The 57,671-nt window shown below is 60.0% G+C and carries 49 protein-coding genes, 1 rRNA gene and 1 riboswitch; of the genes, 27 read left to right on the plus strand and 23 right to left on the minus strand.

All coding sequences use genetic code 11. The annotated features are described in order from the left end of the window. Positions 1-85 (plus strand): 5S ribosomal RNA (gene rrf / locus ABD112_RS07105); the annotation flags it as partial. Between the two features lie 102 nt (positions 86-187). On the opposite strand, the gene ABD112_RS07110 is transcribed toward rrf, so the two are convergent. After that, positions 188-853, minus strand: a complete 666-nt coding sequence (locus tag ABD112_RS07110; RefSeq protein WP_343924498.1) for an IMPACT family protein — start codon at positions 851-853, stop codon at positions 188-190. 192 nt (positions 854-1,045) lie between these two features. Here ABD112_RS07110 and ABD112_RS07115 point away from each other — a divergent pair, with 192 nt between their 5' ends. Next, positions 1,046-1,261, plus strand: a complete 216-nt coding sequence (locus tag ABD112_RS07115) for an SCO4848 family membrane protein (RefSeq protein WP_343924499.1) — start codon at positions 1,046-1,048, stop codon at positions 1,259-1,261. Between the two features lie 132 nt (positions 1,262-1,393). Here ABD112_RS07115 and ABD112_RS07120 read toward each other — a convergent pair whose 3' ends face one another. Then, positions 1,394-1,759 carry a DUF488 domain-containing protein gene (locus ABD112_RS07120; protein WP_343924500.1) on the minus strand — a complete coding sequence of 122 codons (366 nt, stop codon included), beginning with the start codon at positions 1,757-1,759 and terminating at the stop codon, positions 1,394-1,396. A 70-nt stretch (positions 1,760-1,829) separates the two neighbouring features. Between ABD112_RS07120 and folP the strand changes: the two genes are divergently transcribed. Both folP and ABD112_RS07130 read left to right on the plus strand, forming a co-directional pair. Next, the gene (folP, locus tag ABD112_RS07125) at positions 1,830-2,735 is read left to right on the plus strand and encodes a dihydropteroate synthase (RefSeq protein WP_343924501.1); all 906 of its coding nucleotides are present in this window, start codon (positions 1,830-1,832) and stop codon (positions 2,733-2,735) included. A gap of 6 nt (positions 2,736-2,741) precedes the next feature. Next, complete coding sequence (locus ABD112_RS07130; protein ID WP_343924503.1) at positions 2,742-3,491, plus strand: pyrimidine reductase family protein; 750 nt, start codon at positions 2,742-2,744, stop codon at positions 3,489-3,491. Here ABD112_RS07130 and ABD112_RS07135 read toward each other — a convergent pair. From ABD112_RS07135 to aroA, 7 genes are all read right to left on the minus strand, one after another. After that, a complete protein-coding gene (locus ABD112_RS07135; protein WP_343924505.1) occupies positions 3,488-4,942 on the minus strand; it encodes an L-serine ammonia-lyase in 1,455 nt (484 codons plus the stop codon). The genes ABD112_RS07130 and ABD112_RS07135 overlap by 4 nt on opposite strands. 147 nt (positions 4,943-5,089) lie before the next feature. Next, positions 5,090-5,185, minus strand: a riboswitch (glycine riboswitch). Between the two features lie 129 nt (positions 5,186-5,314). After that, positions 5,315-6,142: a siderophore-interacting protein gene (locus tag ABD112_RS07140; RefSeq protein WP_343924507.1), complete on the minus strand. Its 828-nt coding sequence runs from the start codon at positions 6,140-6,142 to the stop codon at positions 5,315-5,317. 95 nt (positions 6,143-6,237) lie between these two features. Continuing rightward, a complete protein-coding gene (locus ABD112_RS07145) occupies positions 6,238-7,578 on the minus strand; it encodes a bifunctional alpha/beta hydrolase/OsmC family protein (protein WP_343924509.1) in 1,341 nt (446 codons plus the stop codon). Between the two features lie 145 nt (positions 7,579-7,723). After that, positions 7,724-8,224, minus strand: a complete 501-nt coding sequence (locus ABD112_RS07150; RefSeq protein ID WP_343924510.1) for a septum formation family protein — start codon at positions 8,222-8,224, stop codon at positions 7,724-7,726. Positions 8,225-8,320: 96 nt separating this feature from the next. Beyond that, positions 8,321-9,112, minus strand: a complete 792-nt coding sequence (locus ABD112_RS07155) for an inositol monophosphatase family protein (RefSeq protein ID WP_425563811.1) — start codon at positions 9,110-9,112, stop codon at positions 8,321-8,323. A gap of 2 nt (positions 9,113-9,114) precedes the next feature. Continuing rightward, entirely contained in the window at positions 9,115-10,176 is a 1,062-nt protein-coding gene (gene rsgA / locus ABD112_RS07160; protein ID WP_343924512.1) for a ribosome small subunit-dependent GTPase A, read from the minus strand. A gap of 2 nt (positions 10,177-10,178) precedes the next feature. Then, a complete protein-coding gene (gene aroA / locus ABD112_RS07165) occupies positions 10,179-11,597 on the minus strand; it encodes a 3-phosphoshikimate 1-carboxyvinyltransferase (RefSeq protein ID WP_343924514.1) in 1,419 nt (472 codons plus the stop codon). A 49-nt stretch (positions 11,598-11,646) separates the two neighbouring features. Here aroA and ABD112_RS07170 point away from each other — a divergent pair, with 49 nt between their 5' ends. Next, on the plus strand, positions 11,647-12,333 hold the full coding sequence (locus ABD112_RS07170; protein ID WP_343924516.1) for a sigma-70 family RNA polymerase sigma factor: 687 nt from the start codon (positions 11,647-11,649) through the stop codon (positions 12,331-12,333). Continuing rightward, positions 12,330-12,560: an anti-sigma factor family protein gene (locus ABD112_RS07175; RefSeq protein WP_343924517.1), complete on the plus strand. Its 231-nt coding sequence runs from the start codon at positions 12,330-12,332 to the stop codon at positions 12,558-12,560. Before ABD112_RS07170 ends, ABD112_RS07175 begins: the two co-directional genes overlap by 4 nt. A gap of 109 nt (positions 12,561-12,669) precedes the next feature. Here the strand turns inward: ABD112_RS07175 and ABD112_RS07180 are convergent, their stop codons facing one another. Then, complete coding sequence (locus ABD112_RS07180; protein WP_343924519.1) at positions 12,670-16,569, minus strand: multifunctional oxoglutarate decarboxylase/oxoglutarate dehydrogenase thiamine pyrophosphate-binding subunit/dihydrolipoyllysine-residue succinyltransferase subunit; 3,900 nt, start codon at positions 16,567-16,569, stop codon at positions 12,670-12,672. A gap of 179 nt (positions 16,570-16,748) precedes the next feature. Between ABD112_RS07180 and guaB1 the strand changes: the two genes are divergently transcribed. The 6 genes from guaB1 to ABD112_RS07210 all read left to right on the plus strand — a co-directional run bounded on the left by guaB1 (position 16,749) and on the right by ABD112_RS07210 (position 23,117). Then, the gene (gene guaB1 / locus ABD112_RS07185; RefSeq protein WP_343924521.1) at positions 16,749-18,185 is read left to right on the plus strand and encodes a GMP reductase; all 1,437 of its coding nucleotides are present in this window, start codon (positions 16,749-16,751) and stop codon (positions 18,183-18,185) included. Positions 18,186-18,333: 148 nt separating this feature from the next. Further along, positions 18,334-19,656: a hemolysin family protein gene (locus ABD112_RS07190; protein WP_343924523.1), complete on the plus strand. Its 1,323-nt coding sequence runs from the start codon at positions 18,334-18,336 to the stop codon at positions 19,654-19,656. After that, positions 19,656-20,690: a hemolysin family protein gene (locus tag ABD112_RS07195; RefSeq protein WP_343924524.1), complete on the plus strand. Its 1,035-nt coding sequence runs from the start codon at positions 19,656-19,658 to the stop codon at positions 20,688-20,690. The genes ABD112_RS07190 and ABD112_RS07195 overlap by 1 nt, the downstream gene beginning before the upstream one ends. Before the next feature lie 26 nt (positions 20,691-20,716). Continuing rightward, positions 20,717-21,559, plus strand: coding sequence for an ADP-dependent NAD(P)H-hydrate dehydratase (locus tag ABD112_RS07200; RefSeq protein ID WP_343924525.1), 843 nt, complete (start codon positions 20,717-20,719; stop codon positions 21,557-21,559). Then, complete coding sequence (locus tag ABD112_RS07205; protein WP_343924526.1) at positions 21,556-22,809, plus strand: glycosyltransferase 87 family protein; 1,254 nt, start codon at positions 21,556-21,558, stop codon at positions 22,807-22,809. Before ABD112_RS07200 ends, ABD112_RS07205 begins: the two co-directional genes overlap by 4 nt. Further along, complete coding sequence (locus tag ABD112_RS07210; protein ID WP_343924527.1) at positions 22,806-23,117, plus strand: thiamine-binding protein; 312 nt, start codon at positions 22,806-22,808, stop codon at positions 23,115-23,117. The genes ABD112_RS07205 and ABD112_RS07210 overlap by 4 nt, the downstream gene beginning before the upstream one ends. Positions 23,118-23,126: 9 nt before the next feature. Here ABD112_RS07210 and ABD112_RS07215 read toward each other — a convergent pair whose 3' ends face one another. The 6 genes from ABD112_RS07215 to ABD112_RS07240 form a co-directional block, all read right to left on the minus strand. Then, on the minus strand, positions 23,127-23,798 hold the full coding sequence (locus tag ABD112_RS07215; protein ID WP_343924528.1) for a response regulator: 672 nt from the start codon (positions 23,796-23,798) through the stop codon (positions 23,127-23,129). Between the two features lie 37 nt (positions 23,799-23,835). Then, a complete protein-coding gene (locus tag ABD112_RS07220) occupies positions 23,836-25,089 on the minus strand; it encodes a hypothetical protein (protein ID WP_343924530.1) in 1,254 nt (417 codons plus the stop codon). Continuing rightward, positions 25,086-26,249 carry a sensor histidine kinase gene (locus ABD112_RS07225; RefSeq protein ID WP_343924532.1) on the minus strand — a complete coding sequence of 388 codons (1,164 nt, stop codon included), beginning with the start codon at positions 26,247-26,249 and terminating at the stop codon, positions 25,086-25,088. Before ABD112_RS07225 ends, ABD112_RS07220 begins: the two co-directional genes overlap by 4 nt. Before the next feature lie 115 nt (positions 26,250-26,364). Further along, a complete protein-coding gene (gene metX, locus ABD112_RS07230) occupies positions 26,365-27,570 on the minus strand; it encodes a homoserine O-acetyltransferase MetX (protein ID WP_343924534.1) in 1,206 nt (401 codons plus the stop codon). A gap of 120 nt (positions 27,571-27,690) precedes the next feature. Then, on the minus strand, positions 27,691-29,010 hold the full coding sequence (locus tag ABD112_RS07235) for a bifunctional o-acetylhomoserine/o-acetylserine sulfhydrylase (RefSeq protein ID WP_343924535.1): 1,320 nt from the start codon (positions 29,008-29,010) through the stop codon (positions 27,691-27,693). 100 nt (positions 29,011-29,110) lie between these two features. Then, entirely contained in the window at positions 29,111-30,205 is a 1,095-nt protein-coding gene (locus tag ABD112_RS07240; protein ID WP_343924537.1) for an acyltransferase family protein, read from the minus strand. 32 nt (positions 30,206-30,237) lie between these two features. Here ABD112_RS07240 and ABD112_RS07245 point away from each other — a divergent pair, with 32 nt between their 5' ends. After that, positions 30,238-31,011, plus strand: coding sequence for an SDR family oxidoreductase (locus ABD112_RS07245; RefSeq protein ID WP_343924538.1), 774 nt, complete (start codon positions 30,238-30,240; stop codon positions 31,009-31,011). Here the strand turns inward: ABD112_RS07245 and ABD112_RS07250 are convergent. Beyond that, entirely contained in the window at positions 31,008-32,531 is a 1,524-nt protein-coding gene (locus ABD112_RS07250) for an MFS transporter (RefSeq protein WP_425563812.1), read from the minus strand. The genes ABD112_RS07245 and ABD112_RS07250 overlap by 4 nt on opposite strands. Before the next feature lie 44 nt (positions 32,532-32,575). Between ABD112_RS07250 and ABD112_RS07255 the strand changes: the two genes are divergently transcribed. Together ABD112_RS07255 and ABD112_RS07260 are read left to right on the plus strand one after the other, a co-directional pair. Next, positions 32,576-33,244, plus strand: coding sequence for a uracil-DNA glycosylase (locus ABD112_RS07255; RefSeq protein ID WP_343924539.1), 669 nt, complete (start codon positions 32,576-32,578; stop codon positions 33,242-33,244). Positions 33,245-33,282: 38 nt separating this feature from the next. Continuing rightward, on the plus strand, positions 33,283-33,789 hold the full coding sequence (locus ABD112_RS07260) for a GNAT family N-acetyltransferase (protein ID WP_343924541.1): 507 nt from the start codon (positions 33,283-33,285) through the stop codon (positions 33,787-33,789). A gap of 161 nt (positions 33,790-33,950) precedes the next feature. On the opposite strand, the gene ABD112_RS07265 is transcribed toward ABD112_RS07260, so the two are convergent. Genes ABD112_RS07265 through ABD112_RS07275 form a run of 3 tightly spaced genes read right to left on the minus strand, consistent with a single transcriptional unit; the run spans position 33,951 to position 35,964 of the window. Then, positions 33,951-34,721 carry an ABC transporter permease gene (locus tag ABD112_RS07265; protein WP_343924543.1) on the minus strand — a complete coding sequence of 257 codons (771 nt, stop codon included), beginning with the start codon at positions 34,719-34,721 and terminating at the stop codon, positions 33,951-33,953. Further along, complete coding sequence (locus ABD112_RS07270) at positions 34,718-35,608, minus strand: ABC transporter ATP-binding protein (protein ID WP_343924544.1); 891 nt, start codon at positions 35,606-35,608, stop codon at positions 34,718-34,720. The genes ABD112_RS07265 and ABD112_RS07270 overlap by 4 nt, the downstream gene beginning before the upstream one ends. Further along, positions 35,605-35,964, minus strand: coding sequence for a GntR family transcriptional regulator (locus ABD112_RS07275; RefSeq protein WP_343924546.1), 360 nt, complete (start codon positions 35,962-35,964; stop codon positions 35,605-35,607). Before ABD112_RS07275 ends, ABD112_RS07270 begins: the two co-directional genes overlap by 4 nt. A gap of 92 nt (positions 35,965-36,056) precedes the next feature. Between ABD112_RS07275 and ABD112_RS07280 the strand changes: the two genes are divergently transcribed. The 8 genes from ABD112_RS07280 to ABD112_RS07315 all read left to right on the plus strand — a co-directional run bounded on the left by ABD112_RS07280 (position 36,057) and on the right by ABD112_RS07315 (position 52,059). After that, on the plus strand, positions 36,057-37,484 hold the full coding sequence (locus ABD112_RS07280; protein ID WP_343924547.1) for an amidase: 1,428 nt from the start codon (positions 36,057-36,059) through the stop codon (positions 37,482-37,484). 173 nt (positions 37,485-37,657) lie between these two features. After that, positions 37,658-44,542 carry a PA14 domain-containing protein gene (locus ABD112_RS07285; RefSeq protein ID WP_343924549.1) on the plus strand — a complete coding sequence of 2,295 codons (6,885 nt, stop codon included), beginning with the start codon at positions 37,658-37,660 and terminating at the stop codon, positions 44,540-44,542. A 2-nt stretch (positions 44,543-44,544) separates the two neighbouring features. Next, positions 44,545-45,084, plus strand: coding sequence for a hypothetical protein (locus tag ABD112_RS07290; protein WP_343924550.1), 540 nt, complete (start codon positions 44,545-44,547; stop codon positions 45,082-45,084). A 248-nt stretch (positions 45,085-45,332) separates the two neighbouring features. Continuing rightward, positions 45,333-46,621 (plus strand): IS3 family transposase gene (locus ABD112_RS07295; protein WP_343924551.1). Its coding sequence is split into 2 segments (ribosomal slippage): positions 45,333-45,606 and positions 45,606-46,621, totalling 1,290 coding nucleotides; the frame shifts between segments, so codons are not numbered across the junction. Positions 46,622-46,908: 287 nt separating this feature from the next. After that, the gene (locus tag ABD112_RS07300; protein ID WP_343924552.1) at positions 46,909-47,343 is read left to right on the plus strand and encodes a hypothetical protein; all 435 of its coding nucleotides are present in this window, start codon (positions 46,909-46,911) and stop codon (positions 47,341-47,343) included. A gap of 111 nt (positions 47,344-47,454) precedes the next feature. Further along, entirely contained in the window at positions 47,455-49,485 is a 2,031-nt protein-coding gene (locus tag ABD112_RS07305; protein WP_343924554.1) for a hypothetical protein, read from the plus strand. Between the two features lie 747 nt (positions 49,486-50,232). Further along, a complete protein-coding gene (locus ABD112_RS07310; protein ID WP_343924556.1) occupies positions 50,233-51,630 on the plus strand; it encodes an RHS repeat-associated core domain-containing protein in 1,398 nt (465 codons plus the stop codon). A 15-nt stretch (positions 51,631-51,645) separates the two neighbouring features. Continuing rightward, on the plus strand, positions 51,646-52,059 hold the full coding sequence (locus ABD112_RS07315) for a hypothetical protein (protein WP_343924557.1): 414 nt from the start codon (positions 51,646-51,648) through the stop codon (positions 52,057-52,059). A 293-nt stretch (positions 52,060-52,352) separates the two neighbouring features. Here the strand turns inward: ABD112_RS07315 and ABD112_RS07320 are convergent, their stop codons facing one another. Beyond that, positions 52,353-52,550 carry a hypothetical protein gene (locus ABD112_RS07320; protein ID WP_343924559.1) on the minus strand — a complete coding sequence of 66 codons (198 nt, stop codon included), beginning with the start codon at positions 52,548-52,550 and terminating at the stop codon, positions 52,353-52,355. A 124-nt stretch (positions 52,551-52,674) separates the two neighbouring features. Here ABD112_RS07320 and ABD112_RS07325 point away from each other — a divergent pair, with 124 nt between their 5' ends. Then, positions 52,675-54,183 carry an RHS repeat-associated core domain-containing protein gene (locus ABD112_RS07325; RefSeq protein WP_343924561.1) on the plus strand — a complete coding sequence of 503 codons (1,509 nt, stop codon included), beginning with the start codon at positions 52,675-52,677 and terminating at the stop codon, positions 54,181-54,183. A gap of 326 nt (positions 54,184-54,509) precedes the next feature. Here ABD112_RS07325 and ABD112_RS07330 read toward each other — a convergent pair whose 3' ends face one another. Then, a complete protein-coding gene (locus ABD112_RS07330) occupies positions 54,510-54,794 on the minus strand; it encodes a hypothetical protein (RefSeq protein ID WP_343924563.1) in 285 nt (94 codons plus the stop codon). A 32-nt stretch (positions 54,795-54,826) separates the two neighbouring features. On the opposite strand from ABD112_RS07330, the gene ABD112_RS07335 reads away from it, so the two are divergent. After that, a complete protein-coding gene (locus ABD112_RS07335; protein WP_343924564.1) occupies positions 54,827-56,284 on the plus strand; it encodes an RHS repeat-associated core domain-containing protein in 1,458 nt (485 codons plus the stop codon). A gap of 323 nt (positions 56,285-56,607) precedes the next feature. Here ABD112_RS07335 and ABD112_RS07340 read toward each other — a convergent pair whose 3' ends face one another. After that, the gene (locus ABD112_RS07340) at positions 56,608-56,790 is read right to left on the minus strand and encodes a hypothetical protein (protein WP_343924565.1); all 183 of its coding nucleotides are present in this window, start codon (positions 56,788-56,790) and stop codon (positions 56,608-56,610) included. Positions 56,791-57,041: 251 nt separating this feature from the next. Here ABD112_RS07340 and ABD112_RS07345 point away from each other — a divergent pair, with 251 nt between their 5' ends. Together ABD112_RS07345 and ABD112_RS07350 are read left to right on the plus strand one after the other, a co-directional pair. After that, positions 57,042-57,272, plus strand: coding sequence for a hypothetical protein (locus ABD112_RS07345; RefSeq protein WP_343924566.1), 231 nt, complete (start codon positions 57,042-57,044; stop codon positions 57,270-57,272). A 28-nt stretch (positions 57,273-57,300) separates the two neighbouring features. Continuing rightward, a complete protein-coding gene (locus ABD112_RS07350; RefSeq protein ID WP_343924567.1) occupies positions 57,301-57,480 on the plus strand; it encodes an RHS repeat-associated core domain-containing protein in 180 nt (59 codons plus the stop codon). Positions 57,481-57,671: the final 191 nt, after the last annotated feature.

Genomic DNA, 57,671 nt, shown 5'->3' on the forward strand with positions numbered 1-57,671 from the left:
TTACATTCCGAACCCGGAAGCTAAGACTCTCTGCGCCGATGGTACTGCAAGGGGGACCTTGTGGGAGAGTAGGACACCGCCGGACTTCAATTGTAAAATGGCCACACCTTCGGGTGTGGCTATTTTGCTTTAACCAGTCGCTGCAGACTCCCAACGCGACCGAGCTTGCAGCTCGTGCTAGCGCTGGTTAGGCGTCTAGTTGAGCGTCAACCCACTCGATTCCGGCAGGCTCGAGCATACGTTCGCCTGCTGTAGCTCCTGCAACCAGCGCTGCCAACTCCGGCTCACCGTCGGGTGTAGAAGCGATCATCATCACCGCTGAGGCTTCGTACTCGGTGCCGAGCACCACGACGCCATGCTGCCGGAGCTCCGCCTCTACGCGGCCGGCAGCCGAGTGCGGAAGCGACAGGCGAAACAGCTGGCGACGCTCCCTTAGCACGAGTCCTTTGCTGGCTACGGCATTCTCGATGGCTGCTGCAGTAGCATCCGAATAGGCGCGGATCAGTCCGCCAGTTCCCAGCAGCGTTCCGCCGAAATAGCGACTCACTACGGCGACACAGTCAATCAGATTGCGACCGTTCAGCACATCGAGGATGGGGCGACCAGCGGTGCCCGACGGTTCGCCATCGTCGTTCGAGCGTCGCACCTGGTCGGGCTGGCTGTTCGAACCCAAGACAAATGCGGAGCAGTGGTGTCGAGCGTTCCACTGCGTCTTGCGAGCCGCATCTATGACGTCGCGGGCATCGGACTCGGTCTCCACGCGCACGATCCGGCACACGAAACGGGAGCGTTTGACGTCAAGCGCGGCCTCGGCCCAAGAGCCGACACCGCCGCGCAAAGTGTGCTCGGCCATTTGCCTATTCTCTCGCAAATAGCTTGTGCGCGGATGCGGATGCGGATGCGGATGCGGATGCGACGCGCGTCAGAGTACCGGCGTCAGCATCACCGTCAGCATGCGCGTGCCGGTGAGCTGCGAGTGCGACTGTCGGCTTGGCAGTGACTGCGCGCCGGCACAGCCCACAGGCGGGCGTAGGCTGAGTGCATCATGGAGCTCTTTGCCGCAATCGTTCTCTTTCTCAGTGCGCTCTTCAACATCGTGGCGTGGCCGCGGTTCTTTAAGCGGGTTAGTTCTGACCCTCGAGCTCGGGATGCGGCGGGCAAGCCAACAGCGTTCTATCGAGTGCATGCGGTGCTGCTTGCCATCGCGCTGCTGCTCGCCGCGGCGTCCGTTGTCGCAGGGATTCTTCTTCTCGGTAGTTAGCTCACGTGATTCTTCAGTTCGCGCATTAGGGCAAGTCGCTGAGTAGTTTGTTGATGCGCATGCCTGGCGATGGCGTAGAGAGCGTGCAAGTTTGGGGCGCTGAGTCCCCGGTAGCGCTGGGGGTCGCCAGCGCTAACCTGCCGCGACGGCGTGTGCGGTGAGGTATTCACTGAGCACCACTGCGTGGTTGACCTCGGGATCCTTCGCACCATACAAAAGTGTGACATGCGGATGGGAGCTCAGCCGGGCCACGATCTCCGGCAGCTGCGTGTTGTCGTCGAGTTCTGCACGGTAGCGGGAGGTGAACTCGTCGAAGGAATCTGGGTCGTGATTCCACCAGGTGCGCAACTCGGGGCTGGGAGCCACGTCCTTGCACCACTCGTCGAGCGCCGCATCCGCCTTGCGGACTCCGCGGGGCCAGAGTCGGTCGACGAGTACGCGATAGCCTTCGGCATCGCGACGCGACTCGTAGATCCGCGAGATCGCAAACTCGGTCACTAGTTAGCACTCCTTAGCTCGCACCCGATTGCCGATGCGCTTGTCAGCATTGTCGCCCAGTATAGGGAGTATGAGTTTTGTGCTGCCGCCGCTTCGGCACCCCCGTCGCACGATTGGCGACCGCACCTTCGACTTCTCCCGCCGGGTGGCGGTGATGGCGATCGTCAACCGCACGCCAGACTCCTTCTACGATTCGGGGGCCAACTTCGCGCTCGAGGATGCCGTGGCAGCAGCTCTGCGTGCGGTGGAGCACGGTGCGGACTGGGTCGACATTGGTGGAGTCCCGTTTGCTCCGGGCGACGCTGTGAGCGTTGAGCAGGAGGCAGCGCGCGTCGTTCCTGCCGTACAGACTCTGCGCGAGAAGTCTGATGTGGTGATTTCAGTCGACACTTTCCACGCAGAGGTCGCGCGGCGTGGCATCGAGGCCGGCGCTAACGTGATCAACGATACGACTGGTCTGAGCGATCCCGATCTCGCCGCGGTGGTTTCCGAGAGCGAAGCCTCGCTCGTTTTGGTGCACTCGCGGGCAAGTCCACGCACTCAGTTCGCGCGACCACAGTACGACGATGTTGCCGCAGAAGTGCGCGATTTTTTGGCGGCGCGGGTAGAGATGGCTCGTGCTGCAGGGGTGCCTGAAGAGCGGCTCTTTGTCGACCCCGGCCATGACCTCAACAAGAACACCCTGCATAGTCTCGAACTCACTCGGCGGCTAGACGTGATCACCGCCCTTGGGCTGCCGACGCTGGTCGCACTCTCCAATAAGGACTTCATCGGCGAAGTGCTCGATAAGCCGAAGTCGCAGCGACTCGAAGGCTCACTCGCCGCCGCTGTGGCGAGTGTGCTGAATGGTGCACGAGTAGTTCGGGTGCACGAAGTCTCCGAAAGTGTGGCGGCAGTGCGAATGGCCGAGGCCATCTTGGGGCTGCGTGAGCCCGCGCTGCTGAAGCACAACATGTCAGATGCAAACGAAAGGTAGATTCTGGTGGCAACCTCATCCGAAATCCGAACACTCACTGCCGGCGCTGAACTTAGCGACGAACAACTGCTGGCCAGCTATGCGATCGCAGATCGTTCCGTGCCGTGGTTGCGCGCCAACTTTGTCTCGAGCATTGACGGCGCGGCAACCCACGAGGGCACTTCGGGTCCGCTCGGTACCGCTTCGGACGGCCGGGTCTTCGCGCTGCTGCGGCGACTAGCGGATGTGATTGTGGTCGGTGCGGGAACAGTGCGCCAAGAGGGCTACAAGAATTTGGCTCTCGACGAGGATGCTGAGAAATGGCGGAAAGCCAATGGCCTCACTCCGCAACCTAGGTTTGCTGTGGTCAGTGCGTCGCTGCGTCTCGAACCGAGCGACCTCGCGGACTATGCCGCACGACCGTTCGTGATCACGACCGAAAGTGCATCGTCGCAGGCTCGTTCGCAGCTAGAGGAGGTGGCCGAAGTGATTGTCGCCGGGGATACGGAGGTCGATACCGTCGAGCTGAAACATGTACTTGCCCAGCGTGGCCACCCCCAACTGCACAGTGAGGGTGGACCGACACTATTTGCCACGATGATCGCTCAAGGAGTGGTCGACGAACTCTGCCTGACCATTAGCCCCCGCTTGGAAGGTGGCTCAGCTCGCCGAATCGTCGATGCTGCCGAGGCAACCCCGCAAGACATGGCTCTGGCGCATGCGCTTGGCGGCGATGACGGCACGCTCCTACTGCGCTACGTACGGGCGGCTCGCTAGCACTCGACAACGTTGACGGCGAGACCACCCATCGAGGTCTCTTTGTAACGCGAGCTCATGTCCTTGCCGGTCTCGGCCATCGTGATGATGACCTCATCGAGCGAGACGCGGTGTTCACCGTCACCCCACAGCGCCATCTTTGCGGCGTTGATCGCTTTGGCGGCGGCGATCGCATTACGTTCAATGCACGGAATCTGAACGAGACCTCCGATGGGATCGCACGTGAGACCGAGGTTGTGTTCCATCGCGATTTCGGCCGCGTTCTCGACCTGCTCGGGTGTTCCGCCCAAGATCTCGGCAAGACCGGCAGCAGCCATCGACGACGCTGAACCGACCTCGCCCTGGCATCCGACCTCGGCACCAGAGATCGATGCCATGCGCTTGTAAAGCACACCAACGGCAGCGCTGGCAAGCAGGAAACGCTCGGTGGCATCATCCTTCGTCACCTGGTCGGCATCTTTCATACCCGGCGCGTAGTGCGTCGCGTAGAAAAGCACAGCAGGAATGATTCCGGCGGCGCCATTGGTGGGTGCGGTGACTACCCGGCCACCCGATGCGTTCTCTTCGTTCACGGCCAGAGCGACTAGGTTTACCCACTCTTGCCAGAAGGCCGGATCACGGTTGGGGTCTTCGCGGCGCAGACGCGCGTGCCAGTCTGGTGCGCGTCGACGAACCTTCAGATTGCCGGGGAGGTTGCCGGTGCGCTCGAGGCTGTTGTTTTTGCACTCGTCCATGACGTCGCGAATGTGGAGGAGCCCCGCGGTGATTTCAGCCTGAGTGCGACGGGCGAGTTCGTTGCGCAGCATCACCCCGCTGAAGCTGAGGCCCTCTGCGCGACAGTGGGCGAGGAGTTGTGCTGCGGTGCGGAACGGGAGCGGATCCGCGACTGCTGCCGGGCCGGTTGAGGAGCTGCCGTCACGGTTGTCACCCTCCCGGTAGATGAATCCGCCACCGATCGAGAAGTAGGTCGCCTCAAGCACAGCGTTGTCATTCGCATCGTATGCCGCGAACCGCATGCCATTGGGATGCCCGTCCAGAACGGTGAGCGGATGAAGCGCAATCGCGCCCTCAGTGAACGGGGTTTCGCGGCTGCCCGCAAGCTGCAGCATCCCCGAACTCTCAATGCGTTCGAGAATCGTCTCCATCTCTGCAGGCAATACCTGGTCGGGGAGCTTGCCCTCCAAGCCAATGAGCACGGCGCTCATGGTGCCGTGACCTGCGCCCGTAGCGGCGAGGGAGCCATAGAGTCGCACGCTGAGCGAGGCGACAGAGTCGAGCATCCGATGTTCGGCAAGGTCTGCAGCGAACGATGCGGCAGCGCGCATGGGGCCGACCGTGTGCGAACTGGATGGGCCAATGCCAACGGTGAACAGGTCAAAGCTGCTGAGGGGAACCTCTTCGAGTGACGGTGTGGGCACTTCGGTTCGGGGCGTCAGATTGCGAATTGGCACGGTGACTCCATTTCTTCACCACACATCTTCGTGCGGGCGTCGTTGAGTCCTCTCCGCTCTGTATCGGGCCTGAGAGTTTCCGCACGCTTGTGGCGTTGCGTTGCCCCGTCGGCGAGTCGGACAGGGCCGACTACTTTTCAGAGTTGCCTAGCCACTGCGGTACTGGTGCCTGAGAGATTCCCGGAGAGGGTTTGCTCCTACGGCGCCAACCAACGATCGGAAGGGCTCTCCCGCAGCGGTATGACGGCTGTTCACTTGTGCCATCAGCATACACTTTCGGCCGCGAACGATGCCGGACTATTATGCGGATGCTGAGGGCTATGTGAGCGGACGCTCAGACTGCGTGGGGTGACCGATTCAGCCTCTAGTCCTCTAATCCTCTGGATCGGTGGGATCGATCGGGTCGTGGTGGTCGGCATTCGTGATGCCACGACGCCAGTACCCGTCGGCCGCGACCTGCTGTTTGGGCAAGCCCAGTTCACGGCGCAGGTAGCGGCGCAAGGGGACCAGAGTTGTCGCCTCTCCGGCAAGGAAGACAAATGTCGATTCCCCGATCTCGCCGAGCGCACGCAGTGCAGCATCCAGTTGACCGAGGCCGTCGCGGCGGTAGAACCATTCGACCGACATCCGTGCCTTTTGCTCGTCGGGGAAGTAGCTTTCAACACTCTCGTCAGACACATCGAACAGTGCGGTGATGTGCACTGACGTGGGAAGCATATTGATCCACCGTGAGCTGGCGGGAAGTGCGGTTTCGTCGGCGATCAGAATCACGTGGGTGGCTCCACGGGGAAGCAGTTTCGATCCACGGGGGCCAGCGATAACGAGAGAGTCGCCTACCGTCGCGTGACCAGCCCAGGCTGAGGCTGGGCCCTCGTCACCGTGAACAACGAAATCAATATCGAGCTCGTGCTGGCCGCCGGTGCTGCGAAAACCGAGCGGGGTGTAGTCACGAGAGATCACTACGCCGCCCTTGGGCTTGCTGATGCCGGACTCGGTCATGGCGGGAGCCGCGAGTTCGCCGGTTGCCGGGTCAGGAAAGAATACCTTGACGTGGTCGGTGGGCCCGCTGCTGACAAAGCCCTCAAGCTCGTCACCGCTCAGAGTGATGCGCGCGATGTTTGGCGTGGGGTGACTCACCGCGCTGACAGTGACGTGTCGGATGACGAGGGGATGCTTGACGGTGTCGCGTTCAATGGTCATAGGGGATAGGCGCGAACGCCAGCTCATTTCATTCAAAAAGTTAGGCTTGCCTAACTAGCCTATATCGTGTGTGCTGAGAGTTCTAGACGCTCGCGCTACGCCCTTGCAGCGGTGACACTCGTTGTAATCGAAATTTCGCCCTCCAACGTGCGATGCACGGGGCACTTGTCCGCGATGACTACCAGCGCATCGCGCTGCTCCTCAGAGAGCTCTCCTTCGAACGTGAGCTCACGAGTGATGTGCTCAACCATTCCTTCGGTGGAGGTGCAGTGGTCGCACCCGGAGGCATCGATACGCTCGCGGGTCAACCGCACGCTCACGCCAGTCAACGGCATCTTCTTACGGTCGGCGTACATCCGAATCGTGATCGAGGTGCAACTGCCGAGCCCCGCGAGAATGAAATCGTATGGGCCTGGCCCATGATTCTTGCTGAGCGGTGCAGGCTCGTCAGCGATGAACTCATGCCCTGAGGCGAACACTTGCTGCTCGTACCGCGCAGGACCGCTCTCGCGGACGATCACCGAGCTCCCGTCTTTCGTGACTGTGGCGGTTGGGTCCGCGGTCGGTGCTGTAGCAGTCTCGGCAGGTGCGGCAGTGGCAGTCGGTGTGCCGGCTGGCGCTGCGGTGCCTGCAGTGGTTACGGCGCTAACGGTGGCCGCGGAACTCGCGGACAGTGACGCTGTGCTCCCGAAGGCGTAACGCGCAGCCCATGCCGCAATAATGCTGGCGGCAAACGCAGCGTCGTCGCGATTGCTGAGCAGATGATCCGCCCCGTCGAGCGCTATGAACGATTTGGGATGCCTGGCTGCTTCGAAAAGCTCGCGTGCGTTGTCGATGCCGACTGTCTGATCGACAGGGGAGTGAACGATGAGAAGTGCGGCATCCAAATCTCGCAGGCGGGCGGCCTGAGGTTGGGCGGCGATATCGTCGAGCAGTTGTTTGCGAATCCGGAACTCGCGCCCGCCGAGCTGCACGTTCGCTTCGCCTGCCCTCTCGATCTCGGCGCTGGCATCGGCAAACAAGTTCGTGATGTGGGACGGGTCGCTCGGGCTGCCGATGGTCACAAGTGCTCGCGCGGAAGGAACCTGGTGGGCGGCAGCAAGAATGGCAGCGCCGCCAAGGGAATGTCCGATGAGCAGTGACGGTGCGCGGTAGGTGTCGCGCAAGTACTCCGTCGCAGCAACGACGTCCTCGATGTTCGACGAGAAGTTTGTGTTCGCGAAGTCGCCATCCGATCCACCGAGCCCGGTGAAGTCAAAACGAAGCACGGCGATTCCATAGTCGACTAGTGCTTTGGAGATTCTGGATGCGGCGAATGAGTCCTTCGAGCACGTGAAGCAGTGGGCAAACAGCGCAAAAGCAGCAGGCGTGCCCTCTGGCAGCTCTAGCCGCGCGGCAAGCATGTTGTTGTCTGATCCAGGAAACTCGATCTTCATTGTCGCTACCACCTTGTGTTCGAAGCACGTCCAGCTTTTCTCATCCAGCTAATGGGTGCAACACGTTCGTCGGTGCAGATTGTTCCCTTAACGAACTGAGCGGCCGCACGAAGGCGAAAATCTTCGGCAGCCCTCGGGGAAAACCCTACTTAGCTACTCCTGCGAGTGAACCAGAGATCTGCTCTCCGCCATCGTGATAAACGATGCACAGAATTTCGCGATCGCCGTCAGCCCAACTTGACTCAGTGGGGTAGTACCAGGAGTAGTTGTACATTGAATCGTCCCAATCGGCGCCAACGAACGACTCGAATCCAGCGTAGCAATCGGCGTCGGCTTGGGCGACGATCTCCTCATCGCTGGGAAAGTCACCATCAGGAAGGTAAGACGCAGCGTAGATTTCGCCTCCGTGAGGCTCAGCGCAGTCGATTACTTTGGTTTCGGAGACCTCGCCCTCGGTCGGGTTGCCAGCCTCACAGTCACCAACCTCGAGGCTGAAGACGTCTTGAGTGGTGCCGGGGCCGGGGTCTACGGCATCCGAAATTCCATTGGTCACTTGATCGAGGACGCTGCAACCACTGAGAGCTGCTGCTGCGGCAGCCACCGTTGCGATCGCGAGCGCCCGGCGCCAGATTTTTTCCGTCGTCATGGAAGGCAGTCTCTTTCGTCGGAACGTAGGCACGCTTCGTACTAGTCAAGCGTAGTGAACTCAGCGTATTCACAGGTAACCCGCAACGGCGAAACCTTAGTGAGAGCGCAAGAAAGTGAGCACTTCATCATGAATTGTTCCATTGGTGGCCAGCGCGTTGCCGTGCCACGGCCCCGGCTCACCGGTAACGGACGTGAATTGCCCACCGGCTTCGAGCACAATCGGAATCAGCGCAGCCATGTCATAGGGCTTCAGATCGAACTCCCCGACAACATCTAAAGCACCTTCGGCGAGCAACATGTAAGCCCACATGTCACCGATCGCACGCGAACGCCAGGTTGCGCGGGTGAGCGCAACGACCGCGTCGAGGCGACCAGCGTCATCCCACCCGGCCAAACTGTTGTAACTAATGGATGCCGCCTCTAGCGAAGCGACCTTGCTCACCGAGAGCTGCTCGGGCTCGCCGCCGTGAGCCTGAGCAAACGCGCCATGCCCGGTCGCGGCCCACCAGCGCTTGCCGAGCGCTGGCGAACTGACCACGCCAACCTGCGGGACTCCGTCAATAACGAGCGAGATCAGCGTTCCCCAAATCGGGACGCCACGCAAAAAGTTGGAGGTGCCGTCGATGGGATCGATGATCCACTGGCGGTTCGAATCGCCCGCCTCGCCATACTCTTCACCCAGAATCGAGTCTCCGGGACGGGCAGCAGCGATGCCCGCACGGATGCTGCGTTCGACAGCCTTGTCAGCATCCGTCACCGGCGTACGGTCAGGCTTAGTGGTGACCTCAAGATCGAGCGCCGTGAAGCGGTCAAGCGAGATGAGGTCAGCATCGCCCGCAAGCGCGAGAGCAAGAGAGAGATCGTCAGCGAGAGTGTATTCGGTCACCACTACACGCTAGCGGAACCCAGTGTGGTGATGAGTCGCTGAAACGAATCCAATCTCAGTCGACCAACGTCACCGAGCGCCCCAGCCGCGACCGCTTCGGAGATCGCGCAGTCAGGAGCATCTGGAAGGTGCGTGCAGCCGCGAGGGCACTCTTCAGCGAGCACCGCCAAATCAGTAAACGACGACAAGATCTTGCTTGGATCGATGTGGCCCAAACCGAACGACCGAACACCGGGGGTATCAACAACCCAGCCAGACCCAACACGGTACGAGATCGTTGACGACGACGTGTGTCTGCCGCGACCGGTAACGGCATTGACGTGGCCAACCGCACGATTCGCATCCGGAACCAGCGCGTTCACCAGCGTCGACTTGCCCACGCCTGAGTGGCCTACCGCCACGGTGGTATGACCATCCAAGAGCTCGCGAAGCTCGTCGAGAGGAACCTCATCTGACCGGCTGGCGATCACCCCAAACTCGAGCCCGGCAAAGTTTTCCAAGAACGCTGCGGGATCTTGCAGATCAGTTTTGGTGATGCACAGGATGGGAGTAATTCCGGCATCGTAGGCAGCCACCAAATAGCGGTCAACAAGTCGCGGTCGCGGCTCAGGGTCGGCCGCGGCAACAACGATGAGCATCTGGTCTGCGTTGGCCACAATGATGCGTTCTACGGCATCCGTGTCATCTGCACTGCGGCGGAGAAGCGTTGTGCGTTCGCGGATGCGAACGATGCGCGCGAGAGTTCCCTCTGTTCCGCTTGTGTCACCAACGAGGTCGACCCAGTCGCCGGTGACAACCGAGACTTTGCCCTGCTGATTGCGCCCGAGTTCGCGGGCACGCGCGGCAATGATTTGGCGTTCGTCAGCGGTTCCCTCGTCGACCCAGATTCCGTATCGCCCGCGGTCGACGCTGAAGACGCGACCCTCGATAGCGTCGGCATGTTCTGGACGAATCTTGCTGCGGGGCTTGTTGGCTTTGGGGTTCGGGCGCATGCGCACCGAACTCTCGTCGTACTCGCTGTACTTGCGGTCGTCGTCATCGTCATCGCCAGTGAGCCAACTCATCGTTACAGCAATCCGAGGCTGGTGGTCGTGTTGGTGGTGGTCAGCGGGACATCTCCAACGAGCGTCGCCCAGAGTGCAGGGAACTGGGGGAGCGTCTTTGCGGTAGCGTCGATTCCTTCGATCTCTACGCCCTCAACGGCGAGCCCGATGATTGCGCCAGCGGTCGACATCCGGTGGTCTTCATAGCTATGCCACACGCCGCCGTGAAGCTTACGCGGCTCAATGTGCAAGCCGTCGTCGAATTCGGTTACCGCTCCACCGAGGGCATTGATCTCGGCGCTCAGCGCGGCAAGGCGATCAGTTTCGTGCCCGCGCAAATGCCCGATTCCCGTGATTGTGCTCGGGGATGAGGCCAACGCGGCCAGCGCAACGATTGCCGGCGCGAGTTCGCCGCCCGTGCTCAGATCGAGTTCGATCCCTGGATAGCTACCGCCGCCGATGACACCCGTGCCGCCGTTAATGGTGAGCGCACCGTCGGCACGAGTAGCTGTTGCGCCGAACAGGGGCAGAAGCTGTTCGAGGTCTGCGCCAACCTGAGTCGTGGAAGCCGGCCAACCCTCAATCGTGACCGATCCGCCAGCGACAACAGCCGCAGCAAGGAACGGAGCAGCATTCGAGAGATCAGGTTCAAGTTCGACATCGATCGCGCGAATCGGACCAGCAGGCACGACCCACACGCCAGGCTCTGGGCTTTCGACGATGACACCGCGCGCAGCCAAGCACGCAATTGTCATCTCGATGTGGGGCATGCTCGGCAGCTTCTCTCCGGTGTGACGCAGCGTGAGGCCGTTGTCAAAACGTGCAGCAGCCAATAGCAGGCCAGAAACAAACTGGCTAGACGCCGATGCATCGATACTGATGTCGCCACCAGCAACGGAACCCATGCCATAGAGGCTGAAGGGGAGTGTTCCACGACCATCGGCGGAAACATCAACGCCAAGCGCACGCAGCGAATCAATCGTGGTGCGCATCGGGCGACGTCGAGCTGCCTCATCCCCATCAAAGGCGATCGGGCCAAGTGCGAGGGCTGCTACCGGTGGCAAGAAACGCATAACGGTTCCGGCAAGGCCGCAATCGATCGAACTTCCACCCTCGAGTTCACCGGGAGTGATGGCAAGATCCGGGCCAAAGACGTTCCCCGTCGGGACTTCTGTGATTCCGACGCCGAGAGCGCGCAACGCTTCAATCATGAGCGCGCTGTCACGGGAGTGCAGCGGCGAATGGAGAACGGAAGGGCCATCCGCCAGCGCAGCCAACACTAATTCGCGGTTAGTGAGGCTCTTGCTGCCCGGGAGGCTCAGCGATTCTGACAGGGCGTGCGAGACCGTTGGTGCTGGCCAATTGCCGGGCACCGTAGTCTCTGGAACCGAGTCGTCGTCGTAGGGGCTGAACTCTGGGTTGGAATACTTGGATACGAACATTAGTTACTAAGAGTATCGACGTTTTACACCCTACGGAGGAGGCACCTGCATGACTGCATTATTGAGCACTCAGCCGGATGCCGTGATCAGCGAACTAGGATTGTCGCTGATGACTACCGACAGAGTTGAGCCCAGCGCCACCGACACCGCCGCAGCAGACAAGCGACGGCAGTTTGAAGAGCAAGCACTCCCCTATATGGACCAACTCTTTGGTGCCGCAATGCGCATGACCCGCAACCCCAGCGACGCTGCCGACCTCGTGCAAGAAACGTTTGTCAAAGCGTTTCAGGCATTCGGACAATTTCAGCAAGGCACGAACCTGAAGGCCTGGCTGTACCGCATCCAGACCAACACGTTCATCAACATCTATCGCAAGAACCAGCGCAGTCCGTATCAAGGCACCATCGACGAACTCGAAGATTGGCAGCTGGGCGGCGCAGAGTCGATAACTCAGTCAGTCTCCACGCGTTCGGCCGAAGCTGAAGCGATCGATCACCTGCCAGACAGCGCGGTGAAAGACGCACTTCAGTCGATCCCCGAAGATTTTCGATTCGCAGTGTATTTCGCCGATGTCGAAGGCTTCTCCTATCAAGAGATCGCCGACATCATGAAGACCCCCGTAGGAACGGTAATGAGTCGACTGCACCGCGGCCGTCGCATGCTGCGCGAACTATTGGCCGACTATGCGCGTGACCGCACCCCCGGCACGCCCGCATCATCAAGGAGCAAGAAATGACCGATTGCGGTTGCGAAAAAGCTAAAGCCGAACTCGAGGAATACCTCGACCGCGAATTGAACGAAGCAGACTTTCAGGATGTCTCAGATCACCTAGAGAACTGCGAATCATGCACGAGCGAACACCTCGTTGCGCTCGCGCTTAAGCTCAAAGTCAAGCAGGCCTGTCGCGAGACAGCGCCAGATGAACTGCGCAACGCAATCCTGTCGAAGCTGGCAGACGCCTAAAGAAGTGCGACACCGAGCGCCAGGCTCAGTGTGGCGTAGAGCGGCAACGCGAAAGCGGGCATCCTCCGAAGAGGACGCCCGCTTTCGTCGTTAACGCGGTTGTACGAGCCTAGGGCTGCGTAATCGCGTGATCGATCAGTTCTGCCTGCTCGAGCGCGCTGCGCTTTGATGAGCCGGTTGCCGGCGATGCAGCTGCTGGTCGCGACGCGAGCTTGATGTCGCCCGACCGGAGGTGGCGTGCCAGTTCCAAGCTAATAAACGGCCACGCACCCTGGTTCTCGGGCTCATCCTGAGTCCACACGGTGTCGGCGTTCGGGTACTGCGCGAGCACCTCTGTCATGTCGGTGACGGGCAGCGGGTAGAACTGCTCCATGCGCACTACTGCGATATGAGTGATCTCGCGCTTGTCGAGTTCAGCAACGATGTCGTAATACGTCTTGCCCGACGTGACGATCACACGAGTGACACCCGACTTGTCTTCGAGGCGAACGTCATCGAGCACTGGCTCGAAACGACCACTAGTGAAGTCGGCAACATCACTCGTTGCGCCACGCAAGCGGAGCATCGCCTTAGGCGTGAACACGATGAGTGGTCGACGCGGACGCGAATATGCTTGGCGACGCAGCAAGTGGAAGTACGAGGCAGGAGTCGACGGCCGAGCAACAATCATGTTGTTTTCGGCACACATCTGCAGGTAACGCTCGATGCGGGCTGACGAATGATCGGGGCCCTGCCCTTCATAACCGTGCGGGAGCAGCATGACAACGCTTGAACGCTGCGCCCACTTCTGTTCGGCGCTGGAGATGAACTCGTCGATGACGACCTGGGCGCCGTTGGCGAAGTCACCGAACTGGGCTTCCCACATAACGAGAGCGTCGGCACGCTCTACCGAGTAGCCGTACTCGAAGCCCAACGCCGCGTACTCGCTGAGGAGCGAGTCATAGATCCAGAAGCGCGACTGATTTTCAGAGAGGTTCTGCAGAGGCAGCCACTCTTGACCGTTTTCGCGGTCGTGCAGTACAGCGTGACGCTGCACGAAGGTGCCGCGGCGAGCATCCTGACCGGCCATACGCACCGGAGTTCCCTCAAGCAGCACCGAACCGATAGCCAACAACTCGGCGAATGCCCAGTCGATGGCACCCTTGCGGCTCATGTCTACGCGCTTGCGTAGCAGTGCCTGCAACTTGTTGTGAACCGTGAAGTTGGCCGGTGGGTTGCCATGCGCGTCACCGATGAGGTGAACGATGCTCTCGTCGATTCCCGTCGTGATGGGTTCACCGACAGCGTCGTCGCGCTGCGAGCCCGGACGTTCCAGATCGGAGGTTCCGTTGCCGTCGTGCGTGAGAATCGGCATTGAACCGGTCTGCGCTGCATGCGTTTCAGCGAATGCGCGCTCCAGACGATCCTGGAAGTCCTGGTGGCTGGCTTCGTATTCTTCCTGAGTGATATCGCCACGACCGACAAGACCCTCGGTGTAGAGGGTACGAACGGAACGCTTGGCCTCGATCAGGTTGTACATCAGCGGCTGCGTCATCGAAGGGTCATCGCCCTCGTTGTGGCCACGACGGCGGTAACAAATCAGATCGATAACAACATCGCGGTGGAACTTCTGACGGTACGCAAAGGCGAGCTCAGATACCCGAACCACAGCCTCGGGGTCGTCACCATTCACGTGGAAGATCGGAGCCTGAACCGTCTTAGCGACATCGCTGGAGTACTGCGACGTACGAGCCTCACCGGGAGGGGTCGTGAAACCAACCTGGTTATTGATGTTCAAGTGGATCGTGCCACCCGTGCGGTATGCGCGCAGTTGCGACATCTGTAGGATTTCGACCACGATGCCCTGGCCAGCCATTGCGGCGTCACCGTGAACCATCACCGGAAGTACTGCGTAGGAACCAATCGGGCGGCGGTCCTGCTTAGCGCGAACGATGCCCTCAAGAACTCCGTCGACGGCCTCAAGATGTGACGGGTTTGCCGCAAGGTAGACAGGAATCTGGCGACCATCGGCAGCAGTGAAGGTGCCCTCGGTGCCGAGGTGGTACTTCACATCGCCCGAGCCCTGAACGGTGCGCGGGTCTTGAGTTCCTTCGAACTCGCGGAAGATCTGACCGTAAGTCTTGCCAGCAATGTTTGTCAGAACGCTGAGGCGACCGCGGTGCGCCATGCCGATTGCAACCTCTTCGAGGTTAGCTTCTGCGGCTTTCTGGATGACGGCATCCAGCGAAGCGATCGTTGACTCTCCACCCTCGAGGCTGAAGCGCTTCTGACCGACGTACTTGGTCTGCAGGAAGGTCTCGAAAGCTTCGGCCTCGTTGAGCTTGCCAAGGATGCGCATCTGCTCGTCATGGCCGGGCTTTGTGTACGGCTTCTCAACGTGATCCTGAATCCAGCGACGCTGTGCAGGGTCCTGAATATGCATGTACTCGATGCCGACAGTGCGGCAGTAGGCGTCCCGAAGCATCCCGAGGATCTCGCGGAGCAATGCCTGACGCTTGCCGCCGAAGCCACCCGTGACGAACTCGCGGTCAAGGTCCCAGAAGGTGAGACCGTGGCTCGAGATATCGAGGTCGGGGTGCGAACGCTGACGGTACTCGAGCGGGTCAGTGTCAGCCATGAGATGACCGCGAACCCGGAAAGAGTTAATGAGCTCTTGAACGCGCGACGTCTTGTTGACGTTGTCCGCAAGGTCGACGCTGATGTCGTTAGCCCAGTGAATTGGGTCATACGGGATGCGCAGGGCGGCGAAAATGTCTTCGTAGAAGTGGCTTTCACCAATGAGTCGCTCGTGGATTTTCTTGAGGAACTCGCCAGAACCTGCACCCTGGATGACGCGGTGGTCATAGGTGCTCGTGAGGGTAATCGTCTTGCCAATACCCAGCTCTGTGAGGGTGCGAAGACTTGCGCCCTGGAACTCGGCCGGATATTCAAGTGCTCCAGCGCCGACGATCGTTCCTGAACCACGCATGAGGCGAGGGACAGAGTGCTCGGTGCCAATGCCGCCGGGGTTGGTCAACGAAATGGTGTTGCCCATGTAGTCAGCGCCGGTGAGCTTGTTGGCTCGAGCACGCGAAACCACGTCTTCGTAAGCAACAAGGAACTCGCCAAAGCCCATGGTTTCGGCCTGTTTGATGCCGGGAACCACGAGAGCGCGCGTGCCATCAGGCTTAGGCATATCGATGGCGATACCCAAGTTGATGTGCGCGGGAGTAACTACCGAAGGCTTGCCGTCTGGCTCGTCGTAGTAGACGTTCTGGCTGGGGAACTCTTTGAGAGTCTGGATGATCGCCCACGCGATGAGGTGGGTAAACGACACCTTGCCACCACGAGCACGCTTGAGGTGATTGTTGATGACAATGCGATTGTCAATCATGAGCTTGGCAGGGATGGTGCGAACGCTTGTCGCGGTCGGAACCGTGAGGCTCGAGTCCATGTTGGTGGCGAGGCTCTTTGCCGCGCCACGAAGTGGAGTAACAATGTTCTCTGACTGAGGCTTCGGTGCCGCAGGAGCCTGAGTGGTGTCGATCGGCGTTGTGGTCGGTGCCTCTGCCGGAATCGGCTGAGGCTTGGGTTCCACCGACGTGGTGCGTGCTACCGGTTGGCTGCCAGTGCTGGGGTTTGGCTCGTCGACGAAGGGCTTCTCTGCCGGCTTCTCGTCGGCAGGTGCCTGCTCTGCTGGCGGGGGCCCAGCTGCCTGAGGTTCAGCTGGCGCCTGAGGCTCTGCTGGCGCCTGAGGCTCTGTCGGCACCTGACGCTCTGCCGGCGTTTCAGCTGCAGGCGTCTGTGCTGGCGCAGCGTCTGCAGCGTTAGACGTCGCGACAGGAGTTTCGTCTGTCGGTGTGGGCTCGACCGCTGGCTGGTAGTTCTCCAAGAACGGCCACCACACTTCATCCACAAGTTTCTTGTCTTCGAGGTACTTTTCGTACATCTCGTCGACCAACCATTCGTTGGCCCCGAACTCGCCCGAGGAGTCACCTTCTGGTGCGATTCCGGTTACTTGGCCTGACACGTCAAACCGCCTACTTTCAGTTCTGGTGTGTGAAAAAGTGACGTGCATTCCGCACGCCGGACATCACGTTCAATCTTAATCGCTTTGTTGTGCGTCTGCTGGCCGTCAGGTGCATGGATCCTGCTTTTTTGAAACTTTTATCAAGAATGTTCCCATTCGGTGGCGATTACGCTGGGGTTATGGATTTCTACGAGACCACACCGCGGCACGACCTGACGTACTCAGATGTGTTTCTGGTTCCCAGTCACTCATCGGTCGGCAGCCGAATGGCAGTCTCGCTTGCCCCCGGAGACGGAACGACCGCGACTATTCCGCTCGTGGCATCCAACATGAACTCTGTCACGGGGCCACGCCTCGCGGCTAGCCTTGCGCGGCGTGGTGGCCTCGGCGTTCTGCCGCAAGACCTGAGCAGTGACGAGATGGATGCCGCAATCGCTTGGGTGCGCTCACAGCCGGTCGATCTTGATTCGGCTGTCTATCTCAGCCCCCGTGTTTCGGTTGAGCAGGCACTGCTGCTGGTTCCGCCGCTTGCCGGTCACGGAGTGGTGCTGACGGAGAATGGCGCGCTCGTGGGAGTAGTTGACGCCGAACGTCTTGGCGACGCAATGCCGGGGGCAGCTCTCGGAGATCTCCTGCGGCGCGACACCCACGCCATCGACCGCTCAGATTTCAACTCAGCGCGCGAACTATTCGACCTACTTATTGAGCGTGGAATCGACTTTGTTCCCGTAACTGACGGCGACACCATTGTCGGCACGACGAGCGTCAAGAGTGCCTTGCGGTCGACGCTCTACGCGCCGGCCCTCGATAGCGAGGGAAAGCTTGCGGTGGCTGCAGCGCTCGGAATCACTGGCGATATTGCCTCCCGTGCGTGTGCACTAGTCGCAGCAGGCGCAAGCACTCTGGTGCTTGATACTGCTCACGGTCACCAAGACGGGATGGTCCGGGCGGTGGAGAAGGTTGCGGCGCTGAATCTTGGGGTCGCAATTGCTGCCGGAAACGTCGTGACGGCGGCGGCTGTGCGCGATCTCGTCAGGGCTGGAGCCACCATCATCAAGGTTGGTGTTGGCCCAGGCGCGATGTGCACAACCCGCATGATGACCGCGGTCGGGCGTCCACAGTTCTCGGCAGTACTTGAGACGGCGGCAACCGCGCGCGAACTTGGAGCCCACGTGTGGGCGGATGGGGGAGTGCGCTACCCGCGAGACGTTGCGTTGGCGCTCGCAGCGGGTGCGGCATCCGTCATGGTCGGCTCCTGGTTTGCTGGCACGATCGAAGCCCCTGGTGAACTCCGTCACGACGATGCTGGTGCGCTGTACAAGACCAGCTGGGGAATGGCATCCACCAAGGCCGTACGCGCCCGTTTTGGTGGGCTTGATCCCTATGAGCTGGCCCGCAAGGAGCTGTTCGCCGAAGGAATTTCGGGCTCAAAGATCTACCTAGACCCATCCCGACCATCACTTGACGATCTGGTCGACATGATTACTTCGGGTGTTCGAAGCTCGTTTACCTATGCGGGAGCGTCAAACCTCAATGAGTTCCATGACCGGGCACTCGTGGGAATCCAGTCGGCAGCAGGGTATGAAGAGGGCAAAGCGTTGCCCGTGAGTTGGTAACTCAGCAGCGGTTGCGCAGGAATTTGGCCTATACTCAAGCCCATAATGGACGACCCTCCCTCTAGTTGTCGCCGGGGCCGAAATCCCGTGCGATCATCACCTGTCTCTCGCCCTTCCTCTCTCGCTCCCTCATTGGGGGTGACTTCACATGAATGAGTGGCTGCTACTTGCCGCTGGCCTCGTTCTCACCGTAGGCACCGGACTTTTTGTGGCCTCCGAGTTTGCGCTTGTTAATCTCGATCGCTCCGAGCTAGAAGCTCGTCAAGAGCGTGGAGAGAAGCGACTCGGCCCCGTAATTTCGGCGTTGAAGCACACCTCGACGCACCTCTCGAGCGCGCAGCTCGGCATCACGTTGACGACGCTGCTTGCCGGCTACACGCTCGAACCAGCGTTCAGCACCTGGCTGTCGGTTCCGTTGGGCGCGGTGCTTCCGGAAGCGGCTGTCACTATCATCGCCTCCATCTTGGCTATTACTTTTGCCACGCTGCTTTCCATGATTATTGGCGAGCTTGTCCCGAAGAACTTTGCGCTCGCGCTGCCTAAGGCCACGGCAAAAGCTGTTGTTCCGTTTCAGGTTGTTTTCACGGCGGTCTTCCGCCCCGCGGTCACTCTCTTGAACAACACAGCGAATGGGATTCTTCGCAGCATTGGCATCGAGCCGAAAGAGGAGCTCTCGGGTGCCCGCACAGCAGAGGAGCTCACGTCTCTTGTGCGCCGATCGGCAAGCCAGGGAAGCCTCGATAACGACACCGCCACTCTGTTGGCCCGCACCCTCGCCTTTGCGGATCACACTGCGCAAGACGTCATGACTCCGCGGCCGCGCGTCGACAGCATCGATCGCACCGACAGCGCTCAAGACGTTATTGATCTTGCCAAGCGCACTGGTTTCTCGCGCTTTCCTGTGATTGACGACAGCATCGACGACATCGTCGGTTTCGTCCACGTCAAGCAGGCTGTCGCTGTGCCTCACAAGAAGCGCGCGGACGTTCCCGTCTCTGCTCTGCAGACTGAAGCTCTTTTAGTACCTGAAACCATGCGGTTGGATGCACTGCTCGCCGAATTGCGTGGCCGTGGCTACCAGATGGCGGTCGTCGTTGACGAATACGGCGGCACCGCGGGCGTCGCGACGTTAGAAGACTTGGTCGAAGAGCTCGTGGGCGAAGTGTCTGACGAGCACGATCGTTCGAAGGCAGACGTTGTGCGCTCGCGCGACTGGTTTACTTTCCCCGCTATCTTGCGACCCGATGAGCTTTTGGAGCGCACCGGTGTTGAGGTGCCAGAAGAGGGCCCATACGAAACTGTTGCCGGCTGGTTGATGAGTGAGCTCGGTCGCGTTCCGCGCACCGGCGACACGATCACTGCTGTGGGTGGAGTGTTCCGTATCGAACGATTGGAAGGCCGACGAATCGACCGCGTGAGGTTTACGCCCGATCCGATTGTCAACGCTAGCGACGCTGAGGTGGTGAGCTAATGGACGTCTGGGGAATTGTCTGGCTATTCGTGCTGTTGCTCGTCAACGCCTTCTTCGTTGGGGCGGAGTTTGCTGTCATTTCTGCGCGCCGATCACAGATCGAGCCGCGTGCCGAAGCTGGATCTCGTTCAGCGAAAACGGCGCTGTGGGCGATGGAGCATGCCACGCTGATGTTGGCGGCCTGCCAGCTGGGAATCACGATCGCGTCTCTGCTGATCCTGAATGTGTCAGAACCGGCTATTCACCATCTGCTGGAGATCCCTCTCGCCCTCACCGGCCTGAGTGAAGAACTAATTGGCACTATCGCATTCATCTTGGCTCTGATCATCGTGTCGTTCCTGCACGTAGTTCTTGGTGAAATGGTGCCAAAAAACTTGTCGTTCTCGGTACCAGACCGTGCGGTGCTGTTGCTGGCCCCACCGCTCGTGTTTATCGCAACGGTGTTCCGCCCGATCATTGTCACGCTCAATGCGGCAGCCAACGGCATTCTTCGGCTGTTCGGTGTGACGCCGAAGAGCGAGGCGAACAGCGTGTTTACGCTTGACGAAGTTGCCACGATTGTTGCGCAGTCCACTCGAGAGGGTGTTCTCGCTGACGCGAGTGGAACTCTCACGGGTGCATTCGAGTTCACATCGAAGAAGGTTCGGGATGTCGCCATCCCGATGTCTGGTCTGGTGACGCTGCCTGAGGATGCCGCCCCTGCCGATCTCGAGAAGGCGGTCGCTCAGCGCGGATTCTCGCGTTACATCCTGCTGAACGATGCGGGCGAACCAACCGGCTACCTGCACTTGAAAGACGTGATTGATCTCGACGAGAGCGAATTCAGCGAGCCTGTTCCGCCCAAGCGGATTCGTCAGTTGCTCTCGATGTATCAAGAGACTGACCTTGAAGACGCACTGGCGACGATGCGTCGTTCAGGCGTGCACGTGGCGCGCAGCTTCGATGCCATCGGTGAAACCACAGGGGTGCTGTTCCTTGAGGACATCATCGAAGTGCTCGTTGGCGAGGTGCAAGACGCTACCCGGCGTCGCTAGTACGCAGTCAACTATCGTTTACGACCATGGGGAGCAATGCGATGTGGAATGCCGAGGATGCGGCCCGTCATATCGCAGCGCCCAAGCACAGCGACGATAAGTACAGCCGCGGAGTGTTGGGCGTGATCACCGGCTCAGCGCAGTATCCCGGTGCGGCAGTTTTGGGCGTCGAAGCGGCACTGCGCACTGGCGTCGGCATGGTCCGATACGTGGGGCCGGAGCGCGCGCAAGACCTCATCTTGCAGCGACGGCCCGAAGCGGTGATGTCCGCGGGGCGAGTTCAAGCCTGGCTCATCGGTTCAGGAATGGATTTTGCGAATCGCGAAGAAGCGGCCGAAGAGCGGATCATGCAAGCGCTCAAGCACAGCGTGCCGTTTGTACTCGACGGTGGGGCGCTCGATGTCGCGAGACGGGTATCGGGGCCAGCAGTCATCACTCCGCACTATCGTGAGCTGGGGCGGCTGCTCGATGAACCAGTCGAGAATATCGCTGCAGACCCCGAGAAGTGGGCGAAAGAGGCAGCGCAGCGACTCGGCCTCACCGTGCTCCTCAAGGGGCACACTACTCACGTGAGCGACGGAGTCGCGACGGTGGCGGTTGAGGCGGCCCCAGCGTGGCTGGCAACCGCTGGTGCCGGAGACGCGCTCGGTGGCATCCTCGGTTCCCTCGTAGCCACGCACAGCGACGAAGTGCTCGCAGACCCCAGCCTGCTCGTGGGCCTCGCAGCAACGGCATCCTTCGTCCACGGCAAAGCCGCATTTCGAGCGAGCGCTGGCGGACCGCTCACTATTCTCGATCTGTGTGCCCAGGTGCCCGCCGTCATTGCTGAACTTGTTGGCGGCGACGCAGCAGTCGCTGATTCGGTGTGACAACCTCACGGACAGTCAGCGCGCTCGCGCTGTGGCTAACGTTTGTTGCCGTGCATCTCGTGCTCGGTCTGCTAAATCTCTTTGCGCCAGGGCTGCCGCTGGGCGATGTCACCATCGTTTACGCACGATGGGCTGAGCAGGCCTACTCCTCAGGTGTCGTTGTCGGCGTCGATATGCCGTGGGTGTATCCGTTGCTGGCGATCGTGCCGATTTTGGCATCCGTGACCTTCGGCCTCGAGCACATCGCTGCGGCGTGGCTTTCGATCGTGATGGTAGTGAATATTCTTGCGCTGGGCTTTCTTACCCGGTGGGGGCGTTCACGTTCGGGAGTTGCCGCGGGATGGTGGTGGGTGACATTCTTGCTCGCGCTCGGCCCTATCGCGCTGGCCAGGATCGACGCGATCACCGTCGCCGTCGCGATCATTGGTGTGACACTGTTGCGATCGCATCCGCAGGTCGCCGGAGTTGTCTTGGCCTGTGCCACCTGGATCAAAGTGTGGCCAGCGGCGTTCGTGCTTGCTGCGCTCATTCTGGTGCGGGATCGCTGGAAGATCGCGGTGGCTGCAGCAGCTACTACTGCGACGATCGTGGTGTTCGCGCTGCTCGCCGGCGCCGGCTGGAATGTGTTCAGTTTCATCACTCAACAAACGGGCCGCGGCATCCAGATTGAGTCGCCCATTGCCGGTTTCTGGCTGTGGCAGATCATCGCCGGCGTGCCAGACACCTTCATTTATTACGACAACACCATCCTGACCTTTCAGATCGCGGGTGCTGGGGTCGAACTCGCTGCCGCTGTAGTGACCCCGTTGCTGGCTCTAGTCGTTGCCCTAATCGCGTTGCTTGGGCTTCGAGCGGTGCGCGCGGGTGCTGCTTCGTTGAACGTCTTACCGATGCTGACCTTGGCACTGGTTTCAGCACTGATCGTTGTCAACAAGGTGGGCTCGCCCCAATTCATTTCCTGGCTCGCTGTGCCGATCGTGCTCGGGCTACTGACGCGCACTGTTCATGGATCGCCGAGTTTTCGTGTGCCCGCGGTTCTCACTCTTGTGATCGCGGTGCTTACACACACCGTCTATCCCTACCTCTACCACCTGCTTTTGTCCTCGAACCCCCCAATAATTACCATGTTGAGCGTCAGAAATCTGTTGCTCATTGTCTTGTTAGGGTGGGCGATTGTGGGGCTTGCCAAGCTAGCTTCGGCAGCACTTTCTTCACCCCCGGTTATTCCACAAGCAAAGGAGTCAGCATGATCGTCGCATTCTCAGTAGCACCCAGTGGTGGACCCGACGGAACAGACTCGGTGCACAATGCTGTGGCAGCCGCGGTGAAGGTCGTGCGCGACTCCGGACTGCCCAATCAGACAGACTCGATGTTCACCACGATCGAGGGCGACTGGGATGAAGTGTTCGCCGTGGTGAAAGCCGCGACCGACGCTGTTGGCGCTTTCGGATCGCGCGTTTCGCTCGTGTTGAAGGCCGACATTCGCCCCGGTCACACTGGGGAAATGTCTGGCAAAGTTGAACGCCTCGAAGAAGCGATCATTCGCTCAGAGAGTTAGCGATGCAGCCTAAAGGTGGTGCATCGTGTCGGTTTCGATGAGGATGCCATCTTCTAGGGCACGCTTGCGCAGTGCCACCTTGGTTCCCACATCGAAGCCCGCGACGCGGTACTTCTCACGAATGCGCTTGAGGTAACTCTTGGCGGTCTCTTCAGAGATGCTGAGCTGGTACGCGACCGACTTGACCGGTTCGCCTCCGCCATAGAGTGCCATCACGCGACGTTCTTGCGCGCTGAGCTTGGGGGCTCCACCGATCTCGTCGGCGTTGAGTGCGAGGTCGAGTTCGGCTGAAACGAATGATTCGCCCTGAGATGCGGCACGAATTGCTTCAACGATCATGTCGGCGTCTTCGCTCTTCACGAGATAGCCGAGTGCGCCGGCGGCGAGAGCTTCACGAACGACGTTGGGTTCGGAGTAGGTGCTCATGAGTACAACGCGCACGCCCATTGACTTGAGCGTGTTGATCTTGAGCGACACCGGAATATTGTCTTTGAGGTCGAGGTCGAGCAACACGACATCTACTGGGAACTCTGGATGGATCGTTAGCTCTGGCCACGTAGGAACGGCCACGACCATGTCGATGTCTGCGGCAGCCTTTCGGATCCACTCGGTGAGAGCGCCGAGCAACATTCGGTGATCGTCAACGATTGCGAGCCGGATACGCTTTGTTGGTTCAGTCACAATGAATTCCTCTAGTCGATCGTCTTATCTTATGAATTTATTGGTCGGCGGGGTTGTCGACAAGGCATTCAATGTCGAGCCTCACACTGGAATCTTCCGTGGAGTCGGTGTAGCTTCCGACTTTTGCTATGGCTTCCCACGTAGAAGAGTCGATCCGATTGCGGATCACCCCGACAGAGGTGATCGCGATTCCGATTGCCACTTTGTCTTCGAAGCCAGGGGATAAAACAGTTGTCGATGGCGCAATAGTGATATGAACGGAGTTCTTGGCACCACGTTTGGTTGTGTCCGTCACAAACAGCCAAGCGGTAGAGAGAAGTCCGTCGCGCTGCACGGGGTCGAGCAGCCCAGCGAGGCTACCCTTGTCGGTCAGTCGCACTGACTTGCCGAGCAGGTCTGATTCGGTAATCGCGTGGTACAGCCAGGTCTCACGTCGTCCCTCGATGAGGTGCAGGCGCAGCTCCGTTGCCAGCGATGCCGCGGTCGAGGCAATCTTGGGCGTGAGGGGAAGCTTTGTCGATCCATTTGCTACCGAGTCGAGCAGCTTCTCCGCAGCCAAGTCGAGGCGTGCGAGTTCTTCGGATGCCATCATTCCCACCGCAAAACGGGGTGCGGTGAGTGTGCTCTGCACGAGCACGCGATCGAGTTCGACCTGCACCAGTCGGCGGAAGTTTCTGATGAGTGCGAGCCCGATCACGGTGGGAAGTACAGCGAACGAAACTGCTGTGATCTGTGGTGCGAGATTGTCGGTCGTGAACGGAACATTCACGATGACGGCGACAGCCAGCGCTGCACCGATCGCCGAAACGGAAATGATGATGTCGGAGCTGGGGCGAACCGTGAGCACAAGCAGTAGCGTCATTCCCGCAGCAATTGCTGACGTAGCGTACCCGCCGATGTCGTGAAGCGGCCAGATGGCGTAAAGGTCGAGTGCGACCACGGCGGCGAGGCCGACAAGGAAGAGTGCGAACATCCAATGGGGAAGCTGGCCGCTCACGAGCTGGACCGTGGTGATGGTTCCGACGATCACGATGATGAGGGCGATCCACGCCAGCGCAGCCGGGATCGGGTTGGGATATTGGTCCCACTGGGCAACAAGCCAGACGAGCCCGTAAATTGCCCGAAGGCTCACGAGCACGGCAGCGCCGACGCCCACAAAACCTGTTCCGAGACTGGAAAGTCGTGGAGTGTCGTGGCCGGCGAGGCGGCTAACTGCTGCGCTTTTAGCGTGACGAGGTTTGCCGCCGATAATGACGCCGAGGGTGTTCTCTTCTGGGGGAGCGTAGGTCATCGCGGAACCTCCAAGACAACTGTCGTGCCCGAGCCGGGGGTGGAGAACAGTCGAGCCTGGCCGCCGACTTCTTTGAGCCGAGCAACAACTGATTCCTTGAACCCGAGGCTGGCAGAGTCAACGTCGTCGAGCACGAAACCCACCCCGGAGTCTGTGATCATTGCGCGCACGGTCGTATCATCTTCGGTGATGGTGACGTGTGCATCCGTGACTCCCGAATGCCGGCGAACGTTCTCTAGACATTCAGCAAGAGCTAACAGGAACGCATCGAGCACATCGCTTGGCAGCAGAACCTGACCAGTGCCGTGCCAGCTCACTTCGAGCCCCATGCGACCGAAGCGCTGTTTAACTGACTCCAGGGTCGTACCGAGCACCGTTTCGCTCACCGGAGTGCTGAGGTTGTAGTCTCCGGATGCTTGCGGAGTGGGGGTGGCGCCGAGTCGAAGCTGCCGCAGCAGGCGCGCATCATCGCCCGCTTGCTGGCGCATCGCATCCGCAGAAACCCCCAAACCCGAGTGTGCGAGCAGGGTGAGCGTAGCCAAGACGGTGTCATGTAGCAGGCGGGCACCCTGGCGTCGTTGAGCTTCAGTTTCGCTCGCCTGACGCTCAGCGCGGTGGGCGCGGCCGATGCTGGCAATGCGGCGAACTGCCTGAGGCACGCCCGAACTAATCCAGAACCCGATGAGTGCCGCGAGGAGCCAACCGAACGTCAGCAGCGCGAGTGTGGGGATGGGGTTCTGGAATGGCTCAAGAGCTAAGACTGATGTGCCCGCTACAGCGACGAAGCTGGCGAGAAGTACGAGCCGTCGCGTGAGCGTGGTGGTGAGCACAATGCCGAGACAGGCGAGTGACGCCGAGCCAAGTTGGGCGGCTGCGGAAAGCCCTGATTGACCAGGGCCGCCTGGGGTGCCTGCGATGAGAAAGATTGCGAGGATTCCGGCAACGAATGCGGGAATCACCCAGCCGAGCGAGCGGCTGTTGCCAACCTGAAGCTGCATGACCCCAATGATCAGATACAGCGGGAGACTCAGGAGAAGTGTCATCGTTTGGACAGCGCCGGGAAGACTCAAGCAAATGACCGAAATGGTCAGAAAACTAAGACTCGCTACCCGCGCAGTGCGTTGCAGTAGGCGATCCCGTTCTTTAGCGATGAGGTCCATTTGTCGCAATGTTTGCACATTTCTACCCTCAACCGGGGGTGGCACACCGCCTTTTGGCATGAGGAATCGGCATTTACGTGTCAACACGCTCAGCGGGCGGTGATTCTCAGCGGCCCTAGAGGTTGAGGAGCCGCTCGAGTTGGCCGCCAACAAGCTCCGACTCGATCAAGAATCCGTCGTGCCCGAACGGCGAATGGATGACGTGGGGTAGCGCGCCGTCAATGTTGCCAGGCAGATGTTCGGCAATGACCTCTTGACCGGAGACGGGAAAAAGTCGATCGCTATCGATGCCGAGCACGAGCGCCGGCATCGTTGCCCGGCTAAGGGCCTGCTCCATAGTTCCTCGACCGCGGGCAACATCGTGCGAGCTCATTGCTTCGGCCAGTGTGATGTAACTATTGGCGTCGAAACGCCGCGCAAACTTGTTGCCGTGAAAATCGAGGTAGCTCTCTACCGCGTAGCGACCGCCGCGACCCCACGGGCTGACGTCGCTCTGCCAAGTGCGCTCAAAACGCTCGTTCAGCTCATCGGGGGAACGGTAGTTGAGGAGTGCGAGGCGGCGAGCGAGTGCGAGTCCACGGTGCGGACCATCGCCGTCGGCGGCGTCGTAATATGCGCCATCTGCAAATGCAAGATCGGTGCGGATTGACTCCACCTGCACCGAGTTGTGCGCAATCTGGTCTGCCGTCGACACTGGTGGCGCGGCAAGGATCGCGACCTTGGACACCCGGTCAGTCTGCCCGACAGCCCACTCGAGCGCGTGCATGCCGCCCATTGAGCCGCCGATGACCGCCGCCCAGTGATCAATGCCGAGCGCGTCGCTCAGCGCAACCTGTGCGGCTACTTGGTCGCGAATGGTGACAAAGGGGAAGCGGGCGCCAAACTCGGCTCCGTCGGGGGCGTGAGACGCCGGGCCGGTGCTGCCCTGACAGCCACCCAAGATATTGGGCGCAACGACAAACCAACGGTTGGTGTCGATTGCTTTGCCCGGACCAACCAGGTCGTTCCACCATCCGGCGGTCGAATGCCCGTCACCGGGAGTGCCAGCAATGTGGCTGTCGCCGGTGAGAGCGTGCGCTACGAGGATGGCGTTTGATGCATCCGCGTTGAGGATTCCGTGCGTCTCGTAGGCGATGCGGGCAGACGCAAGCTTTCCGCTGAACTCCAACGAAAGATTAGTGATGGTGGTGAAGAGGCGTTGACCGGCGGGATCGCCCTCGCGCCACGCGCCCGTTGCCGGAGGCTTGCCGAGGAGCGAACGCACGTTTGCGTCAGTGATAAATGCCGAAGGAACAGTGTCTTCGGGTGTCTGCCAGTCCATGTCCTCCTAAGTATCGCGAACGAACCTGTGCGGCACGAAATTGTTACGCGAATCGGGTAGGCGGTTAACGAGAAAAGTGGCGACAGTGTTCAGAGAACACCGCCGCCACCAACAGCAGTCTTAGGCGCTCGCGCGAACCTCTGCTGTCTTTGCGCGTGCCGCATCAAAACCAGACTGCAGGTCAGCCTTGATGTCCTCGATGTTCTCGAGGCCCACCGAGAGACGCACCAGTCCTGGCGTGACTCCGGCAGTCAACTGCTGCTCGGGGGAGAGCTGTGAGTGGGTGGTCGATGCGGGGTGAATGATGAGGCTGCGAACGTCACCGATGTTGGCAACGTGGCTGAACAGCGAGACACCATTCACGAATGAACGACCAGCTTCGACGCCGCCCTTAAGCTCGAACGAGAGAACTCCACCGACACCCTTGGGGGCGTACTTGTTGGCGTTGGCGTACCAGGGGCTTGTGGGGAGCCCGGCGTAGTACACAACGTCAACGTCGTCGTGGCTGTCGAGCCATTCGGCAATTGCTTGGGCGTTCTGAACGTGCCGTTCGATGCGCAGGCTAAGTGTCTCAATGCCCTGGATAAGCGAGAAGGCGCTATCGGGGGAGATTGCAGAACCGAGGTCGCGCAGCAATTGAACGCGCGCCTTGATGATGTAGGCAATGGCGTCGCCGAGCACTCCCGTGTAGCTCGCACCGTGGTATGAGGGGTCGGGTTCGGTGAGTCCGGGGAACTTGTCGACGTTCTTCGACCACTCGAACTTGCCGCCATCGACGATTACTCCGCCCAGTACCGTGCCGTGGCCACCCAGGAACTTGGTCGCCGAGTGAACAATGATGTCGGCGCCGTGCTCGAACGGACGGATCAGGTACGGAGTCGCGATCGTGTTGTCGACGATTAGTGGAACACCGTTCGCGTGTGCAACTTCTGCAACGAGTTCGATGTCGAGCACGTTGATGCGCGGGTTGCCGATGGTCTCAGCAAACAGAAGCTTGGTGTTTGGGCGCACCGCAGCAGCCCACTCGGCGGCGTCATCCTGGTTCTCAACGAACGTGGTTTCGATGCCGAGCTTGGCGAGCGTGTACTTGAAGAGGTTGTACGTTCCGCCGTAGACCGACGAAGACGAGACGATGTGGTCGCCAGCTTGAGCAATGTTGAGAACGGCGAACGTTGTTGCCGACTGGCCGGAAGCGAGCAGCAGCGCTGCGGTTCCGCCTTCGAGAGCGGCGACGCGCTGCTCTACGACGTCCTGCGTCGGGTTCTGGATGCGCGTGTAAATGTTGCCAAATTCGGCAAGCGCGAACAGGTTCTTGGCGTGATCTGCGTCATTGAACACGTAAGCCGTGGTTTTGTAGATCGGCGTTGCCCGCGCATTGGTCGTGGGATCAGGCTGCGCGCCAGAGTGGATCTGCTTGGTTTCGAAGTTCCAGTCGCTCACGGCGGCCTCCTAGATAGGTTGGTGGATCGGGATATCCGCCACACTGTGAGCCTAAGCAGGGCCCGCGACCCGGTCAATCAGTCCTGAAATATGTCGTAACTCAGGGTTTCTTGGCCGGTGGCGCCGAGTCGTCGGGCAACGGTGCAAAGAACCACCGAGGTTTCGGCTCAATGATGTGGTGGAAGATCTTCTTCACGATCGGGGCCGACAAAACCAATGCTACGCCGATTGATGCGAGCACGAGACTGAGAAGCCACATCGCCGAAGCCCGTTCATCCTGCAGCAGTCCACTCTCGCGGAGGGGGTAGAGAACGAAGCTGTGGAGTAGGTAGACGTACATGGTTGCTTGCCCGGCATCCGTGATCCAGGTGTGGCGGCGCGGTACGAGCGAGAAGAACGCAGCACTCAGGATTACGGCGAGAACGATGAGGCCGAGCCGCACGCCTCCAGCAAACCACTGGCTTTCGCCGAGGCCTTGATAGGAGTCGTCGTAGAAGAACCAGAAGCGCAGATCGATGGTTCGCCACAGATCGATGTTGCTCAAGATGATGGCGAGCCAGCCGGCAAAAACGGTGACGGCGAGTCCGCGGTAGAGCCACACGGAACGAGTGGCTGTCTGCCAGCGTTCGATAACTCCCCACTCGCGGAGCTTCCAGCCGAGCACAAAGAAGGGAAGGATTCCGATCGCGCGGGAGAGCGAGAACGTGCTGTCGACGTTGTCGAAATAGCCAACTCCGATCGAGCCAATGACGGCCCATGCAAGGGGCCAGCGAAGCAGAGCGAGATAGGGGAGTATCAGCCGGAAAATACCGAGAGCGAGGAGAAACCAGAGCGTCCAACTCGGTTTCGACGGGTTGAGGTCAGTCTCACCTTCGGCGAAGAACTTCACGAGAGCCCAAATGGCTTCCATGATGAAGTACGGCAACAGGATGTCGGTGAGCACTCGACGCATCTGCAGTGCCGATGGTGGCCCCGGCTTAGAGAAGTAGCCGCTGATGATGGCGAACGCGGGCATGTGGAATGCGTAGATAAAGAGGTAGAGCGCTAGCGCGTAATTGGAGTCGTAGGTGAGCCTCTGGATGCCGTGGCCGATCACCACGAGCGTGACGGCTAGAAAGCGCGCGTTATCCCAGTGCGGCATGCGTACTGAGGGAACGCGGGCAGCCCGCGGGGGCGAGAGAGAAACTCCGGTCATTCGTCGAAGTGTAATACCGCTACTTTGGAAGAATGGTGAATCAGCGAGTAGTAGTGACAGGGGCAAGTTCAGGCATTGGTGAGGCGACCGCGCGGCGGTTTGCTTCGCGCGGGTGGCAGGTGGTTGCTGTTGCTCGTCGTGAGGAACGGCTTGCGGCGCTCGCGGCAGACACCGGGATCGATACGTTCGTGGCCGATGTGACGAAACAGGTTGATGTCGACGCGCTCGCCGCCTACCTTCGCGAGCTCGGCCCCATCCACGCCCTCGTCAATAACGCGGGTGGAGCGCTCGGCGTTGCCAGCGTCGAAGACAGCGATGCGGATGACTGGATTCGTATGTTCGACGTCAACGTTGTGGGCACCAAGCGCGTAACGAGCGCGCTTTTGCCGTTGCTGCGCGAAGCGATCGTGGAGGGCGACACGGCGACGATCCTCATGGTCACTTCGATTGCGGCCACCGTGCCGTATGAAGGTGGCAGCGGCTATAACGCCGCCAAGTTTGCCCAGCACGCGCTCACTGCTGTGCTGCGGTTGGAGCTAGCGGGGGAGCCAATCCGGGTGATTGAGGTTGCTCCCGGAATGGTGAAGACAGAAGAGTTCGCGCTCGTTCGTTTCGGAGGCGACGCGGCCAAGGCGGACACTGTTTACGACAATGTTCCCGACCCGCTCGTCGCTGATGACATCGCCGAAACGATTGTGCACGCCCTTGAGCTGCCGCCGTTTGTCAATATCGACCTGGTGACGGTGAAGCCTGTTGCCCAGGCAGCACCCCACAAGATGATCAGGGGCGAGCTCAAGCCCCGCTAATCGTTGTCGTTGCGAGGGGTCGGCGCGGTTGCGGCACCCTCGGTAGCAGCGTCATCCGCGCCGACGACCGGCACGAGTTCATCGATCTCGTCGATGACATCGGCGAAAGCGAGCTTGGGCACGAGGAACAGCAGCACAGCTGCGACGAGCGCGCCGCCACCGCAGATCGCAAACACAGTCAGGTAGCCGAGCAGGCTTGAGGCCGTTTCGGTGACCGCGGATGCGGCCCCGGCCAGGAGCACAATGGCAAAGATCGCGGAGGCGAACGAGCCACCAATGGTCTTGGTCGTATTCGTGAGAGCCGTTGCAATTCCGGTCTGGCCGCGTGGAGCCGCCGCCGCAGCAGCGGCAGGTAGCGCGCCAACGAGCGCACCGGAGCCAAGCCCGGCAACGCTCATATTGAGGAACACGCTCAGCACGGTGTCGTGGTTGGGCAAGAACATCAGATAGCCAGTGGCTACGAAGAACGTGGCAACAATGAGTGCGACGCGTGGGCTCTTCCACTTCGAGAGCACGGGGAAGAGTAGCGCCCCCACGATCATTGAGACCAGATAGGCACCAATGATGTACGAGATCTCATCCGATTCCATGCCGAGACCGTAGCCGTTGATGGGGTCGGTGCCGGCGAAGGTGGCGAGCGGCGCTTGAGCACCAAGGAGGCTGATGCCGACGAGCCCCGCCGTGAGTTGGACGGGCCACATGCTGGGGTCTCGCAGCATCCGAAGATCGATTGCTGGATCTTTGTGGCGCAGTTCGTAACGACCCCACGGGATGAAGGTGGCGACACCAGCGAGCATCACCAGATACACCCACCAGGCGCCGGGGCCATTAATGCGCAAGAACGTGAGGCCCGAGGTGATGAGTAGCAGACCGATTGTGAGGAACACGAAGCCCCAGAAGTCGAGCGAGCGACCGGGCAGCGGCTTTGATTCGGGAACACCGAACAGGATGACGAAGAAGACGACGGTCACAGCAATAGCGGGGATCATTAGGGTCTGCTGCACGTTCTCGCCGAATGCTTTGAAGATGCGGCCGCCACCCAGGGCACCCATGATCGCCCCAGCCTCGAGGGCAACGACGAGGAAGCCTGCGGCCCGACGGGTTTGCGATGCGCCCATGCCGGTGACGCGTCCGCGGTCAAAGATCAGTGCGACCTCGAGGGGGAGCCACACAACGTAGAACCCCTGCAGCGCCCACGCGATCAAGAAGCTCGTGAAGTCTCCTGTGAACGCCAGCCACCACGTCGCGCCGGCCGTAAACACTGTCGAAATGAGCAGGATGCGCTTGTGGCCGTGCATATCGCCGAGCTTTGCCAGAATGGGCACCACAATCGCGCTCAGCAGCAGTTGGGCAGCCTCGAACCAGTTGAAGTCTGCATCGCGGATGCCCAAGTGCTCAACCAGGTCGGGGATCAGCGGGATGTAATAACCCTGAATGATTCCGCTCACCAGCTCGACAAAGAAGAGATAGCCGATGAGGCCAAAAGTGATGGCTCCGGATTTTCCGCGCAGCAATGACATGAACGGATGCTATCGGTAGCCGGGGCGGAAGCTAGCGTAGTGACATGGACTTCAGCAGTGTCGACCCCGGGTGGTCTCCCGTCTTGCAGCCGTTGGCCTCGGAGCTGGGTGCTGTTGGCGAGTTTCTCGATGGCGAAACTGCGGCGCGGCGGTCGTGGCTGCCTGATTCGGCGGCTGTGCTGCGGGCCTTCCAAACACCGTTCGACGACGTACGGGTGCTGATCGTCGGCCAAGACCCGTACCCGACTCCCGGGCACGCCGTTGGTTTGGCGTTCTCAGCCGACCGTTCGGTGCGGCCGTTGCCCCGCAGTCTCGCCAGCATGTACAAAGAACTGAACGCCGACCTCGGCATCCCGCCCGCAGCTCATGGCGATCTGAGTGCATGGCAACGCCAAGGCGTGCTGCTGCTCAACAGGGTGCTGACAGTGCGGTCGGGGGAGACCGGATCGCACCGTCGTCACGGATGGGAAGAGGTGACAGCCCATGCCATAAGGGCGCTCGCGGTCCGACCGCAACCACTTGTTGCTGTGCTGTGGGGGAAAGATGCGGCATCCATCGCCCCGCTACTCGGCGATACCCCCGTGATTGTGAGCCCGCACCCGAGTCCGCTGTCGGCTAGTCGGGGCTTCTTCGGTTCGACGCCGTTTAGTCGAGTGAATGCTGCGCTTAAGGCGCAGGGGGCTGCGCCAATCGACTGGAGCGTTGACCCATAAAATGGGTGTCTCACTACTTCACACTTCGGGAGCAGCCCATGGCACACCACTTGAGAGACGCCACTGCGGCTGACGATGCGACGCTCGCCGAAATCTATGGACACTTCGTAACTACGACCGTTGTCACGTTCGACATTGTGGAGGTGACAACGGAGACGATGGCGCTCAAGCGCACGACCGTTCAAGACTCGGGGCTGCCGTTCATCGTCGCTGTCGACGAGAACGACCGCGCGCTCGGCTATGCGGCTATGTTCCCGTGGCGCCCCAAAGCGGCCTACAAACTCACGGTTGAGAGCTCGATTTACCTGTCGCCGGCCGCAACCGGTCGAGGGCTCGGGGGAGCGCTCATGGAGGCGCTCATCCAGCGCGGTCGCGATGCGGGCATCCGCGAACTAATCGCCGTGATTTCGGATGACGGTGCCGATGCCTCCATCCACCTGCACCACAAACTGGGCTTCGAATCGATCGGGCACCTCAAGCGCGTCGGATTCAAATTCGATCGCTGGGTCGGTACGTATCTCATGCAGAAGTCTCTCGAAGAGTAGCGACTAGCTCAGTGCCGCAGACCGGTTCGCCAGAGCTTTCGGCCTCGCGGGCCTTCACCCGCGTAAACAGAGTGAACGAACGGATGCCCGGCCTCCGCGATGGAGAGCCGGGCATCCGGTTTCGGGTGTGTATTTGGTTGTGAGTGCAGAGGTTTCGCTGACTACACTGCGTTTCTCGGCGTTGCTCCGCGCAGCAGGACGAACCCGGAGACGGCGCTGATCGCCGTGATGACGAGACTCCAGCTCACCACTCCAACGATGCCAAGACTTACCAGGCTCTCTCCCACAGCACCCCACGATTCAGTGAAGGTCGCGAGGGCGATCAGGGCTACGAGAAACGCTCCGACAACGATGAAGAAGACTACAACTCCGCTGGCCTTCCAGCGCACCCAGACCGTCGCGATTGCTGCGCCAAAGAACAGGAAGAACAGGAACAGCACGAACTCCACGTAGACGCGTTCGAGCGCGGAGTCACCGAAGTAGATCGGCGCGAACATCGTGCCGCCCATGCCCCAACCGTTAGTCGCTTTTTCAATCGCGGCCAGAATGGTGAGCCCCGTGGTGTAGATCACGGCGAGGATGACGAACGCGAGTGAACTGCCCAGGTAGTAGTCGCGGCGAGTGACGCCGTAGCCGAGAGCGAAGGGGAAGGTGATGCTGATCGCCTGAATCGCCACCACCATCATGTAGACGAAGATGAAGAGACTGGATCCGCCATATTCCATGCCGTCAAGCACGTTGGTGCGGGCGGCGGGTGACGCTGCCCAATAGATGAGCCCCCAGACCGTCAACGAGAGCACAAAAATGGTGCCGAGAATAATCCACGGCAGCCCCAGCGTCGTCCACGGGTTAGCGAAGTGCAGCTTTGCCACACTGGTGATGCGCTTCAGAGGGCTCGCAGGGTGCGCGAGCGCCCGGGTTGTGGTTGTCATGCGCTGGCCTCGAATTCTGTGGTCTCGTTGCTGGTGAGTTGGATGATGAGCTGCTGCAGCGATACCGGTGACAGTTCCAGCCCGGCCGCTTTCGCGTCGCGGCTCTCGCTCTCGCTGAGTCCGGCAACGGTTACCGAGCTGAGCCCGCCAATGCCATCGCGGTGTAACACCGTTCGGGTGCCGACAAAGGCAGCAACGGCGGTCTTCATGCCGACGACGTTGGTGGCGCGGTTGCGCAGTGTTTCGGCATCCTCGTTGATGAGTAGTTTTCCGTCATCGATCACGAGGACGTGTTCGAGTAGGTTGCTGACCTCGTCAATGAGGTGAGTGGAGAGGATCACGGTGCGCGGGTGGTTGGCGTAGTCCTCAAGGAGGCGGTCGTAGAAGATGTGGCGGGCCACGGCATCCAACCCCAGGTAGGGCTCATCGAAGAAGGTGAGCGGCGCGCGCGAGGCGAGCCCGACGATGACACCGATGGAGGAGAGCTGGCCGCGCGATAGCTTCTTGATGCGTCGGTCGAGGGGGAGCCGGAAGTCGGCGATCAGGCGATCGGCGAACTCTTCATCCCAGTTCGCGAAGAACCAGGGTGCAGTCTTGAACACGTCCTTGGGGCGGAAGTCTTCGGGGTAACGCTGGCTTTCCTTGATGAAGCACGTGTTCTGCAGCACCTTCGCGTTCTCTACCGGTGCTTGCCCGAACAGGGAGATGGTGCCCTCGCTCGCGAATTCTTGCCCGGTCAGTAGCTGCATAAGAGTGGTCTTGCCTGCACCGTTGCGACCGAGGAGGCCGTAAATCTTGTTTTCGGCGACGGAGAAGCTCACGTCGTTGACGGCGACGACTTTGCCGAAGCGCTTCGTGAGGTTGTGTACCTCAATTGTTGACGTCATGAGTTCTTCGCCTCCTTGGCGATCATCTGGGTGAGTTGGGTTGAGTCGATGCCGAGCTTTTCTGCTTCGGCCAAGAGCGGACGTACGTATTCGCTGCTGAACTTGTCGCGGCGTGCACCTTTGAGTTGTTCTTGAGCGCCGGTAGCGACGAACATTCCGATTCCTCGTTTCTTGTAGAGAATTCCTGCATCGACGAGCACGTTGACGCCCTTGAGGGCGGTCGCGGGGTTGATGCGGTAGAAGGCCGCGAACTCGTTGGTCGAGGGCGCCTGGCCCTCTTCGGGGAGGGCGCCGGAGATGATGTCGTTCTCAATGTTCTCGGCGACCTGCGCGAAGATCGGGCGGGAGTCATCCATGTGTGCCTCCTTCCTGCGGTTACTTGGTTGGTTGGTGTTGCAACTAACCAACCAGCATCGCAACGCTTTGTCAAGGCCTTTAGGCTGAACTCGTGTCAGAACTTCACTTCCTCAGCGCCCTCGAACAACTGCACCTCCTGCGCGCGGGGGAGCTGAAGCCCAGCGAACTCGTGGCTCACTATCTCGACCGCATCGAGCGGCTGAACCCCGAGCTCGGTGCTTTCACGGTCGTGACCCCGGATGCCGCACGCGAGCGGGCAGCGGAACTCGAGAAGCTGGGCAGCCGGGCATCCACTCTCTGGGGCTTGGCCTCGGGTGAAAAAGACTTGTGGGCCCGCGCCGGAGTGCGCACCGCCTATGGGTCGCGCGCCTTCGCCCACTTCGTGCCCGAGGTATCCGACGAGGTCGTCGACGTGCTGGATGCGGCCGGCGCCATCAGCCTCGGCAAGACCGCGACCCCCGAGTTCGGTTTGCCTGCCTACACGGAGCCCCTCTCGGATGCCCCCGCCGTGAACCCCTGGAACACCTCCTTGGGGTCGGGCGGCAGCAGCGGGGGAGCAGCCGTCGCGGTTTCGGCGGGTCTCTTGCCTTTCGCGCCAGGCTCGGATGGTGGCGGCTCGATTCGCATCCCCACAGCAGCCACCGGTCTCGTCGGCCTCAAGCCGTCGCGCGGCCGCGTGCCCTCGGGTAGCGGTTTCGGCAGTCTCGGGCAGCTCCCTGTCACAGGCCCGATTGCTCGTACCGTCGCGGATGCCGCCCTCCTGCTCGACGCGCTCGCCGGACCCTCGCCCTATTCCGTCGGCCCGCCAAACTGGGGCGGCGGCGCCTTCCTTAACGCGGCCATCCGCGGCGAAGGCACCTTCAGTATCGGCGTCATGACGACCTCACCCTGGGACGACACCTACGACATCACCGTCTCGCCCGAAGCTCAGGACGCCCTCGACCTCGCCCGCACCGCGCTCGATCAACTTGGCCACGGAAGCGAAGACTTTGCCCTCGAACCCTCACCCGAATACGCCGAAGCCTTCACCGTGCTGTGGCAGGCGGGGGCTGCCGGAATCCCACTCGATGGCGAACAACTGGAGCTCGTGGAGCCCCTCACGAAGTGGCTCGTCGAAAGCGGCCGCCGCATGAGCGCGCGCGAGGTCGGCGTCGCCATCGCGACACTGTCGCGGTTTGAGCGCCGCGTTATCCACCAGTTCTCCTCATATGATGCCGTGCTGACTCCGGCGATGGCGATGACGCCGAGACCACTGGGATGGTTTCATGCCGAGGATGCTTTCGAGAATTTTGCCAAGCAAGTGCAATACACGCCGTGGACGAGTTTTGTGAACGTCGCTGGGCTGCCCGCCATCAGCCTTCCCGTGCATGAGACGGCCGAAGGCCTGCCGATGGGGGTGCAGCTCATCGGGCGACCAGGGCGTGAAGACGTGCTGTTGGCAATTGGCGCGCAACTTGAGCGACGCTTGCAGTGGGGCTCGCGGCATCCGGCAGCATTTCGGGATCAAGGTCAGTCATGACCGTAAAAAATAGCCTGAAGCGACGCCGGCGTAAAATCACCCCTGAACTGGGGGTGAAATAACCTGTGATGTCCTCATTAATGCCGACAGCGGAACAAACTGCATAGGCGATAAATTCTCGATTGGCAGCCACTCGCGTGGACTCGCCGCCACCTCCTCCCCGAGGCCGGTGGGTGTCACCATCCGAAGGTGTTGCTGTGCTGATCTCCACGCGTTGGTCCTTGCCCCTCTTTTTTGCGGTGGTTGTGTCTTTGGTGCTCGTCGCCACCTTGATCCAGCCGGTCGAGTCCCTGGCCGCAGCACCGCTTGATCTCGGTGAGTCTGTCGGGCAGCTCCCCGCACTCGAATCTCCTGAGCTGCAGCCTGATGCCTCAGCATTCCCCGCCGGCCGTTTCGACGAAGCGTCAACTGGTCCACTCAATGAGGCAGTAGGCAAGGGACGGAGTGAATCGCCCCAGAAGCCCACAGAGGTTGACTTGAGTAAGTTCGACCCTGAGACGGCACGTGTCACATCGCAGAGTGAGTTCGCTACGAACTATCGCCTTGACGATGGCACGAACGTTTCTGAGCTGTCGCTAGTTCCGTTGAACGTACGGACGCGCGACGGCAATTGGACCGAGGTTTCCACTGAAGTTACAAGCTGGAATGAGGGGCGCTGGGGCGCTGAAGGTCACCCATTGAAGCCCACCTTCGGTACTGAAGCGGATGATCCTTCGCTGCTGGAAGTTTCGCGCGATGGCTATGATGTGTCGTTCGCGTTGGGAGGCTCCGCGGATAGTCCCCTGTATCGTCCGATCGCTAATCGTCGGGTCGCCGATGTCAACAGCGTGCAGTACCGAGATGTTTTTGATGATGTTGATCTTCGCTATGACGTTGCTGCTGGCTCTGTGAAAGAGACTCTGGTGCTGAAGGACGTTCCGGCTAAGGGTGAGTCGTCGTGGGCGTGGCTGGTGTCTGCTCCGGGCCTCACGCTTGAGGTGAATGAGTTTCGGGAGGTCGTGTTTCTCGACAAGGCGGGGGTCACAAAGTTCCACATTCCGGCCCCCATTGCTTGGGACTCGTCAGGGATCGAAGAGGTTCGCGAGCCCTCGCTGATTAACCTTGATACGACGCTGACGCGTGTAGGCGACAAGTGGCGTCTGCAGTTGTCGGCTGACCGTGAGTGGCTGACATCGCCAGATCGGGAGTACCCGGTCATGGTGGACCCGACGATGAGCGTGGGCGATTCGTACATTCACGCGTACAAATCTGATGGGACAATTCGTACTGATGCCGTGCAGGTCGGCAATTCCATGAGTGCCGGCAACACGATGTGGCGCACAGGCGCGAAGTACGTGTACACATCCTTGGCGGGTAAGCAGGTTTTGGCGGCAACGTTCGCTGGCGCGTATGACGGTTACGGTACGACGAGTACGCGCACCCAGCGGGTTTCTCAAAACCAGTGCTGGGGATATAGCTGCTCCGGCTCCACACTCGGTACTTTCTCGCTGAGCTCGGGTTCTGGTAGCACGTCTGCGACCGCGTTAGCCCAGTTGTATTCCAATCTGGTGAATGCGGGATCGCTGCAGGCATCCTTGAACATCCGGGGCGATGAGAGCGCGACTTACACCTACAAGCAGTTGAATACGTCGCTGGCGATCGCCTGGAAGGATTACCCCTCCGTCTCTGCCTTCGTGGCACCTTCGCCCGCGAACGCTGCGGTTGGCGCTCCGGTGATGCCGACGTTCAAGGTCACCGGTACGGGCAGCGGTTTGGCCTACCAGTACAAGGTGGGCACGACAAGCAACGTGGATACCAGCGCGATTTATACCTCGCCGTGGTCGACCACGGCGGAGCACCAAGTTCCGCCGCAGGATCAGTTGGATGCGGGAACGAAGTACTACTGGAAGGCGTACGTTAAGGATGGCTACAACGGCCACCTCGGCACCTCCACCATCCGTGGTTCGTCGACCCGGTCATTCACCACAAATTCACCCGCACCGACGCCTGACCGTGCCTCCGCTTCGCCGGTTGACGACGCTGTGCTGGTTTCGCTGACTCCAACGTTGAGCACCAGCACAGTGGTGGATGCTGAGGGTGCACCGGTGGAGTACCAGTTCCGCATTGCGACGGGCACTGATGGCAAGTCGGGCGCGATCATCTCATCAGGCTGGTCGCCCACTCCGTCGTGGACAGTTCCGGCAGGAACCCTGCAGGATGGCGGCACCTACACGTGGGTTGCATTGACGAGCGACGGCACTGACATTGATCTCGACGGCGGGTGGGTCAACTCGTTCAAGGTCGATCAGCGCATCGGTTCTGCGGGTCCCGCTCCGACCGACGCTGCAGGTCCCGTCTCGGTCAACCTCGCCAACGGTAACGTGAGCTTGGGCTTCACCTCGCCAATGGTCTCGACTGTCGGTGGGCCGATGGGGATGTCGTTCGCGTACAACTCGCTTCGTTCGCCCGCTTCCAAGAAGGGGCTCATCGGTAGCTACTTCAACGCGAAGGCGTCACCGACATCCACCCCGGTTTTCGATTTTGATGACAAGCAACCGGTGCTCGTACGCACTGATTCGGCTGTGTCGTTTGACTGGGCTGCCGAGTCTCCCGCACCCGCGGTGCCTAACGACAACTTCTTGGCACGCTGGACTGGCTACATCACGCCTCCCACCGGAGGAACAGGGAGCTACGAGTTCGTTGTCGTTGGTGATGACGGGGTGAAGTTGCGGATTGCGGATGCTCAGGTGCTGAGTGCCTGGACTGATGGACTTGCCACAACGACAAGTTCGGCGGTCTCGCTGACCGCCGGTGTGCCAGCACGCTTCCAGCTCGACTACTACGAGAAGGTGTCGAACGCGAGCGTTCAGTTGCTCGTGAAGTTCAATGGTGCCGCTGCCATCCCGGTGCCTCCGGACTGGTTCACCACTGAGATCCCGGTGCTGCCCTTTGGGTGGAACGGTTCCGCTCCAGTGAATGGCAACTCCGGCGTGTACGCTTCGGCGACCGTCACTGAGTCATCGGTGACCCTGACCGACATCTCCGGTTCTGTGCATATTTATGCCAAGAAGTCTGCTGGCGGATACACGACGCCGAAGGGTGAGTACGGTGTGCTCTCGGTTGATGGCAAGGGTCTTGTCACCCTCACCGAAGATGACGGTACGGTCTACGCGTTCACCGCTCAGGGCAAAGTGGGGTCGGTCACGAGTCCTGCCGATTCGCAGAAGCCTGCGACGCCTGTCGTGCACTACCGGGAGGGCACTGGCCAGATTGACCGGATCTCTGACCCGCTCTCAGAGGTACTACCTGCTACATCCCCACCCACGTTCTCTCGCGAGGTGCGCTTCGCCTATGCGGGTGATGTTGTTGGCGATGTCGGGCTAGGAATAACTGACTCGACTGATCTGTCAGGCAACGCATGCTCGTTTGATGCGGCGCTTGGGTATGCGGCACCACCGGCAAACATGCTGTGTCGCATTATCTACCCTGGCCATGTTGAGGGTTCGGATGACACCACTCGACTGTTCTACAACAGCAACGGGCAGGTGGCCGCGATTCTTGATCCCGGTAACGAGCTGTCGAGCTTCGGATACGACGCCGAGGGCCGCATGTCGGTCATCCGTGATTCGCTGGCTAATGACTGGCTCGCGGCGACGTCGACTGCTCCGGCAGCCGAGTCGACGGTCGAGATCGTCTACGACGCTGACGGTAAGGCGACTTCGGTGACCTTGCCAGCACCCGATGGCACCACGACTGCGGAGCGCCCCAAGAAGACGTTTACGTACGACGGCAACTCAACCTATGTGGATGTTGACGGGCTCACGCTGCCCCCGGGTGCCCACGCCAAGACGGTCACGTTCGACTCGGCATGGCGTCAGCTGACGGTGACATCGGCGATGGGACTCACCGCATCACAGGTGTGGAATACCGACGACATGATTCTGTCGGCGACAGACGCCACGGGGCTGATGACCACGACGATCTACGACGGTGAAGACCGTGCCACTGATAGCTACGGTCCAGCGCCTGTGAGCTGTTTCGGTGCCGATCGTCGGCCGCTGCCGTCGTGCGCGATTGAGCCCGCGCATACCGAGACTGCGTTCGATGACTTGCTTGAAGGTTTGCACGTCGCGTTCTACTCGAATCCGATTTTGTCGGGCGCCCCGAAGACGTTCAACTTTGGGCTGGAGGGTTCTGGCGGCGCACTGGTCAAGGACTGGGGCGCAACGGCACCGGCAGGGATGGGGGTCACCGATAACTGGTCACTTCGGGCTACTGGGTTGATCACGTTCCCGGATGCTGGTGTCTACAACTTCCGCACTGTCGCCGATGACGCGACGCAGTTGTGGATCGATGACATTTTGGTGATCGGCGACTGGGCGGGCAGCGGTTCGCACACCTCCGCCGAGCGCGACATTCCAGCTGTGACGGCGGGCCAGACTCAGAGCATCCGTCTGGCGTATGCGGATCGCACCGGCGAAGCAGAGTTGGATTTGCAGTGGAAGGTACCGGGATCGGCAGTCTGGGCAACGGTTCCTGGCTCTGCGTTCTCGCCCGATTATGGGCTGGCGAACCGAACCACGGTTCATGATTCGGCACCGGCATCGAGTGGGCTGTCTGATGCGCAGGTTCCCGACATCGTGACGTCGCTGCAGTACGAGCACCCGTGGTTGGGGGCGGCCACGAGCACGACGCTCGACCCGGATGGGTTGGCATTGACCACAAAGGAAAGCTACGAAGCTCCGGGCGCCAGCGGGTATCTGCGTCGTTTGACTCGTCACCTACCTAGTGCGGTTGCGGCGGCAGGAGCTTCTGCTCCGGCCGCGTCTGAGGGCAACTCCTCTGTCTACTATGGCGACACCGAAACGTTGGCGGAAGCTGGTTTCGCGGCTGAGGTGTGTGGTGTTCCATTGAGCACCCCGCAGCACGGTTTCATGAACTCATCAACGGGTGCATCCCCGGCGGTGGGCAGTGCAGTGGTGACGGAGTTTGTTTACGACCTGTGGGGTCGCACGGTGGGTACGAAGCGTTCTGGCGACACGAGCTGGAGCTGCAACTACTTCGATGATCGCGGTCGGGCAACCTCGAGTGTGTTGTCTGCGTTTGGTTCGTCGCCTTCGCGTACTACAACGATGACGTATGGGTTTGTCGGCGACACGATGGTCGTGACGAGCACAGATCCGGTCGGCACGATCACCTCGGCCAGTGACCTTCTGGGGCGCACTGTGACTTACACGGATGTGTGGGGAACGGTAACAACACCAGCGTATGAGTCGAAGACGGGTCGTGTGACTTCGGTTACCACGGTCACGGCTGGTGCTGGTGGCGTGGCCGGCAAGCAGTCCTTCGAGTACGACGTTGACGGCAAGGTGACGGTGGTCAAACACAACGATGTCGCCATTGCGACGCCGTCGTATGCCACTGCAACGCAGCTTCTGGAGTCGGTCGCGTATGCCAACGGCAGCAGCCTGGGCGGTATCACGCGTAATGGGGCTGGTGCGGGTACTGGTTTCAGTTGGAGTTTTCCGGATGCCACGGTGGTGTCTGATTCGGTGGTGCGGTCGCAGTCGGGCCGAATTATTCAGAACACTTTGTTGGATTCGTGGGTGGCTGATCCGCGTACGGAAACCTCGACCTACACCTTCGATGCGGCGGGCCGTTTGACCGAGGCAGTCATCCCGAGGCATGTGCTCTCGTACGGTTTTGGTGACACCACCGCCTGTGGCGCTGGTGCGAGTGATCTCGCCGGTCATAACGGTAACCGCACCTCGTTCTCGGATGTGAAGGATGCCGGCACCCCGATCACCACTGATTACTGTTACGACGTCTCCGACCGGTTGGTGTCGACGGCGGTTGCCGGTGCTCCGGCTGGGGCAAACACCCTGCTCTCGACGAACCTGAGTGCGGCGAGTCTGACGTATGACGCGCATGGGAATACGACGAGGTTGGCTGATCAGCAGCTGTTCTATGACGGTGCTGATCGGCACCTGAAGACGGTGTTGGATGACGGCACCGTGATCGAATATGTGCGGGATGCGACGGGGCGGATTGTGCAGCGCAGCTCAACTACATCTGGTGAGGCGCCGGAGGTTATTCGTTACACGTTTACCGCTGGTGGGATGTTTGGGGTGCTGGATGGTGCCGGTGCGTTGATTGAGGAGACTCTGTCGTTACCGGGCGGAGTGAGTGTGTCTCTGCCGGTGGGTGCGGATGCGAAGTGGTCGTACCCGAACCTGCATGGTGACTCGATCATCCTCACCGACCATCTCGGTATCCGGGTTGGTGCACGCGCTGCATTTGATCCGTTCGGTCAACCCATCGATCCGGTCACCGGCGACATTGGCACGGAGACTGCGGATGACGCGGTCACGGACACCTCGCCGGGGGATGCTGATTACGCGTTCGTGGGATCGCATCGGAAGTTGTATGAGCATCAGGGTTCGATCGCGACGATCGAGATGGGGGCCAGGCAGTATGTTGCCGGGCTTGGCAGGTTCCTCGAGGTTGACCCTGTCGAGGGTGGGGTGACAAATGCGTATGACTACCCGGCAGATCCGATCAATAGGCTCGACTTGTCAGGTCAGTTCGAGATCACGTTGCGTGGTGTCCTTGAGGTCGGGGCGATAATTGCAGGCGTTGCGGGCGCGGTGGCTTGCGTAGCGTCCGTGGTATGTGGCGTGGTAGGCGCAATTGCTATAGGCGTAGCCGCGGGGTCGGCTGCATATTTGGCTCGCGATGGGTTCTCCGAAAGGTTCAATGTCGGAAACCTAGCTTTAGACGCTGGTCTTGGAGCAGTCGGCGTCGGTGGTTCTGTAGTAGCAGCTCGAACAGCGGCCCGTATTATAGTTTCGCGTGCAGTTCCGGTCGGTAGCGGATTGAAAAGAGACGCGTTTCATTCGGTTGGCACATTCGTTCAAAACAGAATTACTACGCAGGGCGCGATTAGACTCTCCCCACGGCCAGGAAGCCTAGGTTTGAGCGTTTCAGTCCGAGCAACGGTAAACGGAAATGCTGGAATACAGAACTGGGTAGTGCGCTCAAACAGGCTCGTCCACTCTGCCTTTAGAAAGTTCGTATAGATATGCGTGACGAGCAGTGGTTCAGTAACCTGCGTGACGTTGTTGAGCCTCTTGGGTCACGGGGAATTGACGTTCTGCAGTTCCTTCCTGCCCGAATTTTCAATGAAGAAGTGCTCAGTTTCGGCTACAGAATAGGACTATTCACAGTTGCCGATGCAGTCCGAATTGCTCTCCTGCGACTAGAGGAAGGAATAGAGCTGACTCCCGCTGAGAAAGCGATTGCTTTCAGCTTTGAAAAGGATAATCGCGAGGTAGGGATCAGCTTGCTAGATATCCCACTGGACAGATTTCCGCTCACCGAGCGTCGGTGCCGATTTCTCGTTGTTTGTCTCATTCGGGATGCTTGGGGCGAGATTCCTGACGCAGAGTTAGAGCTGCAGTCCTTTCTCGTTTCCTGGCAGGGGACGGTTTCATTCGGGCTAGCAGAGCTCACCCCTCGGGGCTTTGATAGCTTGTGGTTTGGTTCTAGAGCTAGGCAACGTTTCCTTGGCAGGCTGGACAACGCAATTGCGTTCGAAAGAGCAGAAGTGCTATTTGATTAGTGCGCTGGCATAGACCGAAGTCGACGGCTTTGGTGCCGCGTGGTCGTGGTCGTGCGCGAGATAAAGGCTGCTCTAAATTCGTTACCGCAGCAGAGAGCTAATCCCCGAAGGCCAGCGCGCAACGCCCGTGCAGCCTCGGGGCCGAAAACCCCGAAAACCCCCGAAAACCCCGGAAAACCCCCGAGTACCCCGTGCCCTGAACCGTCCCGGGTTTCGTGCCGTTTTCTTTCTAGTGAAAGGATTCGAGTATGCCTAAGAAATACCCCGCGGAGGTTCGCGAGCGTGCAGTCCGGATGGCGCTTGATCGCGTCAACGATTACCCGTCCATCAACGCTCTCGCGATGGCCCTGGCGCCAAAGCTGAACGTCGGCGTGGAGACACTACGGAAGTGGGTCATTCAGGCCCAGATCGATGCCGGCGATAAGACTGGTCGGCCGAGCGTTGAGCTCGAAGAGATCAAGACTCTTAAGCGTGAAGTCAAGGATCTGAAGGAAGCGAACGAGATTCTTCGCGCGGCGTCAATTTTCTTCGCGAGGGAGCTCGACCCTCGCCACCACTAATCTGCCAATTCATCAACGAGATGAGGGCTGACGGCCACGGAATCGAGTCGATCTGCACTGTTCTGCGCGAGCAGGGCGTGCAGGTCGCTCCGCGGTCGTATCGGGCGTGGAGGAAACGCCCGCCCGCGGCGCGCACGATCGATGATGCCACCGTTGTTCACGTGTTGCGTGGGCTTCACATGCGAGACCAGAAGGGCCGCCAGAAACCCGAGGTGCTCTACGGGAGGCGCAAGATGACCGCGTGGATGAGGCGGGAGGGATTCGACGGGCTTAGCAAACACACCGTCGACCAGCTCATGCGCCAAGAGGGCATGAACGGGCTCGTGCGCGGACGGCGCACCCGCACCACAATCCCCAACAAAGACGGCCGCCGAGCCCCGGACCTACTGAATCGGAACTTCAGCGCGCCGCGGCCAAACCATGCCTGGGTCACAGATTTCACCTACGTGCCGACGTGGTCCGGGTTCATCTATGTTGCCTTCGCTATTGATCTCTATTCGCGGGCGATCGTCGGCTGGGACATTTCGAAGATCAAGGACACTGCGTTCGTCGAGGGCTGTCTGCGCATGGCGCTCTGGCGGCGCGACCACACCGAGAGGCCGGTGCCAGCGGGAATGATTCATCATTCCGACGCCGGATCTCAATACACCTCAATTCGCTTCAGTGAAACTGTCACGTTGGAAGGCCTAACGGCATCGATCGGGTCCGTCGGCGACGCCTATGACAATGCCGCCGCAGAGACAGTCATGGGGCTCTACAAGAACGAAGCCGTGCAGAACGGGTCACCGTTCAGATCGGGCTCGCTGAAGACACTCACAGACGTCGAGGAACTCACCTTCGGCTGGGTTGATTGGTACAACAACGAGCGGCTGCACAGCTCACTCCGAAACGTTCCGCCCGAGGAATACGAGGCCGCCTACTACGATGAAATCAACGTCCCATCAACCGGTGGAGCCGCTAACAAAACAGCGGCATGAAAACCGGGACGGTTCACCCTCGTTAATGCAGCACCTAGAAGTGGAACTGGGAGTGTTTGGGTGACCAGCGACGCTACGAGCGTTACATTTACGGTCACTTCGAACGGTTATTTTGATGCACCTGGCTCGAAGATCACTTTCAGCACGTTCAAGGAGAATGGCACTGTATTCTTGCAACAAGAGGCTGGTGCGCTAGGGGCTGATTTCTGGGTAGCGAGGGGCGTTAACTTTGGATTCGCGCATGACAACTGGGAATTACAAGCCAACAACCTGTCTGGGCTAATCAAATGATGGAGAATCGCAAGATCGTGCCTCCGGCTACGGTCGTCATCGTTGCGATTGCCGCCGGGATAGTAGTTGCAGCGCTTTACGCCGTGATTCTTGTTCTCAGAGGCACATCATCAGATGCCATGCTCGCAATAAACTTTAAGTACGGGCTGCTCTTTGCGATCCCGGTCGGCGTTTTGGTGAGTTTGGTTGCTGTTTCGGTCGGATTCAGTGTCAGAGCTTTGTTGCATACTCACCGTCTTCATCGCGCCTGGCTAGTAGCGTGCGTGGCAGGCTTGAGCGTGGCAATTAGCTTGATTGGCTCTCTCGTGTTACTTGCGGCTGTTCTTGGTGTAGCCGATTTTCAATGGTGGACCATCGCCCCTTGCATGTTCGGATCTATCGGATTCGCGGCGTGGTCGATCGCACGCGACCGGATCCAAGACATGCGGTGACTGTCGCGGCGATTCGAGTCCAGATATCGCCCCCTCACGCGTACAAGGGGCTCTGGCGATACGAGTTGGAGCTGCCACTACTTCGATGATCGCGGTAGGGCAACTTCGAGTGTGCTGTCTGCGTTCGGCTCTTCGCCATCTCGCACGACCACGACAACCTACGGATTTGATGCCGGACGCCTGGTTGTGACGACGACAGATTCGGCTGGCATCATCACCGCGACCAGTGACCTTCTCGGCCGCGCTGTGACCTACATGGATGTGTGGGGCACGGTAGCGACCCCTGAATACGAGACGAAGACGGGGCGCGTGACTTCGGTTGCCACGGTCACTGCTGGCGGTGTGACCGGCAAGCAGCCCTTCGAGTATGACGTTGACGGCAAGGTGACGGTGGTCAAACACAACGATGTCGCCATTGCGACGCCGTCGTATGCCACTGCAACGCAGCTTCTGGAGTCGGTCGCGTATGCCAACGGCAGCAGCCTGGGCGGTATCACGCGTAATGGGGCTGGTGCGGGTACGGGTTTCAGTTGGAGTTTTCCGGATGCCACGGTGGTGTCGGATTCTGTGGTGCGGTCGCAGTCGGGTTGGATCATGCAGAACACTCTGTCTGATTCGTGGGTGGCGGATCCGCGAACGGAAACCTCGACCTACACCTTCGATACTGCCGGGCGTTTGACCGAGGCGGTCATCCCGAGGCATGTCCTCTCGTATGGTTTCGGTGACACCACGTGTGGCACTGGCACGGGTGATCTTGCCGGTCGTAACGGTAACCGTACGTCGTTCTCTGATGTGAAGGATGCCGGCACCCCGATCACCTCTGATTACTGTTATGACGGGTCTGATCGGTTGTTGTCGACGGCTGTGGCGGGTGCTCCCGCCGGGGCAAACACCTTGCTCTCGACGAACCTAGGCGCGACAACCCTCACCTATGACGCGCACGGCAATACGACCCGGTTGGCGGATCAGCAACTGTTCTATGACGCCGCTGACCGGCACATGAAGACGGTGTTGGATGACGGCACCGTCATCGAATACCTCCGAGACGTTACAGGGCGGATAGTGCAACGCAGCTCCACCGCACCAGGTGAGGCGGCGGAGATTATTCGTTACACCTTCGGCGCTGGTGGGATGTTTGGAGTGCTCAACGGTGCCAGCGCGCTCATCGAGGAAACTCTGTCATTGCCGGGAGGCGTGAGCGTGTCTCTGACAGTGGGTGCAGATGCGCGCTGGTCGTACCCGAACCTGCATGGGAACTCGATCATCCTCACCGACCATCTCGGTATCCGGGTTGGTGCGCGTGCTGCGTTTGATCCGTTCGGGCAACCCATCGACCCAGTCACCGGCGACATTGGCACGGACGTCGCGGATGACGCGGTCACCGACACGTCGCCGGGTGATGCGGATTACGCCTTCGTGGGTGCGGCCCGGAAGTTATATGAGCATCAGGGTTCGATCGCCACAATCGAGATGGGTGCCAGACAGTATGTTGCCGGGCTCGGCAGATTCCTCGAAGTTGATCCTGTCGAGGGCGGGGTGACGAATGCTTATGACTACCCTGCTGACCCGATCAACAGTTTGGACTTGAGCGGGATGTATACAGCCGACTCCGTCGATCGTGTCTCTAGGAGCACTGGTAAATCTGCCGCTGTTCTATGGAAGGCTAACAAGCCGGTGAAGAGAATCCTTGAGCCCACCGGGGTAACGACACTTCAAAAAACTTGGCGCACGCCTTGGCGGCCGAATGTAAAACCGAAACCGTTCCAACACGCTGGCACTTATGCGACTGTGACGTGTGGCGATGCAGCGTGCCCGCCTTCGCCTGGTGGTGGCTCAATAGCGCTTAGCGGCTGTCTGCTTATCTGTGGCACTGGCGGCGTAATTGTCGATCAAGATGGAGCTTTTCATGGGGTCCTTGGCGCAGGGGTGGGGCCCAAAGGGGGCGCGAGCTTGCGGATAGGGGGCACGATAGGGGAAATCACGCCGGGGATGAGCGTGATCGCGGGCTGCTCGGGCGCAGTGGGGCCGATTGGCGCTTTCGGCGAAGTTGGTCTTGGTGACGGTGGAATAAGCAGTCTCAGCGGCGGCGTCTCGGCAGGAGCGGAGGGTGGATGCTCGCTAATGGGTCAATACACTTGGTGAACCTTGAAGACGGAGATCAAGGTGAATGAAACCGGAATGCTCGTTTTTGGGCTCGCGATGGTAGGAGGAGGCGCTTTTGTGCTACTGATCAGGAAAGCGATGGGCCGTTATGCTTCAGATTTTTGGACGCAACGAAGTTCCTCCCGACGGCACCGCTCGGAGGAGTATTGGATAAATGCGTCGACTGCTCAGGGCTTCGTTATTGTCTTCATAGGACTAATCCTCGTGGCCACATCATTTCTTTTCAGTTAGGTATTCCGTGATATCGGATTTGGTCATCTTTGGAATAGTTCTCGTGCTAATGGGATCTGGTCAGTTCTTGTTTCGTCACAAGTGGGCGGCTTCAATGGTGGAGACAATCCGCGCCTTTAAAGTGAAGCGCCTAAGTCGCCTATCTGAGGAAGTCGTTCTCAGAATCGGGGTCGTTCTTATGGCGATTTTCGTAGCGCTTGGGGTAGTGCTCATCGTCGTCGGCTTGACCCAACGCTAGACGCATGTCCCGCGCAATGAAAGCGGGAATAAGTTGCGCTTAGGCGCCGACAGGGGCGTGCCCAACGCCCAACGCAACCCCGGCGGGGTATCCACGAGCAAGCCAGTCCCGCGAACGCAGACTCAAGGTCGGCACGGGTTTCGGCGAAGTGCTCCCAGCCTTCGGTGTGGAAGCCAACCACGTGGTGAACGCCCAAAACGCGGCTGGCTGATCCGCGCACGGAAACCTCGACCTACACCTTCGGCGCTGCCGGACGTTTGACCGAGGCGGTCATCCCGAGGCATGTCCTCTCGTACGGTTTCGGTGACACCACGTGTGGTGCTGGCGCGAGTGATCTTGCCGGTCGTAACGGTAACCGCACGTCGTACTCTGATGTGAAGGATGCCGGCACCCCGAGCACGACTGATTACTGTTATGACGGGTCTGACCGGTTGTTGTCGACGGCTGTTGCCGGGGCTCCGGCAGGGGCAAACACCCTGCTCTCGACCAACTTGGGGGCGGCGAGTCTGACGTATGACGCGCATGGCAACACGAGCCGGTTGGCTGACCAGCAACTGTTCTACGACGGTGCTGACCGACACCTGCAGACCGTATTGGATGACGGCACCGTGATCGAATATGCGCGGGATGCGACGGGGCGCATTGTTCAACGCACATCCACCGCACCCGGCGAGTCGCCGGAGGTTATCCGTTACACGTTCTCCGCTGGTGGCCTGTTTGGGGTGCTGGATGGTGCTGGCGCGTTGATCGAGGAAACTCTGTCGTTACCGGGAGGCGCGAGCGTGTCACTACCGGTGGGTGCGGATGCGAAGTGGTCGTACCCGAATCTGCATGGGGATTCGATCATCCTCACCGACCATCTCGGTATCCGGGTTGGTGCACGCGCTGCATTTGATCCGTTCGGTCAACCCATCGACCCGGTCGCCGGCGACATTGGTACCGTGACAGCGGATGATGCCGTCACCGATACCTCCCCCGGCGACGCCGACTACGCGTTCGTCGGTGCGCACCGGAAGCTCTACGAGCATCAGGGTTCGATCGCGACGATCGAGATGGGTGCCAGGCAGTATGTTGCAGGGCTCGGGAGGTTCTTAGAGGTTGATCCTGTCGAGGGTGGGGTGACTAATGCTTATGATTACCCGGCTGACCCGATCAACAAGTTCGATCTGACTGGGATGTACACGGCTGACTCTCTGGAAAGGGTGTTGAATGACAGAAAGAAGCGGGGTGTGATCTCGTCAGCCAAAGCAGTGTGGAAGGCCAACCAGCCCGTGAAGAGAGCCGCCGTAGGTGATGGCCGGAAGAACGTTCCGCCGACAACAATTGCGCGTGAGGGATTGGTCTTGTACACCAACGCCTACACGAACCCCCAGTGGATCGACCGTCAAGTATATTACGAAGCAACGACCGCTAGATGTGACTACTACTGTTCGCAAACATGGACGACGTTCGGCCCGGTTGCTCTAGGAGTCTTCCCCATCCTAGCGACGTGCGCTGTCTCTAAAGGTAAAAGTTGCGAGCTTAATGCAGAAGCTATGGGAGCGCTGGGTCTAGACACTGCTACGTGGTTAGATGCGGAGTGGACATACTGGGATCGTCGACTGCGAAATGAACCGTTGCATTACCCAGCTTCACATTATCCGCTCGGAACATAGGTAAAGATGCTTCTCATGAACAGAAAATTTCGGGCCAAGAACTATCTGTCACTGCCTTTCACGACGACTGTTGCGATTGCGGGGATGGTGGCTGGGGCAGGACTAATCGTAATAGACTTCGCCCAGTTGATGGTCTCGGCAGCAACTGAACCCGGAGCAGCGGCCGTTATTGTGGTTCTGGTGATAACTCTTGCCATCACTGTCGCGATGCCCGTTTTTGCCGCAATAGGATTGAAACGTGGGAGTCGGTGGGCGTCTACGCTCGTGACCGTGTTTGCGGTTTGGAGCTGTGTTCTTCTCTTCTGGTACCGTGACCCGCTGGGCCTGCTTTCAGCGTTCGTGTCGTTCGTGTCGCTCGTGGCAGTTTGGACACCTTCCGCAAGGAATTTCGCGCGCGATGCAAGAAGCCAAGGATCGTCGGGGCTCTGAACGCTGGAATACGTTCGATCCATTCCTGACTCTCGGCACTGGCGTTAGCTGCGACGTCACGACAGTTAGGGTGGCGTGGACTGAGCGTCGTTGTCCACTTCAATTTCGGGGCACTCGACTCAAAGGTTCCTGATTCGGCGGCAGAGATCGACCTTCCGATGAGGAAATGGCTGCAGCTACAGCCCAGTCGCCGCGCGCCCAACCCCCACCGCAACCCCCGGCGGCGTCTCCACGAGAAACCCCGTCCCCGCGAACGCAGCTGCGAGGTCGGCGCGCGTTTCGGTGAGGTGTTCTCACCCTTCGGTGTGGAGGTCGACCACGTGGTGAACGCCCAGAATGCGGGCGGCTTCTGCGGCATCCGCTGACGTCAAGGTGAGAGGGCCGTTGATGGCGGAGATGCGGGCAGCGCCCGCGAACCGCACGGCGATGTTGATGTCGGGGAAGCGGTCTGCGATTTGCTGCACAAGCGGCAGCAGCCTGGGCAGCATCACGCGTAATGGGGCTGGTGCGGGTACGGGTTTCAGTTGGGTTTTCCCAGATGCCACGGTGGTGTCGGATTCTGTGGTGCGGTCGCAGTCGGGCCGGATTATCCGAAACACTCTGTCGGATTCGTGGGTGGCTGATCCGCGTACGGAAACCTCGACCTACACGTTCGATGCTGCGGGTCGTTTGACTGAGGCGGTCATCCCGAGGCATGTGCTCACGTATGGTTTCGGTGACACCACGTGTGGTGCGGGGGCGAGTGATCTTGCTGGTCGTAACGGTAACCGCACGTCGTTCTCGGACGTGAAGGATGCCGGCACCCCGATCACCACTCGGTACTGTTATGACGGGTCTGACCGGTTGTTGTCGACGGCTGTGGCGGGGGCTCCGGCAGGGGCAAACACCCTGCTCTCAACAAACCTGGGTGCGGCAACTCTGACGTATGACGCGCATGGCAACACGACCCGGTTGGCTGATCAGCAACTGTTCTATGACGCTGCCGACCAGCACATGAAGACAGTGTTGGATGACGGCACCGTGATCGAGTATGTGCGGGATGCGACGGGGCGGATTGTTCAGCGCAGCTCCACCGCACCGGGCGAATCTGCGGAGGTTATTCGTTATACGTTTGCTGCCGGTGGCCTGTTTGGTGTGCTGGATGGTGCCGGTGCGCTGATCGAAGAGACACTGTCGTTGCCGGGCGGGGTGAGTGTGTCACTGCCGGTGGGTGCGGATGCGAAGTGGTCGTACCCGAATCTGCATGGTGATTCGATCATCCTCACTGACCATGTTGGTGTTCGCATTGGTGCGCGGGCGGCGTTTGATCCGTTCGGGCAACCTATCGACCCGGTCACTGGCGACATCGGCACAGAGACAGCGGATGACGCGGTCACGGATACGTCTCCGGGTGACGCGGATTACGCCTTCGTGGGATCGCATCGGAAACTGTATGAGCATCAGGGTTCGATCGCAACGATCGAGATGGGTGCCAGGCAGTATGTTGCCGGGCTCGGCAGGTTCCTCGAGGTGGACCCAATTGAGGGTGGGGTGACGAATGCTTATGACTATCCGGCGGACCCGATCAACAGTTGGGACTTGAGTGGAATGTATACAGCCGACTCCGTCGATCGTGTCTCCAGGAGCACTGGTAAATCTGCCGCTGTTCTATGGAAGGCAAACAAGCCGGTGAACAGAATCCTTGAGCCCACCGGGGTAACGACACTTCAAGAAACCTGGCGCACGCCATGGCGGCCGAATGTAAAACCGAAACCGGGGCTTCCCAGAGGGCCAGTCCGGAGCCCAGCCGGTTTCGACACAGCAGTGAAGGGGTGCTACTTCGCCTGTGTCGAATACACCCGGACTCTGAATGATCATGGAAATCTCAACGCGATTACAGCTTCCGGCGGCTTCGAACTCGGTGTTTACGGGACTGCTGGAGGTTCGATCAGCAAGAGCGAGGGACTATCCGCAGGAATTCAGTGCAGCATAGCCGTGGGGCCAGTAGGTGGATTTGTCGGCGGAGGATTTGGATTCGTTGACACCAACTGGGCGTGGTCGCCTTCCATGTATGGTGAAGGTGGCGGTGCAGTAGGCGGCGGCGGGGGATGTTCCATAGGAGTGGGATGGTCATGGACGGACTAGCGCTAGCTTCAGGGGCTCCGATTCCGGCAACAAATGCCCAAGCGTTTCTTTTTCTCGGGATGATATTTCTGGTTGGCGCCGCATACGCTTGGACCCAGCGAGACGATTTCGCGAGAAGGCGTCGAGAAGGCTTCGAGAAATTGGGTTGGTATTGGGCTGCGCGTCTCGTGCCCGACGACCGGAGGACGCGTCGAATAGGAGTCTTCTTCGCAGTGACTTGGGGAGCGCTGGGGGTACTGGCTCTCGCGGCCGGCGTTGTGTTCGCCTTCTTGGGCATCTAGCGGGTGGATGCCCCGATTATTGGTCCCGAGTGCTGCAGGAAGTCGCTAGTGAACGTGCGAGCGCCCAACCCCCGCCGCAACACCCGGCGGCGTATCCGCGAGTAACCCCGTCCCAGCGAACGCAGCCTCGAGGTCGGCACGGGTTTCGGCGAAGTGTTCCCACCCGTCGGTGTGGAGGCCGACCACGTGGTGAACGCCCCAAAGTCGGGCGGCTTCTGCGGCATCCGCTGATGTCAAGGTGACGGGGCCGTTGACCGCGGAGATGCGGGCAGCGCCCGCGAAGAGCACCGCGATACTGATGTCGGGGAAGTGGCCGATCCGCGAACCCACACCAGACCTACACGTTCGATGCCGCCGGTCGTTTGACCGAGGCGGTCATCCCGAGGCATGTGTTGTCGTATGGTTTCGCAGACACCACGTGTGGTGCGGGTGCGAGTGATCTTGCCGGTCGTAATGGTAACCGCACGTCGTTCTCTGATGTAAAGGATGCGGGCACCCCGAGCACGACTGATTACTGTTATGACGGGTCTGACTGGTTGGTGTCGACGGCGGTGGCGGGTGCTCCGGCTGGGGCAAACGCCTTGCTCTCGACGAACCTGAGTGCGGCGAGTCTGACGTATGACGTGCATGGCAATACGACCCGGTTGGCGGATCAGCAGCTGTTCTATGACGGTGCTGACCGGCACATGAAGACGGTGTTGGATGACGGCACCGTAATCGAATATGTGCGGGATGCGACGGGGCGGATTGTTCAGCGCAGCTCCACGGCACCGGGCGAGGCGGCGGAGGTTATTCGTTACACGTTTGGCGGAGGGACTTTGTTCGGAGCTCTTGACGGCAGCGGCACTCTAATCGAGGAGAGTCTGTCATTGCCCGGTGGGGTGAGTTTTTCTCTGCCGGTGGGGGCGGATGCGCGGTGGTCGTACCCGAATCTGCATGGTGACTCGATCATCCTCACCGACCATCTCGGTATCCGGGTTGGTGCACGCGCTGCATTTGATCCGTTCGGTCAACCCATCGATCCGGTCACCGGCGACATTGGCACGGAGACTGCGGATGACGCGGTCACGGACACATCGCCGGGGGATGCTGATTACGCGTTCGTGGGATCGCATCGGAAGTTGTATGAGCATCAGGGTTCGATCGCGACGATCGAGATGGGTGCCAGGCAGTATGTTGCCGGGCTCGGCAGGTTCTTGGAGGTGGACCCTGTTGAGGGTGGGGTGACGAACGCCTATGACTACCCGGCTGATCCGATCAATCAACTCGATCTGAGTGGAATGTACACTGCGGACTCCGTCGATCGTGTCTCAAGAAGCACTGGCAAATCTGCCGCTGTTCTATGGAAGGCTAACAAACCTGTGAAGAGAATCCTTGGACCCAACACTGGGGTAACGACACTTCAAGAAACTTGGCGCACGCCATGGCGACCATATGCAAAACCGAAACCGGTGGTGCCCAAAGGGCCAGTCCGGAGCCCAGCCGGTGCTGACACGGCGCTGAAGGGATGCTACTTCGCGTGCGGCGAATATACCCGGACTGTGAATGATCATGGAAACCTCAATGCGATCACGGTTTCCGGAGGCGTTGAAGCCGGGGTTTACGGGACTGCGGGCGGCTCGATCAACAAGAGCGAGGGCCTATCAGTGGGAGTTCAGTGCAGCGCAGCCGCGGGGCCAGTGGGCGGATTTATCGGCGGAGGGTTTGGATTCGTCGACACCAACTGGGCGTGGTCGCCTTCCATATATGGTGAAGGTGGCGGTGCGGTAGGTGGCGGTGGAGGATGTTCTATAGGAGTGGGATGGTCATGGACGGACTAGCGCTAGCTGCGGGGGCTCCCATTCCGGCAACTAATGCCCAAGCGTTTCTTTTTCTCGGGATGATATTTCTGTTTGCCGCCACATACGCTTGGACCCAGCGAGAAACTTTCGCGAGCAAGCGTCGCGAGGGTTTCGAGAAATTGGGTTGGACTTGGTTTGCGCGCCAGATGCCCGACCGTAGGTGGCACCGGATAGCGGTTGTCTTCGCGGTAATTTGGGGAGCGCTGGGGGTGCTAGTTCTCGCGGCGGGCGTTGTATTTGTCTTTTTGGGCGTCTAGCAGGTGGATTCCCAGATTATTGGCCTCGAGTGATGCAGAGAGTCGCTAGTGAACGTGCGAGCGCCCAATCTCTACCGCAATCCCCGGCGGGGTCTCCACAAGCAACCCGGTCCCCGCGAACGCGGCCTCGAGGTCGGCACGGGTTTCGGTGAAGCGTTCCCACCCTTCGGTGTGGAGGCCAACCACATGGTCAACGGCCAAGATGCGGGCTGCGCCCGCGAACAGCACCTGCGAAAAGCACGGAGATGCTGATGTCGGGGAAGCGGTCTGCGATTTGCTGCACGATCGGCAGGGAGCGTTATCGCCGCTGACGTAGATGGTGGGTTCGCCTTCGGCCGCAGCCTGGGCAACATCACGCGCAATTTTGCAGGTGTTAGCACTGGTTTCAGTTGGGTTTTCCGGATGCCACTGTGGTGTCGGATTCTGTGGTGCGTTCGCAGTCGGGCCGAATCATTCAGAACACTCTGTCGGATTCGTGGGTGGCGGATCCCCGAACGGAAACCTCGACCTACACCTTCGATACTGCTGGTCGCTTGACCGAGGCGGTCATCCCGAGGCATGTGCTCTCGTATGGTTTCGGTGACACCACGTGTGGTGCGGGTGCGAGTGATCTTGCCGGTCGTAATGGTAACCGCACGTCGTACTCTGATGTGAAGGATGCCGGTACCCCGATCACCACTGATTACTGTTACGACGGGAGGGGACGCTGATTACGCCTTCGTAGGTGCGCATCGGAAGTTGTATGAGCATCAGGGTTCGATCGCAACGATCGAGATGGGTGCGAGACAGTATGTTGCCGGGTTGGGCAGGTTCCTCGGGGTGGACCCGATCGAGGGTGGGGTCACCAATGCGTATGACTACCCGGCTGATCCGATCAACCAGCTCGATCTCAGTGGGCGTGCGGTCTGTTCGGGATGAATGTGGCGAGTATCTTCATTGGAATTGGCGACACAGTCACGATATGCGGGTGGTGCTTACTCGCGGGCGAGACGAGCCTGACAGGTCTTATCCGGAACAGGATTGGCGGTGGAGGCACGGTAAATACGGCGGCCGAATTCCAGTCAAATGGCTTTTGCACGTTTGGCGCCGTATGGACCGGCCTAGCAGCA

Source organism: Rhodoglobus aureus (genome assembly GCF_039527955.1).
GTDB lineage: Bacteria > Actinomycetota > Actinomycetes > Actinomycetales > Microbacteriaceae > Rhodoglobus > Rhodoglobus aureus.

Bases quoted from the DNA above. Each gene is read 5' to 3' on its own strand.
- ABD112_RS07220 (WP_343924530.1), bottom strand. From the start codon at position 25,089: ATGACCTACGCTCCCCCAGAAGAGAACACCCTCGGCGTCATTATCGGC.
- folP (WP_343924501.1), top strand. From the start codon at position 1,830: ATGAGTTTTGTGCTGCCGCCGCTTCGGCACCCCCGTCGCACGATTGGC.
- ABD112_RS07110 (WP_343924498.1), bottom strand. From the start codon at position 853: ATGGCCGAGCACACTTTGCGCGGCGGTGTCGGCTCTTGGGCCGAGGCC.
- ABD112_RS07190 (WP_343924523.1), top strand. From the start codon at position 18,334: ATGAATGAGTGGCTGCTACTTGCCGCTGGCCTCGTTCTCACCGTAGGC.
- ABD112_RS07115 (WP_343924499.1), top strand. From the start codon at position 1,046: ATGGAGCTCTTTGCCGCAATCGTTCTCTTTCTCAGTGCGCTCTTCAAC.
- ABD112_RS07175 (WP_343924517.1), top strand. From the start codon at position 12,330: ATGACCGATTGCGGTTGCGAAAAAGCTAAAGCCGAACTCGAGGAATAC.
- ABD112_RS07265 (WP_343924543.1), bottom strand. From the start codon at position 34,721: ATGACAACCACAACCCGGGCGCTCGCGCACCCTGCGAGCCCTCTGAAG.
- ABD112_RS07145 (WP_343924509.1), bottom strand. From the start codon at position 7,578: ATGAAGATCGAGTTTCCTGGATCAGACAACAACATGCTTGCCGCGCGG.
- ABD112_RS07270 (WP_343924544.1), bottom strand. From the start codon at position 35,608: ATGACGTCAACAATTGAGGTACACAACCTCACGAAGCGCTTCGGCAAA.
- ABD112_RS07275 (WP_343924546.1), bottom strand. From the start codon at position 35,964: ATGGATGACTCCCGCCCGATCTTCGCGCAGGTCGCCGAGAACATTGAG.
- guaB1 (WP_343924521.1), top strand. From the start codon at position 16,749: ATGGATTTCTACGAGACCACACCGCGGCACGACCTGACGTACTCAGAT.
- ABD112_RS07195 (WP_343924524.1), top strand. From the start codon at position 19,656: ATGGACGTCTGGGGAATTGTCTGGCTATTCGTGCTGTTGCTCGTCAAC.
- ABD112_RS07250 (WP_425563812.1), bottom strand. From the start codon at position 32,531: ATGTCATTGCTGCGCGGAAAATCCGGAGCCATCACTTTTGGCCTCATC.
- ABD112_RS07225 (WP_343924532.1), bottom strand. From the start codon at position 26,249: ATGGACCTCATCGCTAAAGAACGGGATCGCCTACTGCAACGCACTGCG.
- ABD112_RS07290 (WP_343924550.1), top strand. From the start codon at position 44,545: ATGCGTGACGAGCAGTGGTTCAGTAACCTGCGTGACGTTGTTGAGCCT.
- ABD112_RS07245 (WP_343924538.1), top strand. From the start codon at position 30,238: ATGGTGAATCAGCGAGTAGTAGTGACAGGGGCAAGTTCAGGCATTGGT.
- ABD112_RS07315 (WP_343924557.1), top strand. From the start codon at position 51,646: ATGAACAGAAAATTTCGGGCCAAGAACTATCTGTCACTGCCTTTCACG.
- ABD112_RS07300 (WP_343924552.1), top strand. From the start codon at position 46,909: ATGATGGAGAATCGCAAGATCGTGCCTCCGGCTACGGTCGTCATCGTT.
- metX (WP_343924534.1), bottom strand. From the start codon at position 27,570: ATGGACTGGCAGACACCCGAAGACACTGTTCCTTCGGCATTTATCACT.
- ABD112_RS07240 (WP_343924537.1), bottom strand. From the start codon at position 30,205: ATGACCGGAGTTTCTCTCTCGCCCCCGCGGGCTGCCCGCGTTCCCTCA.
- ABD112_RS07255 (WP_343924539.1), top strand. From the start codon at position 32,576: ATGGACTTCAGCAGTGTCGACCCCGGGTGGTCTCCCGTCTTGCAGCCG.
- ABD112_RS07210 (WP_343924527.1), top strand. From the start codon at position 22,806: ATGATCGTCGCATTCTCAGTAGCACCCAGTGGTGGACCCGACGGAACA.
- ABD112_RS07140 (WP_343924507.1), bottom strand. From the start codon at position 6,142: ATGACCATTGAACGCGACACCGTCAAGCATCCCCTCGTCATCCGACAC.
- ABD112_RS07170 (WP_343924516.1), top strand. From the start codon at position 11,647: ATGACTGCATTATTGAGCACTCAGCCGGATGCCGTGATCAGCGAACTA.
- ABD112_RS07150 (WP_343924510.1), bottom strand. From the start codon at position 8,224: ATGACGACGGAAAAAATCTGGCGCCGGGCGCTCGCGATCGCAACGGTG.
- rsgA (WP_343924512.1), bottom strand. From the start codon at position 10,176: ATGAGTTGGCTCACTGGCGATGACGATGACGACGACCGCAAGTACAGC.
- ABD112_RS07200 (WP_343924525.1), top strand. From the start codon at position 20,717: ATGGGGAGCAATGCGATGTGGAATGCCGAGGATGCGGCCCGTCATATC.
- ABD112_RS07260 (WP_343924541.1), top strand. From the start codon at position 33,283: ATGGCACACCACTTGAGAGACGCCACTGCGGCTGACGATGCGACGCTC.
- aroA (WP_343924514.1), bottom strand. From the start codon at position 11,597: ATGTTCGTATCCAAGTATTCCAACCCAGAGTTCAGCCCCTACGACGAC.